The organism is Spirosoma sp. SC4-14 (genome assembly GCF_037201965.1).
Lineage (GTDB): Bacteria > Bacteroidota > Bacteroidia > Cytophagales > Spirosomataceae > Spirosoma.
The window spans coordinates 1,799,803-1,857,473 of record NZ_CP147518.1 but is presented as its reverse complement, the minus strand read 5'-3'; the positions used below and the strand labels follow the sequence as shown (position 1 = coordinate 1,857,473).

Sequence of the window (57,671 nt, the reverse complement as noted above, 5' to 3'; positions counted from 1 at the left end):
CAGGAAACGATGCTGTAGTTGGCTGTCAGCCTGCCGACTCAGCCTTTTATTGAAAGCTATAGCGACTACCGAAACAAGCGACATGGCCAACGCTCAACGGACACCCGCATGGGCCAAAGCGATTACCTCAAACCATTGCTAAACCAATTTTAAGAGTTTCAGAAGTTCTGCTTATCAGGCATTTTCCCGCAACAGTTTGCGAGTGGGCACCTTTGGCCTATGCATAACCGACACAGGAATTTCGGGCCTGATATGGTATTTATTAACAACTGTAAGCCAATGAAAAAACTTTACGTAAAACTGCTGTTCCATAGCTTTCTGCTATTGGCAATCACGATGGGCGTTGTGATGGTACGCTACGCCAGACGAACGCACAAAATTGTGCCTGACCTGGCCACGTTACCAAGTCATTTTATTTCAAACTCGGTATGTTTCAATGCCAAATTAGAACACGCCCGGCAAAACGACCGGCTCCTGTCGGCCAGAACCCTTATTATCGGCTCGTCGATGGGTCTTAATAATGTATCGGCAAAAATTCTGACCCAAACGTTCGGCGAGAAAGCCTATAATTTTTCGTCGTGGGGGTTTAAACCGCATGAGACCTTTCAGGTACTGAAACAACTGGAGGGAAAACTAGCGCTGAAGCATCTGATTATTCCGTTCAACCACACAGAATTTCTGGCCGATACCAAACAAATCGACTACAATGGTGTATATACCCACTTTTTCGAAAAGAACGTTGTGAGTTATTTCCGGAATTTCTTCTCGAATTTTTCGATGGATTCGTTCATCAAAGACTGGTCGTTCAGAAGTAAATACATCTATGACGACAATGTTGGATTTACGCTGAAATTCAGCGACGACGGCTCTGTTTTGCTAAGGCCTAACAATTTCATTCGGCCACAGGAAGCAACGGGTTTAGCTTATTACGATACCACAGGCTTTGCTCGATTTAGCAGTAGCCTCGACTCTATTAGCCGCTACTGCAACCGCAATCATATCCAGTTAACGATGGTGTATCTGCCCTGGCGAAAAGACCAGCTAACGCCTGCGCGAAACCAACAAATAGCCCACGTTGCCAGCGTTCTGGCTACCAACTACAACAACCAGTTTGTTAACCTGTCGCGCTTGCCGGTTGCCGACAAAGACTTTGTCGACGGTGGGCATATGTTCGAGGGGGGAGCCATTGCCGTTACCAGTGCCCTGATTGATACGCTGACAAGCCGAACAAATGTAGTTGCGTTCCGGCATCGCCAGGCATCGGGCAAGCTCCTATAAAGCACCGCTTTCCTATTCCATCAACAATCCACCTTCCGCTCATGACACACACAACCAATTCACCATTCACATCTTCCCCTATTCACATCCGTTTTCTGGATGGGTTGCGCGCGCTGGCCGCTCTGTATGTAGTTGTTCATCATCAGCAACAACCTCTGCCATCGGGGCAGCGCCCCATGTTTGACCAGGTCATGTACCGGCTCTTTTTTCATGGGCACTACGCTGTCGATTTGTTCATTGTGATTTCGGGTTTCTGCTTAATGATGCCTGTCCTGCGCAATAACCTCCATCTGGCCAGTAACTCACCCCTGCGGTTTTTCCAGAAGCGAGCCCAGCGAATTTTACCCCCCTATTTTCTGGCAATGGGATTATCGCTACTTCTCATTGCCACATTAATTGGCCAAAAAACAGGTACTCGCTGGGATGCCTCCATTCCTGTAACCCCGTTTGATCTGGTCACTCATGCGCTTATGCTCCATGACGTTTTTATGAGTACGGCGTCGAAAATCAACGGCGTTTTCTGGTCAATCGCCGTCGAATGGCGGATTTATCTGTTCTTCCCGCTTCTTCTCTTCTGCTGGCGTCGGTGGGGGAGCGTTCCGGCAACATTAACCACTATTCTCTTCGGGTATGCGATCTGGCATTTTCTGTCGGTTATGCGGTTTCCGGCAATTAATTTAACCCAATGGGGCTTATGTCCCCATTATCTGGGGCTGTTTGGCATTGGTATGTTCGCAGCCCACCTGGCCTACTCGAACCGTATTGGCAGCGATAGGCTGGATAAACTGCCCTGGGCTACACTACTAATCGGTCTTGGCGCTGTTATTATTCTCGTTACCCGGTTCGATACCCTCCTTCCCTGGGTATATGTCGACCTGCTGGTGGGCATTAGCGCCGGGCTGTTACTGGTTGCTCTGGGAATTGGCAAACTGAGCCGACTCAATGCCCTCTTCTCCTGGCAACCTCTCGTTGCAATGGGAACGTTTTCGTACAGCATTTATCTGATTCATATGCCACTGATTCAGCTCATTCAGCAGTACCTGATTTTTCCATTACACCTGAACCGAACCGGTACAACTCTGTACCTCTTCTTAATCGGCACTGCACTCATTGTCTGTTGTTCGTATGTATTTTACCTATTGGCGGAGCGCCCATTTGTGCCCAAAAAAATCGCTCGTCCTCAGGTCGGCACCATTACGGTATCCTGATAACCAAATCATCACAGATGGTTAAATCGTGAAAATTCAGTAAAAAGTGAAGAATAATTCGGAAAAGGCTGACATCGTTGTGTTAGTCTTTTTTTTATTTATTATAATCATTTATTTTACACTAAATATTTATGAAAAATATAAATCGTAAATAAATGTCAACCACGCTTAGGCATATAAAAAATCTCGATGGTGTACGCGGAATTGCTGCTCTGCTGGTTATGCTCGTTCACGGGGGTCATGGTCGGTTCGAAGGCGGCTGGGTAGGTGTCGACTTATTTTTCGTGCTGAGCGGCTATCTGATCACCTCTCTGCTACAGAATGAATACCAGAAAACCGATTCAATCGATTTCAGGAAATTTTATGCCCGACGTGCCCTACGCTTATTTCCGGCTCTCCTGATTGGCATTCTGCTCTGCAATATGATCTGGCCATACTGGTTCCGAACCGGTGGCGGAAATCGCACGATAGCTAATCTGGCCAGTCTTTTGTACGTCAACAATTGCATTCCAGGCAATTTATCAGGCCCGTTAGGGCACTTGTGGTCACTATCGGTCGAAGAGCACTTCTATCTGTTCTGGCCGCTGATCGTATCGTTGTTTGTTTTCCGAATTCGCTTTACCAGCCGGTTATGGTTTGTGGGCATACTGATTGCAGTAGTCTCAATTTTCAGAATCTACGTTTACCGCCTGGGCGATCCTACCTTTGGTTTGTTTGCGCTGGACTCGTATCGTTTCACTTTTTGCCGAATCGATGCCATTCTGCTGGGTTCAGGACTTGCTATTTATCTGAAGCATTCATCCAAACCAACAGATTCATCCAAAGCATCGCCCGTTGCGCTCATTTGTCTATTAGGTTTGCTGGCTATTGTTGCCACAACCATCAAACGCGACAATGTGCTGTGGAATGAAGGCGGATTTATTCTGACCGATCTAATCTGTCTGCTTATTGTGGTAACGGCTATTAGGCTTCCCGACCAATGGTTACTGACCAATAAACTGATCCGCTGGGTCGGCACGCGATCGTATGGGTTATATGTGTATCACATTCCCATCTTTTTCGCGTTTGAGCTTTTCCGGGAGCCGCACAGCACCAGCAATCTGCTGATCATTACCGTTTTGCGATTTGCGGTTTCGGGGCTTGTTGCTGAATTATCGTACCGCTACATTGAACAGCCTATCCTGAAGCACAAAAAACACTTTACGGTTTCCAGCGATCAACTGGCCCTGAAGCCCATTGAGTAGCTGGAACAAACAACACGCGCTCGTCCGTGATTGCATCACGGACGAGCATTCAGGAAAATCACTTTCCAGACTTCCAGACTTTTCTAAGGCTGATTCGTCCGCCGAGGCTGTTTTCATACAGTTTTCCCTGATCGAGTGCAATGGCCGTTTTCAGTTCCGATCCGCCCAGCCACCGCAACGGCCACGTTAGCCAGCATACACCCGAAAACTGGCTAACTGACTGATCGAACGGCGTACGGAACGTTCCGTAATTATGGCTATAGGACAATTGGGCCTGGATACGAATCCCCGACGCAAAGGCACCGCCCAGCCCCATATAATACATCTGAACCCGGTTGTTGGCAATGGCCCACTGACTGTAGATACTCAGGTTGGGTTTAGCATTTTGCAATTCTGGTCGAAGGTCCTGACGGCGGGTCAGAAAGGGCGTTCCGATTACATGCTGTTTCTGCACCCATCCATCCAGATACTGATAATTATTGAAATAATCGTCGCGGCCGTCGTAGTGCTGACCCGTGCTTGACATTGGGCCGCTCTGATTCATCGTGTTCAGGTATTCGAACAGAATGTGCTGTAGCTGAAAACCCGTTTGCCGGGTTAGTGGCCGTTTCAGTCGAAAGCCATATAAGCCATCCGGGAAATTGGCAAATGCGACACCCGACTTGTCTTCAAACGGATGTTGATAATAGCCTATTGCCTGCCATTGTCCCAGGCTCAATTCAGCCCCCAGATCAATAGAACCCAGATGATTGCCAAACCGGTTGATCCCATCGAAAGCCGTATGATTGGTCGACTCAAGTTCGTCTGGTTGTTGGGTCGTTACTACGTACCAATAATCTTTAAGCGAATGGGGTAGTTGTCCATCGCGGGCTACAATAGGCGACAAATAAGGGGAATGCCCACCCCACTGTGCATTATGCAGAATGCCTCCCGTTAAACGAATTCGCCAGTTTGGTCGCCCAATGCGAACGTAAATGGCTTTCTGATGCAGGTATGACTGTTGCATGGAATCGGAGTTAGCAAACCAGCCGTGCGCAAAAAAAGCATGTACAGCTAGAATGCCACGCGTAAAACCAAGGGGTGTAAATCCGTTCGTACCAATCTGTATTTTTGTAATAGGCAACGCATTGCCCGACCACGAATAGAAACCCGACGACAGGGTAGAATCGCCCAGGCCAATAATTTCCTTTTTGCGCCCCCCCCACAGGCTAAAATGACCTAAATCGAGGGAGACATAAGCCTGCGGCAACACAACCGACGACGATGGACTTGCAACTGCCCCCACGGCTTCGACTCCATAGCTTACGTACCGTTGCGGGCGACTGTCTGAAAGACGCCATTGGCCGCTTACTCCAATTCGAGCCAGACCAGCCGGATTGTTTACCGGTATGGTTCCGTACTGATTGGCCTGAAGCCAGAAAGGCGTTCGGCTGATTGATGCCAGTATCGCTGTTAGTTCGGCATCGATGGTTACCGAACCTTTTAATGGCAACGAATCCGATTGAGCAACTGCCAGACTTGTGCTAACCAGCCAAGCCAGGGCTATTCGTAGTAGTTTCACCAAACAACAAAGTTGATACGACCGACAGAACACAAAGCCACTCATGCAATATACCAAATTTGATATATTTTAAATTTCATTCATAAATTTATTTTACTTTATCGAAAATATATAAACTTAAATAAACTATTCTCTCTATTAAAAAAATTCCCCTACAAAAAGCTGGTTAGCCGTTTCGCAGGGGAATTCGGGGTATTGAACTTAGGACTGTCTAAATCAGCTTAGAGCCTGGTTTAGACAGCGTACACAAATCACTGGCAAAAAACAGGACTTACTTCTACTGCTTATTGTAGAGCGGGTCCAGAAAGAGGTAGCGCGCTCTGCTATGCTCAGGTTCCTGGCGAGTATTTACATCGATGTGCATTACTGGTACTGTTCCACCCTGTTTGATGGGTTCCCACTTCGGCAAACCCGGTCCATTAGGGTTACCGGTTTTTATAAAGTTGGCGAAATAGTTCTGCATCACTTCCGACACCTTATAGTCGTCGGGTGTCCAGGCATACACTTTGTTGGTCGACAGGTTGCCCATTGCATATTCGATTTCGGCAGAGTGAACGGCACCACGAGCGGGTGGAGCTTTGGGGGCGTCGCTGTTTTTAACAACACCACCTGCCAAACCGGGAGCGGCATTTCCCATTTCGGGAGTCATGGCAGGCCGTGGGCGCGAATACAAATACCGATATACGGGTTTAGCACCGGTTTTGCTCTGCATATCGGCCCACTTCCAGGTGCTATATCCAATAAACCGATCGCTGGCCAGATCGGTAGCCGCCTGAATAACATCATCGTCGGTTTTGGCCGGATACAGTTTCAAGACCTCATCGGCACGATCGCCATAAAGCTTCTGTACGGCTTTAGCATAATTTTCGGTCGTTGGCTTTTCCGGCCCCAACACAGCCCGATAATTCATCTCTTCCGAATTCCAGCCCACCAGCAATGGCACATGAGCCTGTTCGCCAGCCGCAAAAAGCTGCGCGGGCGGCTTCGGAAAGAAATAACCGTCGACCGTGGCCGAGAAACGCCCAAACGCCACTTTTGCGGTCTCTTCGAGCAGTTTGTCGGCAGGCATTGCCCGTAGTTCAGCCAGCGACTTAGCACCAACACTGGCAGCAAATTCAGCTCCGTTTTTTTCACCATCGGCCAGTGGTGCCGGGGGCAGAGTACCCAACAACGAACCACTCTCGCCAATTGCTCCGGCAATCAGGTCTTTCGACAACGGCGATACCATTTGGGCACTTACCGAAACCGACCCGGCCGATTCGCCCGCTATCGTTACTTTTTTCGGGTCGCCACCAAAAGCTTCAATATTCTGCCGTACCCAACGCAAAGCTGCGCTCTGGTCCAGATAGCCATAATTGCCCGATGCATGATGGGGCGACTCTTTCGTTAGCTCCGGGTGCGCAAAGAACCCGAACAACCCCAACCGATAATTGACCGTAAGGGTAACAATTCCTTTGCGGGCCATACTTTCACCATCGTAGCGAGGTTCTGATCCGTCGCCCGCCATAAAGCCACCACCGTAGAAATAAACCAGTACGGGCAAGCGCTCTTTCGATGATTTGGCTGGTGTCCAGACATTCAGGTACAGGCAATCTTCACTCATACCGTCGGACCGGAAACCCATATCGCCAAACAGCGCTCGCTGCATGGCACGAGGACCAAACTTTTTAGTTTCTTTAACGCCCTGCCAGTTCTTCACCGGCTGAGGCTCTTTCCAGCGCAGATCGCCGACTGGAGGCTGAGCAAATGGAATTCCTTTGAAAGCATGAATTCCGCTGGATTCAACAACGCCCTCTACCACGCCATTCGCGGTTTTGGCCTGAGGTGCTTTGTTCGATTGTGCAATTGCTGTCATTCCAAACTGAACAGCCAGCAACATAGCAAAATAAGTTTTCATGGCATAGGGGGTAAAAGGAAGTAATTCGGCTCTATAGGTAAGACCCAATTTATTAATTGCGAAATAGTATTATTGTAGCAAAGTGAGACAATAATACTATCTGATCTTGAGACTGCCAAACTTTTTATTACTTTCACCCATCAGGTCGCTTGTATTGCGGCAGCGCTGTTAAGTGTGATTTTATTTTAACGGACACTACGGAGTGCGGGCAACCAACCAAAAGTTATGAGTAAGCAAATTATTGAAGAAGAAAGCCGAGCGGATGGAAAGGGGTTTCTGCCGGGGTTAGCCATCGACTGTGTCATTTTTGGTTTCCATGCCAATCAGTTAAAGATTCTCTTGCTGGAATACAGAAATACGCAGCTTTTTGCGTTGCCGGGCGGATTTATTCAGGAGCGTGAAAACCTAAACGATGCCGCCAAACGGGTGCTGGCCGAACGAACAAGCTTGCACAACATTTATCTGGAGCAATTTTATACATTCGGCGATATGGCCCGCCACGATCCGGCTCCGCTTCAGGCAATCATGAACGGAAAAGGGTTTGCGCCGGAGCGAAACCACTGGTTGCTTGGTCGGTTTGTTACTGTGGGCTACTATGCGCTGGTCGATTTTACGAAAGCGATTCCCATTCCCGATCCATTATCCGACAGTTGTGCCTGGTATGATCTGAACAACCTGCCACCGCTCATGCTCGATCACAGCAGCATTGTGCAGAAAGCACTGGAAACATTGCGGGTCGATCTCGACCGGAAGTTAATTGGCTTCAATCTGCTTTCGGAGACCTTTACGATGAACGATCTTCAAACACTGCATGAAACCATACTGGGGCAGGCACTGCATCGGTCGAGCTTTCAGCGAAAAATGCTGGGCTTAGGCATACTGGAGCGGCTCGAAAAACAATATAGTGGTGGTGCGCATAAAGCCCCCTATCTATACCGCTTTGTTATAGATAAAGCAGTATAGATGCTGGATGTTGAATACTGGATAGGAGAACTCCACCCAAAGTTCAGTGTCCAACGTCTAACAATCATTTAGGAAAATAAAGACGGAAAGTAGTTCCCTGCCCTAATTGACTCTCCACTTCAATAGATCCCTTGTGGCTATTGATGATATTTTGGGTAGCAGTCAGCCCTAATCCCATACCGCCCGACTTACCGGTAAAGAACGGATCGAAGAGCCGTTTACGATCGGCCTCGTTAATACCGCCACCATTATCGGCCACTTCAACGCAAACCCGATTATCGTCGGTACAGGTTGTTTTTACAACCAGCACTCCCTTGCCTTCTTCCATGGCTTCAACGGCATTGACCAGAATATTTAACAGAGCCGTTTTCACCTGTTCTCTGTCCAGCAAGGCCGTACAGTCTTCGGCCGCAAATTGAACCTCCAGCCGCATTCGTTTTAGTTTGATCCGGTCGCTGATGAGTTGCAGCGTAGATTTAACTACCGAATTGAAATCCTGGCGTTTACGCTCCAGTTCACGCGGTTTCGACGAGTTGAGCATCTCCGTAATGAGTTGGCCAATTCGGTCTACATTGCGGCCAATGATTTCGGTAAACATAGTGACGTACTCGTTGTCGACATCGAGTTCGTCTTTCAGTTGCTCCAGAGCCAGACTTAAGTTTGTTAGCGGATTCCGAACTTCGTGCGCAATGCTACGGGCAATTTTACCCGTCATACTCAGTTTTTCGGCCAGGATCAGATCCTGCTGAGCCCGTTTCTGGTCCGTAATGTCGCGCACAATTCCCTGATACCATTCGGGCAGGCCGGCTCGGTCTTCTACTGCCCAAACCGAGATCAGACAAATGCGCTTACGACCACTTTTACTGATAAGTGTGGTTTCAAAATCTTTGATCTGCCCGTGTTCGCGAACGTTGAATCGTAATTCACGAAGAAAGTTCAGATCAGTGAAAAGTCGGGCTGGATTTAATTTCCGCAGTTCGTCACGGCTATAGCCGAGCAGGCGTTCGACCGAAGGGTTTGCATCTTGAAAACGAAGCTGTTCGTCGGCTACAAAAATAGCGTCGATAGATCGTTCGAATAGTGAACGGTATTTATTTTCTTTTTCGGCAACTTCGGCCAGAACGATGGCCTGCCGCAGCGCATAACGAATACTACGCCCCAACAGTTGCGCATCGATTCGGCCTTTTACGAGATAATCGGCGGCTCCCAGTTCAAGCGCCGACTGGTCGACAGTCAGGTCGTCCTGTCCGGTCAGCAAAATCATTGGCGACCGGCATCCGGCCCGAAACGCTTCCTGAATCAGGTGAATACCCGTATGATGACCTAATCGATAATCGACCAGATAAACATCGTGTTCATTTCGGGCCACCGCTTCGAGGGCACGGTCGTAGCTATCTACCCAGTCGAGTTTGATATTGGCATTTTCCCGCGCCGATACCAGCGCACGGGTAAGCATGTAATCATCCTCATCGTCTTCAACCAGAAGAACGCGAATGGTATCGTTTTTCACAGAAACGTCGAGTGCAGATTCAGCAGTCATAAGCTAAAAATGATGAGTTGACAATCAGAGCAAACAACCAAAGAGCCTCAAATGGGTTGGGCTATCCGTTGCTGGCGATTTGTAAATTGACTACTTACGGTAACTTAACGGTGTCCATCCAATAGGTTTTGAGCGCACCGATCATTTCGACCAACCGGTTAAAATTAAAGGGTTTTGTCACAAATGAATTAACCCCCAGATTATACGTCTTAATCACATCCTCATCGGTCGATGAGGTCGTCATAACGACCACTGGCAACCGACGCAGTTCAGGGTCATCTTTTATTTCGCTCAGCGCCTGAAATCCGTTTTTTCGCGGCATATTCAAGTCCAGTATCAGGAGATTGGGCCAGGGGGCATTCTGCTCATTATAACGCCCCTGCTGCCGCAAATATTCCATCAGTTGTTCGCCGTCTTCAACAAAGTTAATTGCTTGTGTATACCCATTCTGTCGCATTGCCTGTTCTAGAAACATACGATCATCAGCATCATCATCAGCAATCAGTACGGTCATCACAGTAGGCTTACGGTGCATATGTTTCATTTAATTAGGCTGTTACGGTCTAGGGATTCTCACCCCTTGCTCCCCACTGGGTGTATACTCGGTTGCACCGATGATTCCACCCGTCCCATTTTACGATTCAGCGTACTAGTCTACGCAATTACTTCCTTCAAAAGTAAAAAAAATCTGTTGACTATAACGTTTTAATAGGTAACAAAATAACAAATGTTGCTCCCTGCCCTGGCACCCCTTCTGCATAGACAAACCCCTGGTGGTTGTCGACTACTTTTTGTACGATAGATAAGCCAATTCCAGTACCACTATACTGCGACCGGTTGTGTAATCGCTGAAAGACCTGAAAAATCTGATCGGCATACTGCTGTTCGAAACCAATACCATTGTCGGCTACCGCAATCCGGTGAAAGCCCCGATTGAATAAGGCTTCGGGAATTAAATGAGTCCCATCGGGGCGGATTGCCTCCCGGCCTCGTATCAGTTCGGCACTGATCTGAATTTGGGGCCTTACAGAAGTCCGCGTAAATTTTAACCCATTACTGAGCAGGTTCTGAAACAACTGCCGCAATTGAATGGCATCTCCGTATACGATAGGTAGTGACTCTGCTACGACTTCGGCTTTTTTATCGTCGATAATTACCTCCAGGTCATTGAGCACATCGGCTATGCTTTCGTTCAGATTAACCGGCCCGAATGATTCTTTCGTATTGGCAATGCGTGAATAGGCCAGTAAATCGCGTATCAATATCTGCATTCGGGTTGCAGCCGACTGCATTCGGTTAATCATATCGGCTCCATTGGCACCGAGTTCGGCCGAATATTGGGCCTGAAGCATATCGCCAAAGGCTGTCACCTTGCGCAATGGTTCCTGAAGGTCATGGCTGGCTACATAGGCAAACTGTTCCAGATTGGCATTCGTTTTCCGAAGCTCCTGCACCAACGCCTGCGTATGCTGCTCTGCTTTTTTTCGTTCGGTTATATTAATAAATGACACGACCAACCCTTCGCCATCGCGTGGAGTAGCCAGCACATAGAGCCACAATTCGCTGGTATCGGTTTGTAAGTAGGCTTCCATTTGCTCGGCCTCACGAACCCGCAACACTCGTTCGAACATTGCCCAAAGCCCCATCCGCTCGCACTCAGGATATAAATGCAGGAGTCTTTTGCCAATGAGCTCGGCCTGTTCGTATTTGAAGAAAAGAGCAGCAGCGCGGTTGGCCGACGTAATACGGAGATCGATCAACGGTTCATTCTCCACGTCGGCAGTATCTCCCTGCCGAATGGGGTCGAGAGCAATCAGGCCGTTTAACGATCCGTCCAGTAGTTTATTAACAAATTCGGCCTGTTCGTTCGCTCGTTGGGTAGCCCGTTTTAGCTGCGTGATGTCGATAAAAGTAACCACGCACCCATCGTTGAGTTTTGCAATCGAAACATCGTACCAGAGATTCAGGTCAGAAAATAAATGTTCCCGGCGCACCGGTTCTCCTGTTTCGGTTACGTATGCATAGAGGTTAAACATACCGGTTGCCTCCGTGTCGGGATAAACGCTACGTAACGTATATTCGGCAATATCTTTCCCGATATATCCCAGAATCTGCTCGCGGGCAGTCTGATTAAATAGCCGAAATTTAAAATCTACAAGGGTTCCTTCATCATTCCGGACGGCTTCATAAACAACGGTGCCATTCAGCGATGTATTCAGAATTCCATGCAAGAGACTGTTTTGTTCTTCAAGTTGCCGGGAAGCCATCTGCTGAATTGTTATGTCGCGTAGGGTCACTAACACCCCATCGCCCATCATGCGGGCGCGCAGGCTTATAATTTTCTTCAGGTTGGGATCCTGATAGATAATAGAGGCTGGTTTTCCTGTTTCTATTACCTGCTTGTATTGCTGCATGATAGGCCCCAGCGTTTTTTCCTGTCCGGGATTATCGCCCAGCATATATTGCCCTAATTCACGGGTATAGGGCAACGGAGCAAACGATTCAAATGCTTTGTTGTAATAGATTAACCGAAAATCGATAATAGTGCCCGTTTCATCACGAACCGCTTCGTGACAAACGACTCCATCGGGCAAAAAATCGAGTATATCAGAAAATGGAAGTTCGGATAAACTACCGCTAATCATAGCAACACGAGTGAACTGATTCTTCCCCATAATGGGGAAGAGTATCCGCAAAGTACATAAAATAGCGCATAAGCACCGCCCGGTAAGCAGGAGATTTCATTGCTAAAAAGTACTGAAATACAGTTCTAAGGCCAGTTATTCAGGTTTATCACGAAACTCTGGCACGAATTTTTAACTACCAGACGGGCAAACAGGAGATTCCTGTTTCTTAGTCCAACATTCAACGCTATGAAAAACTCAGTAAGTACTTTATTTGCGGCCGTTATGCTGACGGCTACTGTTTATGTGGCCGGTTCGAGCGATGCATTGGCTCAGGGCCGCGTCCGTGCCGGTATAAAAGGCGGTCTTAACGCCAGTTCGCTGTATTATGACAGCCAGGGGGTAAGCAACAAAAACGAACGCATAGGTTTCCATGTTGGTGTTTTTGCGCAGGCACCAATCGGCGAATTTTTTGCCATACAACCTGAGTTGCTCTACACCACCAAGGGAGCCTCGGCCGACTATAATGTGCTGGGCTTTAATGGAACCAACACTTTTAAGCTAAACTATGCTGAGTTGCCTGTGCTGGCAACGTTTAAACTGGGGCAGGCCGTTGAGCTACAGGCAGGGCCGTATGTATCGTATCTGCTCAATTCGAACATCAACTCAAATGGCGATTTTGGCAGCGGTAGCACCTCTATCAACCGCGACAACTTCAACAAAGTTGACTATGGGGTTGCCGGTGGCCTGAATGTATATTTTGGAAAAGCCTTTATCGGAGCCCGTTACGCACAGGGCTTACAAAATATTGCGAACAGTGGAGCGGCTAAGACAGTACTTGGCAATGCTAAAAATGGAGTTGGCCTGCTGTCGGTAGGAGTAAGTTTTAATTAATGATTAAATTGTTGAATGATTGAATTGCGGAATAAGTATGAACAGATCTAATCCAGCAATTCAATCATTCAACAATTTAATTATTCAGAGATGTATATCGTACGCTTTCAGTTTATTGTAAAGGGTTTTGCGGTCGATATTGAGCACCTCTGCTGCTTTCGTTTTGTTGTATCCGGTTTTTTCCAGAACTTTTAGAATTGCTGCCCGCTCGGCATTTTCAGAAACGGACTTCAAATTTGCGGCCGACTGACTGATTACCGGAACGCCCGGCCGGGCCGGATCGTAGCTAACCTGGGCCCCTACCGTGTCTTCGGGGGTTAGATATTGTGGCGAAATAATTTCCTGCGGCAATACATCGGCTTCAATGTAATCGCCCTGTGTGAGCAATACGGCTCGTTTGACCACGTTTTGCAGTTCGCGCAGGTTGCCATGCCAGAAGTAATCTTTCAGCTTGTCTTTGGCTTCGTCGTTGAAACCGATAATGTCTTTCTCAAGCTGCTGATTAGCCAGTTCGAGAAAGTGTTCGGCAAAGATCATAATATCGGCTTTGCGCTCACGCAAGGGCGATAAATGGATTTCGAATTCGGCAATGCGATGGTAAATATCTTCGCGAAATCGTCCCTGCCGTACAGCTTCGCGCAAATCTTCGTTGGTAGCCACAATAATCCGTACGTCGACAGGCACATCCTGATTCGAACCAATTCGCCGAATCTTACGCTCCTGCAATACCCGAAGCAGTTTTATCTGGTTGTCGTAGGAAAGGTTTCCGATTTCATCCAGAAAGAGCGTTCCGCCGTTGGCAAATTCGAAACTACCTGCCTTATCGGACATAGCGCCGGTAAAGGCTCCTTTTACGTGCCCAAACAATTCGCTTCCTGCCAGATCTTTACTAAGCGCGCCACAGTCGATGGCAACGAAAGGTTTGTCGCCCCGTTTGCTTTTCAAGTGAATCGCATTAGCCACAAATTCTTTACCCGTACCGGTTTCGCCCGTAATGATAACCGACATATCGGTTGGGGCAATCAGGTCTATATGTTTCTGAAGTTGTTCGGCTACCCGGCTTTTGCCAAAGATAAACCGCTTACCATCGGGGGCGATAGCATTTTTGCTGGCCGACGATTTTGCGGAAACGGGCTTGGCCGATGTGGTGCTGGGGGGAGTTGTATTGGCAGAAGAATCTGCGGATTGAGTTAGTGACTGGCTTCGCCGTTCGAGGGCATTCTTGATGGTATATAGAATTTCATCGGGATAAAGCGGCTTGGTTACGTAATCATATGCACCATGCTTTACTGTTTGCACCGCTATTCGAACGTCGGAGTAGCCCGTAATGATAATAACAGCCGTAGATGGGTGCAGAACTTTAATTCGGCGGAGCATTTCCAACCCATCAATATCAGGCAATTTGAAGTCACAGATAACTAACTCAAACGACTCTTTTCGCAACAGTATGAGGCCGTCCTCACCCCGTTGGACCGACGCCGTTTTATATCCCTGCTTACTCAGAAAGCGTTCCAGAAGCAGGCATATATCATTGTTATCGTCAACGATTAAAATCTTTTCCATGAAGTAGTAGCAGCCGATTCAGGCAACCTATGCCAGCTAGATAACGAATAAAAAGACGAGAGAGGTACTTCCCGGCTGCATAAACAAAGATACTCAAACCTGAATGGTTTGCAAAGCCTGCTCTACCGAACGCCGGGTGAATGGTTTCCCAACAAAGTAGTCAGCTCCCTGTTCAGTAGCCCGTCGGCGCTCAGCCTGTCCATCGAAGGCACTTATCATGATTATTTTAGCTTCGGACTGATCTTGCTTGATAGAAGGTAACAGATCGAAACCCAGTCCGTCCGGCAAGTTCAAGTCCAGAAAAATGGCATCAAACTGCTGTGTGTTCAAACACTGACGTCCTTCTTCAATGAAATGAGCACAGGTTGGAATATATCCCAACTTACGAAGCAGCCCTGATAGTAATAAACAAATATCAGCCTCATCGTCAATTATTAATACCCGCTTGGCGGTAGCTATCGAATTCATTATGGCCGGCCTAAATTGCGGTCTGGTGCTAACTCCCATCATTACTCTAACTACAGTTTACGTGCTGTACCGTTCACTGTGTACAGCATACAATTCTATGCCGAACCCGTTACGGAGAATCAATAATACGTATATATACCTAGTAAAAGCCAGAAAATGGGCACATTATGCCAAAATTAAGCATATTAAAATTTGTGAAGCGCATTGATGCATGGACAAACTCCATTGATTTTGTGGGCTTTTTTTCCACGTTATTTCTACAACTGTAGAGTTATTTCCACAGTTCTACTGTAGTCCGGAATCCGTATTTTGTATTATTTATAGTAATTGAACAACAAATAAATGCTCATTTCCAAGCTGCTATAGTGTGTTTGGCGGGTTTTCGGCTGAGTTGGCCGCTTTTGGCATAACTTTTTCTACTAAGAATCACGAATGCGAGACTATCTGTTCTGATTTACTCACGAGACGTTATAGGAAATTTGCTTTATACGGTAGCCATTATACGCGTTAGTAGCTGGCTTCAAAAACGTTGAATCCAGTAGGTTAATGTTGTTGGTCTGGTTACCCTATTTATGGCAATTATCCTGCGCCTGATTCAGAGAAGAGGGGTTTAAGGCGTATAAACCAGCAAAACCTTTTCACTGAGCTCAACATTGAAAAAGACATACACAACATACCTAATCAAGGTAATACATTTAGGTTTAGGTGGTTTCATTTTAGGTTAAGTACAAGTTACGGTGGGTACGGAATCCCTGCGCCAAGTTGAGCGCAGGGATTTTATTTTCCGCTACTATTCATTTACTTTACATAATGGTAGTGCATTCGCCTACAACTAGTTGAGGAACAATTGGTGCCCTTTGTGGAAAATAATCCTCAGCCAGTTCTGTATGCCCCGCGCCTTATTTTTGCACTAACCTGTTTTTTATCAGGCACTTATCAGATTAGTGAAGTTCTGGTATAAAATTTTCTTAGTTTGGAGAAGTGAATCACACACTAAATCAAGCAATCATGAAATCATTACCCGGAATATTAGTAGGATTGGCCGTAGGCGCTGTTATAGGAGTTTTGTTGGCCCCCGAAAGCGGTAAAAAGACACGTAAACGGATTTCGTCGGAATCTGATTCTTTCTTTAAAGATCTTCAGGATCAGTTACAGTCGGGTTTAGACAACATCCGTAAGCAATATAACGACTACGTTGACACAGCATCGACAAAAACGCACGACGCGCTTAGTCAGGTAAAACGAAAAGCAAAGTACTAATTATCCCCAATTCACTTAAAACAACAAGAACATGAGAAGCACACGAGATTTTTTAGCTGGTATCATTACAGGTGTAGTTATTGGCATCCTGACAGCCCCCCGGAGTGGAAAAGAAACACGTGATAAATTGACCGAGGAAGCCAATAAGCGTACTGATGAACTGAAAGATCAGTTACAAAAAGGTGTTTCGCAGGTAAAAGAGGGCTTCGAACAGGCTAAGTCACAAGTGAACCAATACGCCGATAAAGCTAAAGAGCAGTATAATCAGTATAAAGACCAGGCTCAGGAAGCATTCAATAAGGAGAAAGAAAACTTTAAGACTAAATACAACAATAAAGTTGACGAACTGGCCGACAACGCCGAAACGGGTGTCGAAGATTCGAAAGATAGCCTGAAAGTTAACTAACTCCGTTTTTATTGGCTTACTATTTCAGTAAACAAGACGAACCCCGCCCGAATTCTGGTGGGGTTCGTCTTGTTTTAGGTGGCAAGTAAATCCTGCGAAAATCCATCAGGCAAAAAAATTAACTTTACCCCACAAAAGCCTACTAATTATCAACCACTTAAGAGACAGACAGATCTATAGAATGATCCGGCTAACATTAGGCAACTACTCAGAAATTGGTTTAACAACCTTTTAATTTTGGTTTAAGAATAGTTTAATTGAATACCATGACATTTGCTATCGAAACGATGTCCGATTCTTTTTTATCATGGTCTTCCGCACAGCAACTCATAGAATACCGTATTTGCTTATTATGCTGGTTGGGCTTGTTGCTGGCCTATCCGCCCACTCGTCGCTGGCACAGGTTCCCGTAATTAATACCGACCTGCCTACACTGCCAAGCAGCGATACGCTCCGGCTTACGCTTGCCCAGGCCGACGACCAATTTAAAGCACGCAACCTCACTGTGCTGGCTACTCAACTTGGCATTAATGAAAGCCAGGCTTATGAAATACAGGCACAGCTACGCGTCAATCCGGCTATTTATGTCGAAACGATGCCCTACAACCAGCAAACGAAAGAAGTGCTTCCCTTTCGGCAAACCAATGCCCAGCAAATTGTTCAGGTTCAGCAGCTGATTCGGTTGGCTGGTAAACGAAATAAACAACTGGCCATTGCTAAAACCAGCACAGAACTGGCTAACGACCGTTTTTATGACCTGCTCCGAACGCTAACCTACCAGCTTCACACAACGTTCTATGATCTGTATTATGCCCGCCAGACCCTGAACGTCTATAATCAGGAAATTGAAACCCTGGAGCAGACCGTTGCCCTCTATCAGGAACAGTACGACAAGGGAAACGTACCGCTTAAAGACCTGACTCGTTTAAAAGCCTATCTGTTTGGCCTTACAACCGAACGGCAGCAGTTGCTCCAGCGACTGACCGACGATCAGGCCGATTTGGTAGTTTTGCTTAACACGGGTCCATCCGTAACAATTCAACCTGTTTTATTGCCCAACGCCATCACGTTGTATACAGTCAGCAATTTAAACCTGAACACGCTCTACCAGTTAGCCGAGCAGCACCGCTTCGATTTGAAGGGCTATCGCGATCTGGCTAAACAGGAACAGCAGAATCTGGCCCTGCAAAAAGCCATGGCCACGCCCGATCTGACACTTCAGGGCACTTATGACCGCAATGGTAGCTATATTCCAAACTATTTTGGTGTTGGCGTAGGCATTAATCTGCCTGTTGTCAACAAAAACCAGGGCAACATTCAGGCTGCGAAAGTGCGTATTCAAAGTAGCCAGCAAAACCTCAATGCGTATACGCTCCAGGTCGATAGCGATGTGCAGCGAGCCTACGCCAAAGCTCAGCAGACAGAGCAACTCTACCGTACGTTCGATCAGCGATTCAACGATGATTTTGGGCGATTAATCGACGGGGTAACCACAAACTATAAAAAACGAAATATTGACGTAGTTGAGTTTCTGGACTTTTTCGACTCCTACAAAAATAGTCAGATCCAGTATGCTCAACTACAAAACAATCGAATGCAAAGTCTCGAAGAAATCAACTTTGCCGTCGGTACCAATCCTTTTCAAAATTAAGCCATGAAAAAGAGTTCAATTATATTGCCTTGCTCGCGTCCAATCCTGCTACGTGACCGACTGGGCTTGAGTACCGATAAATCCATTACTTCGGCATTTGGCCTGTTGGTTCGTTCCTCGACAGATACCCCCCTGCGGCAGCGCGCCCTGGCCGCTATTAGTGGTTTACTTCTTCTGGCCGGACTGAGCGGCTGCGGATCGTCGGCCCAACCCGACGATTCTACGCCGGGTGAGCGCCATGAAACCAATCTGCTGGCCACAGCCCACTTCGATACCGCCCGGATGGAAAATGCGGTTAATGAGCTGAATCTGACCGGTAAGATCACCTTTAATCAAGATCAGGTCGTAAAGGTGTTTCCGCTGGTTGGTGGTCATATTGAGAAAATAAAGGCCGATCTGGGCGACTTTGTAAAACAGGGCCAAACACTGGCCGTGATCCGCTCGGGCGATCTGGCCGACCTTGAACAACAAGGCATAGCCGCACGGGGACAACTATCGGTAGCTCAGAAAAACCTTCAGGTAACCGAAGATATGGCCAACGCCGGGCTAAGCTCACAGCGCGAACTGGTTGCCAGTAAAGAGCAGCTATTGGCTGCTAAAGGCGAAGTAAACCGGGTTAACGAACGACGTCGGATTTTGGGTGGCAATGGCTCAGTCTATGTTGTGAAAGCCCCAATGAGCGGCTTCATTGTCGAAAAAACAGCATCCCCCGGTATGGAACTTCGCTCCGACGATCCGGAAAACCTGTTTACAATCTCAAACCTCGATCGGGTGTGGGTTATGGCCAATGTTTATGAATCCGATCTGGCCAATGTGCATGAAGGTGATCCGGCCACCATTACGACCCTCTCCTACCCCGATAAGGTTTTTCACGGCAAAATCGATAAGATTTTCAATGTGCTTGATCCCGACAGTAAAACCCTGAAAGTTCGGGTTACGCTCGACAATGCCGACTATCGACTGAAACCCGAAATGTTTGCCAATGTCAGTGTAACCTATGCAGGTCGCGATCAGCGGGTTACTATACCATCGCAGGCTATAGTATTCGACAAAAACCGCAATTTTGTTGTAGCCGTCAACCACGAAAACCAGCCGGTTGTGCGTGAGGTTAACGTGTACAAAACGGTTGGCTCAAAAACTTTTCTGACGGATGGCCTGACGCCCGGCGACCGGGTCGTAACGACCAATCAACTATTGATTTATAATGCGTTAGGCAATTAAACAAAGGCTTCCGGTCTTATATCGTTAGTCAACATAGGGCTCTGCTAAGAGCCCTATGTTTTTCCAGGCAGAATATCTGATGAGCTTCAGATGTGTATTATTTGATTTTTACAAATAATGGATTGATACGGGCAAACACCTCACTTGTTCAGTGTGCGAACTTTGTGCCCTTACCATTTCAGCATAATGAATACACAAATGAAAACAGCACTGGTAACGGGCGGAAGCCGTGGTCTGGGGCGCAATATGGCAATCAGCCTTGCTAAAACCGGGGTCGATGTCGTGATTACTTACAACAGCAGTAAGCAACAGGCCAATGAGGTAGTAGCCGAAATTCAGGCACTCGGGCAGAAAGCAAAAGCGTTTCCGTTAGATACGGGCAATCTGCATTTGTTCGATGACTTCTATCGTCAGTTAACTGCCTACTTACAGGCCGAAAAGGGCGTTTCTACATTCGATTTCCTGATCAACAATGCCGGAACAGCGCTCTACGCGGCCTTTGCCGACACCACTGAAGAGCAGTTCGACACGGTGTTGAACATTCATTATAAAGGAGTGTTTTTTTTAACTCAGAAAGCATTGCCTTTTCTCAATAATGGCGGTCGCATTATCAATATCTCATCCGGACTGACCCGCACGTCCTTCCCTGGCTCATCGGCATATGGCTCCATGAAAGGAGCCATTGAAGTACTAACGCGCTATATGGCAAAAGAATTAGGCGACCGTGGCATTGCGGCCAATGTTGTAGCCCCTGGCGCCATTGAAACCGATTTTGGCGGTGGCCGTATTCGCGACAATAAAGAACTGAATGCCCATGTTGCCAGCCTCACGGCGCTCGGACGCGTTGGTTTACCCGATGATATTGGCGGAGTAGTTGCCTTCCTGTGCAGCGAAGAAGCCCGGTGGATTAATGGCCAGCGAATTGAGGTTTCCGGCGGATTGGCGTTATAAGCCTTGTTTACGGCTTACCAAGGCAGCACGTTTCCCGATTAGACTAGCCGATTGGTTTATGGTTGCTCCGCCTAACAGCACATATCCGGCTCAGGCAACGCAACCATAAACCATTTCCCTACTCGCCCGATACCGGTACAATGGTTGAATTTTTCACTTCGGCCATAACAAAAAAGCTGCTGATGTGAAGCGTACCGGCAATAACGGATAGACGTTCCTGATAAAACCGGTTGTATGTTTCCATATCACGACTCACAATTTTGAGCAGATAATCGAACGTTCCCGACACTCGGTTACACTCCAGTACTTCGGGCAATTCATGAATGGCAGCATCGAAATCGGCAAAGGCATCGCGAGTTTGCCGGTCGAGTGTTACCTGACAATAAACCACCAGCAGGTTGCCCAGTTTCTTCTTATCCAGAATTGTTACATATCGGTCAATTACGCCCTCCCGTTCGAGTCGTTTTATTCGTTCATGCACGGGGGTTTTCGAAAGGTTGATGCGCTGGCCCATTTCCTGAATAGTCAGGTGAGCATTCTCCTGGAGTAGTGCCAGTAACTTACGATCGATAGCATCGAGAATGATCATAGAGAATTTTTTACGGTAGCAACATATAAATCTAGCCAACAACAGACCATTTTCCTAACAGCTCAATAATTACAGGACATAATTTCTAAAAAAATCAAAACTCATAGAAAACATAACCAGCCAATTTACCTTTGTAGTGCTCAATACAAAACCACTTTAAAAGTCCTACAATCATGGTTATTGGTGTTCCCAAGGAAATCAAAAACAATGAAAACCGGGTTGCTCTGACACCAGCAGGCGTTACCGAACTTCGCAAATATGGTCATACCGTTTATGTGCAGGTCAATGCAGGTGAAGATAGCGGTTTTGAGGACGAAGAATACATTGCGGCTGGCGCCATTATGCTTCCAACCATTGAGGATGTATATGGCATTGCCGAAATGATCATGAAGGTGAAAGAGCCTATTGCGGCCGAATACGACCTCATCAAAGAAGATCAGTTACTGTTTACCTACTTCCACTTTGCCTCATCGGAAGAGTTGACCCGTGCAATGCTCGCCAAACGCGCTGTATGTCTGGCCTACGAAACCGTTGAACGGCCCGATCGTAGCCTGCCGCTGCTGGTCCCAATGTCGGAAGTAGCGGGCCGAATGGCCATTCAGGAAGGCGCCAAGTATCTGGAGAAACCCCTGAAAGGCCGCGGGATTTTGCTCGGTGGTGTACCGGGTGTAAAACCAGCGAACGTACTGATATTAGGCGGTGGTATTGTTGGAACACAGGCAGCAAAAATGGCAGCAGGTCTGGGCGCACACGTTACGATCATGGATGTTAGCCTGCCACGGCTGCGTTATCTGTCAGATATTATGCCTCCGAACGTACAGACGATGATGTCGAACGAATACAATATTCGGGAGATGATTAAAGTCTGCGATCTGATTATCGGTGCGGTGCTGATTCCAGGAGCCAAAGCTCCTCACCTCATCACCCGCGATATGCTCAAGCTGATGCGCTCAGGCACGGTGCTTGTCGATGTGGCAGTTGATCAGGGCGGCTGTATCGAAACATGCCATCCAACCACACACGAAAACCCAACATTCATCATCGATGATGTGGTGCACTACTGTGTAGCCAACATGCCGGGTGCTGTTCCGTATACGAGCACGGTTGCGCTGACGAATGCCACTTTACCATATGCCCTACAACTTGCCAACAAAGGCTGGCAACAGGCTTGCCGCGACAATATGGACCTGCAATTAGGACTGAATGTTGTTGATGGCAAAGTAGTTTATAAAGGTGTAGCCGAAGCTTTTGGCCTACCACTGACTGCCGTTAGCCAGATTCTGACCCAAGAAGCCATTGCTGAATAAGACACAGCACATAAATATTACCCATTCATCGACAAACGCAGGCCGTTCTCTCCGGGGAACGGCCTTTTTTTGTTGGTCATGTGGGGTTAGGTTAGACCTAAAAGGTTTTGAAAACCTTTTAGGTCTGTACTTTACATAGACAAAGGCCAATGTCTAATGAAGCCATAGACTATTGGCCGATAACCAATTGTTGCCGAACCAGTTCGGTCCACTCCTCATCGAGCGATCCGTTGAAAAACGAAGTGCCTGCGCGTCGATACCAGTAATTGGCGTTGAACCGATCGCCTTCTTTCCGGTGCAGATAGGCATGAATACGGTCGTAGGCTTTTTCACCTTCGCGGGTTTGAGCAATGTTGTGGGCTTTCTCCCAATCGCCTTTTGCGTCGTGCCAGAGCGCTTCCAGCAAAGGTGGTAGCCCAACCGGTGGCTTTGCCTGATTCAGTGTGGCCGAAAATTCCTCGAATGTCATAAAAGTAGAAAAGTAGTCTTCGGGTTATGGGTCAGTTGTGGTTGGGACAAAATAAACAGCCGAACAGCAACTTGCCTACAATTTATGCGAATCATCTATTCAGGAAGGCTTACAGACTCTTATTGTATGGGATCAAATATTATATTAAATAGCGAAACAACACCAATAAGCCAATATAGTTACTTTATATACTTATGAGTTACGCATAATTGCAACTGGCGAGTCAACTAATCCTAAAGGACCACTCGTTCAAATTCTGAATCTACGAATCAGTTTGATAAGGCAGAGGTATCTACTGCTTTTTTATCGGAAAACAGATAATATTTATTGATAAACAATAAATATCAGTTACGTTTGTAGCAGAATCTAATGTTGTAAAATCAATATGAAAAGAATTTCAACAATATTTCTTCAGGTAGTCATCGTGTTGATTGGCATTGTGGCACTTATCCTTTTGATACGATTTCCCTTAACTGAGGGAAGAGCCGTAAACTTAGACTTGTTCAGCATTTACTCCGACCCGTTCATCTTGTATGGCTATGCAGCATCAATCGCTTTTTTTGTTGCCCTGTATAAAGCGTTCAAATTGCTTAGCTACATTGGAAAAAATAAAATATTCTCATCAGACTCTATTGCGGCCTTAAAGAGTATAAAGTATTGTGCAATAGTATTAAGTACTTCAATTGTAGCAGCAGGGCTATACATAAAGATATTCCATAATAAAGAGGATGACCCTGCGGGTTTTCTTGCCGTATGCATAGTGACTGCTTTTGTTTCAGTTGTGGTTGCAACTGCTGCGGCAATAGTTGAAAAAATCTTACAGAATGCCTTAGATATAAAATCTGAAAATGACTTAACAATTTAAGCTATGCCAATCATTGTAAACTTAGACGTGATGATGGCTAAACGAAAAATTTCCCTGAATGAACTTTCTGAAAAAGTTGATTTGACATTATCTAACCTTTCTATATTAAAGACAGGTAAGGCAAAAGCAATTCGTTTTAGCACTTTAGATGCAATTTGTAAAGTATTAGACTGTCAACCAGGTGATATTTTAGAATATGTACATGATAAGAACCACTAATCCAGGTTTCGCATCAGGCGCGTAAATGCATAATCTTCAGGCTAATTGTCACTATTAATTTTTAGTAATAGCCTGAAGCCTCCCGCTCCGAAATCCTCCTGAATACAAAGTCTAAAATCGTTAATGGACATTAACCAGAAATGAAAACACACAAGTAATCAAGCAGAATTAGATCGAATTAACCAAATAGTAATTCACTGTAAACCAATCGGTTATTCGCCAATTCGCTCAATCACTTATTTGACACTAAATAAACAACAATAAAAAATGAAATATATTTTATTTTTCGCCCTTAGCAGCTTGTTAGGCTGCAAAACCAGTCAACTTATACATTCTTCATCACCAGGAAACGAATTGTTCAAAGTTGCCATTCTATATCCAAATGGAGAAGGAAAAACGTTTAATATGGACTATTATGAACGTAAACACATGCCGATGGTAGCTGGTTATTTAGGTAAAAATTTAAAATTTTACGAAATTGACAGGGGTATATCGGGTAGAACATCAACTGATAAAGTGCCTTATTTGGCCGTTGGTTATTTTTATGTGAAAGACGTGGCGGAATATAATAAAGCAATAGGCCAAAACAGAGAAATAATAATCAGCGACTTTAAAAACTACACAAATGTTCAGCCTGTCATACAAATAAGTGAAGTCAGGCACATAGGTTTCAATAATGCCAAATAAAGAATAGAAATATGTCAATAACAAGCGAAGCAGAACTCATCGGAATGAAAAAAGCAAGTGACGCTGTTGCCTTTACTTTGAAAGAAATGCGGCACTATGCTAAACCCGGAATGACTACAAAACAAATAGATAACTTTGGCGCGGGTATTTTAAGCGATTTTGGTGCAAAATCTGCCCCTTATTTAACCTATAAGTTTCCTGGCTGGACGTGTATTAGTGTCGATAAAGAGTTTTGTCATGGCATTCCATCCTCCAAACGAATAGTAAAGGAGGGTGATTTGATCAATATTGATGTTTCGGCTGAGCTGGATGGTTTTTGGGCTGACAACGGGGCTTCCTTTGTGCTGGGCGAAGACAAAAACGGGCATCAGAAACTGGTAGATGCCTCAAAAGAAATCCTGCAAAAAGCCATAAATACCATAAAAGGTGGCGTACGAATTTCAGACGTCGGGCAACTTATTGACACCGCAGCGAAAAAGAGAGGCTACAAGGTTATTAAAAATCTGGGTGGGCATGGTATTGGCCGAAGTCTGCACGAATATCCTGGTGAGCTGCTTAATTATAAAGACCGATCTGACCAAAGACGCTTTAAGAAAAACTCAGTTGTGGCTATTGAAACATTCATTGCAACAGCGTCAACCTATGCCGTGGAGCTTAATGATGGCTGGACAATGGTCGGCAATCGGGGTGGCTATATGGCGCAGCACGAGCATACAATTGTAGTTACCGACGGAAAGCCAATTATTCTGACCGAAAAGAACGAACTATGGAATTAGAAATCCACCGACCAGTAGTGCCAATTTCAACCAGCCTATTAGAGCTTTTCAGTGATTGAGCGCATCGACTATACCCCATTCCCTCTAAAATGCGGTTGGCTTAAAACCAAATATCCCGCACAATACCATTAAGTTGTTCGTAGGGTACGGTTACTTCAATAGGGCCGACCGCATAGGCGGCTATTTCATACGGATTGTAATAAAAAATAAGCCCATCACGACCAACACCGATATTGGCAGGGAGAAAGAACTTCCCATCTTTCAGAAAATAGCCCCGCTCCTCCAGATTATACTGCGGCAACAAATCCTGTTGCTTACGAAAGGCTTTTTCAACAACCCCCAATAAAGCCGTTGTGTCGGTTACCAGATCGCTCAGGGCGAGTGTTCGTCCGGTTTTTCGGTCAAACGTATAAAATGACAGATTTGTATTCGGATGCGCCCCGCCCGTATAGGCATAGGTTTCTACCTTCACCGTAATTGCATTGGGGCCCGTATAAACGGTATCGGCCATTGTTTTCAGTTCCCAGCAGCCGCCTAGCTTGTCCATGTCTTTCATCATGGCTTCGTAATCGGCCACAAACAATGAACCAGCCTTCACTATATTGGTTCGGGCTTCCGGATTACTGGCAACCGTTGTGCTATCGAGCCAGCCGATAATACTACCGACACTCAATCGCTGAAGACTGTCGTTAATAATTCGAGCGGCTTTCGAATCGTCTTTCAGCAAGAAATAGGAAACGGCTATGTTCACTCCCTTATTCGTTGCGGTATCACACTGTCCGGCTCCGGTAAACGAATACTGTTTCGGCTCAAGAGTTGGTGGCCCCGATGGAGAGCGGTTGCAGGCAGACAAAAATACTGCTGACAGAAACAGGCCGACAACGAAAAGATTTTTCATAAAGAGGAGTATGTATAACCAGACCGTAAGGTCAACAATAGCAATCCAAAAAGGTAGCCGTTTGCAAAGATTTATCCAGAATTAGCCCGGTATACCTGAGTAGCCGTCTACCAAAGATGGAGCAGAATGGTTACAAACTTAGTAAATCTTTAAATCGTATAGCCTGCCGACGGCTTATTTCGATCTTATCTCCTCCGCGTAGGGTTACGAGTAAACCGCCACTAAACCAGGGCTCAATCTTTTCAATCCACTGAAGGTTAATGATATGTTTCCGGTTTGCCCGGAAAAATGTGGATGGATTAAGCCGATCTTCGAGCGCGTTCAGCGATTTCAGCACCAGTGGTTTCTGGTCGTCGAAATACAGCCGCACATAATTACCCATCGACTCAAACAACCGAACTTTCCCTAGTTTTACGAACCAGCATTTTTCGCCGTCCTTTACAAACACCTGGTCATTTTCGCCCAGCACTTTAGTAGCCGCTCCAATCGAAGGGCCATTGGCTGGTTCGGCGGCATGTTGTTGCTCTTCTTCGACCCGATGAATGGCTTCAGACAGACGAGCCAGTTCAACGGGTTTTAGCAGATAATCGAGCGCGTTGAACTCAAAGGCCTTGATGGCATATTCATCATAAGCCGTTGTAAAAATAACTTCAGGCGTTTTTCCTTCGATCGATTGCAGCAGCTCGAAGCCATTCTTGCCCGGCATCTGAATATCCAGAAACAGAAGGTCGGGCTCCAGCTCTTCAATCATGGGTAAGGCTTCGTCGGCATTGGCGGCTTCGCCTATGATTTGAATTTTCGGGAAATTTTCGAGTAACCGGCGGAGTTCATTGCGGGCTAAACGTTCGTCATCGACAATAAGGGTTTTCATAAATTTGGTTACGCTTCGCAGTTTATGGTTTATTGTTTACGGTTTATCGTTGCGCTTGCGCTGCCTGAACAGGATCTATGCTGATAGGCGGAGCAACTATAAACCATAGACGATAAACCGTAAACCCTACACCTATTTAATCGCTTCTTCACGGCGTCGGAATATGCCTTCCGACTGAGTAGGAATGGTAATTTCGGCGCAAACAACCGATTCGCCAAAGGCACCGTCTTCTTCCTGAAAAATATGAAAGCTGGCTTCGGGACCATAGAGCAGTTCGAGCCGCTGAGCCGTATTGGCCAATCCGAAACCGCCCGATGCTTCTTTGTCGCCCAAAACACCAGTGTTGCGGATCGTTATATGAAGTTTATCGGCAACCACTGCCGATTGTACCTCCACGAAACCACCCCCTACGGCCTTCGAAACACCATGCTTAATTGCATTTTCGACCAGCGTTTGCAGCATCATGGGCGGCACCTGCCAAAACAGCGTCCGACCGTCGAGGTTTATGTTCGACCGCAACCGATCTTCATACCGAACTTTTTCAAGATCCAGATAATCTTCAACGGTTTTGATTTCTTCGCGCAGCTCAACGGTTTTGCGCCGATCGGCCAGCAGGGAGTTCCGTAACAGATTGGAGAGTTGTGTGATTCCCTGCTGTGCTTTGGCAGGGTTTTCGTAGACCAGCGCCCGAATGCTGTTCAGGGCATTGAACACAAAATGGGGATTCAGTTGCGACCGCAGCACTTTAGCTTCGGTTTCGCGGATGCTGGTTTTGAGCAGAATTCGTTCGATTTCAGCATTCCGGTTTTCTTCGACATAATGATAAGCCGTATAGCTCAGTACCCAGGCCAGCATGGTTTTACCCCAACTGATAATATAACCAATCAACAACCAGGGTTCTTCGACCATCCGCTGCGGAACAATGATCCGGTCGATTGGCAGGTTCAACATGGTCATGATTGAGGCCATCACCAACACCGAAAACAGAACACGCGGAGCCAGCCGAAAAAAGGGTAAACGCACCCAATTCCACCGACGAATCATCAGTCGGTAGAGGTGCGTCAGTGTAATTCCCAGAAAAATATTGGCAATGGCTAAATACAGCGCATCAGGATCGAACCCCAGTTCCAGCACATAGGCCACATACTCCACCAGAATCAGGAGCGACCAGCCGAAGAACTGGCAAAACCAATATATTTTTTGCTTTGATGTACTCATTCCATTCATCACCCTTTGGGGGATACTAAGCGAATGTACGAGATTTTAAGGCAATTTTCGGGATATATACACCAAAGGAACATGAAACGGAGGAATGGGAAAAAGAGTGGATAAAAAATTGACGGCTTCTTTTTCAACTCCTGCGTCATTCGTTCTTATGCCAAAGCCAGTGTCAGCAGATGCGATGTATCATTTGCCAGCTCTATTGTAAATACGTTCGTATCGTAATCGTACAAAAGCTTATAGAGGCAAAGATTACTGTGCTCAAACTGATCCATGTGAGCTAGTGGCTGATTGGTAAGCCAGCAGAGCAGAATACGCATGGCCCGCCCATGCATGGCCACCAGAACGGTTTCTTCGTCGGGGTGCGACAGGATCGTTTCGATAGCCACTCGCTGACGAGAAACAACGTCGTTGGGGCTTTCACCGCCATCGGTCGGAAAAGCCGTGTTTCCCGACGACCAGGCCTCAATCAGCTTTCGATAATATTCGTTGTCGATATTACCGGGAACCTTACCCTCCATAACACCCCAACTGATCTCGTTGAGGCCAGTTAGTTTTTGGTAGGGAATACCGAGGTCGGTGAAGAGTTCGACCGTTTGATAGGTCCGTTTAAGCCCCGAAATGTAGATTTTCTGGAAGGGAACATGCTGATACGCCTGAAAAAACGCCATTGCTTGCGCACGACCCATCTCGTTGAGATCGGAGTCGACGCCACTTCCCTGCACCACGCCCCGCCGATTATAATCGGTTTCGCCGTGACGAATTAAATATATGCTTTTTTGTTGCAAGCTCGTTAGCTTTGTCTTCCGTTGTATTCGGGTGCAAAATTATACAAAAAAAACGGCAATATGAAAGCAGGATTCGACCTGAGTAACCTGGAGTTTGCCCATGCAGATTCGATCGTAAAACACCTTGGCATTGAGTTTACGGAAGCGGGCGAAGGGTATCTGACTGCCCGAATGCCAGTCGATGGCCGCACGCATCAGCCTTTCGGCATCTTACACGGCGGGGCATCGGTGGTGCTGGCCGAGTCGCTGGGCAGTACGGCCTCGTATATGTTGCTCGACGATCCGACCAAACAACGGGCCGTTGGTCTGGAAATCAATGCCAATCATATCCGTTCGGTTCGCGATGGCTGGGTATATGGCCGCTGCACCCCCGTCCATATTGGCCGCACAACGCACGTATGGGACATCCGCATCACCGATGAACTCGGCAAACTCGTATGCATCAGCCGCCTGACGGTTGCGGTGGTCAATTAGTGGAGAATGAAGAGTAATTCGGCGAGATTACTCTTCATTCTTCACTCTTTACTAATTGATAAACACCTCATCCACCAGCAACAGACCTGAATTGCCTTTGTTCGGATGCCAGTCTGGGAGCTTTTTGACGGGTTGGGCTATAATTTTCAGAAACGAGACCTGTTGCGACTTAACCGGACAAAGCACTGCTTTTAACGCAGGCGAACTTTTAGCCGTTGGCTGCGAGGGGTTAATTGTAGCAATCAATCGTAGCTGATCCCGGCGATTACCGCCCCAAATTTCGACGACGCTGGGTGGAAAGATGCCGGTTTCGGGCTCCACCATTACCCGCAGGGCTACCGACGATACCTGAACCGGTGTTTTAAACTCCGATACCAATGCCATTTCATTTTTTCGAAATCCGGCCCAGTTATTAGCCCATGCCGGACTGTTGGCATTGAAGGTACCAAGCTTGCCATCAAAAAACGTATGGGCTCCATCGGCCTGATGCACCGGATTTAGTGGAAGCAATAAATTGACGCTATCGGGCTTATAGGTGCTTTTGTACAAATCAAACGTGGCCACCGCGCTACCATACCAACCCGCCTTATAGGCCTTCGCTTTCAGCAGGGTTGGCTTCGTAAGTATAGTTTGCCCCGCAAACACCGGCGAATGCACACTGTCGGGCTCCGAGCCATCGGTTGTGTATCGAATCTGAACGCCTTTTACGGGGTGCTTTAGTTGTAAGGGAAGCGACTCCACAAAAATAGGCGAGCTATTTTTTAACTGTGGCGGATTGAGCCGAATTGGCTTACTGCTGGCCCCATCGAACCCGGCAATAAACTGAATACCCATATTGGCTTTCTGTAACTGAGCAACCTGAGCCGGTGTAATTTTAGTGTTCCAGACCGCAAGGCTTTTCAGTTTTTTAAAACGACTCAATTGCTTTTGCAATGCGTCATACGTTACGTTCGTGCCAGCCAGCGTAAGCGTTTGCAGTTCGGGCAACAACGTTAATTCGCTCAGCCCGGCACCGGTTATATCGGTGAAGTTAATATCGAGTTTACGCAGATTTTTAAAGTCGCCAACGGCTTTCAGATCAGCATCTTTAACAGGCATTTTGTTGAGGTTCAGGTATACGACCTGTTCTCGAACTGGTTTTAGCTCGGCCAGTTTTTCTACCGAAAAAGCAGCTTTGTTATAGAAATTCACGGCCAGCGCGGGCGACTCGTTTGCCAGTGGAGCCACCGTCCGGTAGTTGGTGCTTAAGGCACGAACCGTCTCTTCATCGGCCGCATCGAAGTCAAACACGTCGGTCTGCTCAGCCGGTTTGAACAGGCTGGCCGCCACCATACGCAACGAATCGGTAGCGGGCAGGTCGATTACTTTTTTGGTCAGTTCGGCATTGCTTTTTATCCATAAGGCCAGTAACAGCATCTCCTGCGGAGTAAGTTGGCTCTTACCCGACGGGGGCATATGTTTTTTTTCGACAAGCGGCAGATGGATTCGTTGCAGCAACAAGCTACTATCGGGCTTTCCGGCAACGAACAGCTTTCCCGATTTCCCTCCTTTCAACAGATCTTCTGCCGAAGCCAGACTCAACTGCCCTTTCAGCTTGTCGGGATTATGGCAACTAAGGCACTTTTGCTCAAAAATGGGCTGAATCACATCAGTATAGACCAGCGCTTTGTCGAGCGCTACCGGATCGGATTTCAACATAGTACTGACTGGAGCAAACAGAAAATTATCGCCGTGAGTGAGCGTGGCTCCGTAATGTCCGGCACCAAGTAGCAGAAGAACCGTTGTTAACGCCCCCAGCCGTGCCAGCCGGTTCGTATACCAGCTATTGGTACGACTCCAGTAAATAAGCGTTGCAACCAGAAATACGCCAACGCCCAACCATTTATGCCAGTTCAATACACGGCCGCTATAGCCATCTTCTTTCGCCAGGAACAAGCCCATGATGACCGTAAAACCAGCCAGCAACGCCCCAATCAGGAGCAGGTTATTCAGAAAATTCCGGTAAAATTCGGCAACTTCTGTATTGACCTCGCTAATCAGTCGAGAACGAAAGGCTTCCAGAACCATCGCCAGCAACAGAATAACGATCGGAAAGTGCAGCAAAACCGGATGCATGCGCCCCACCGGCTGCAACCAGAGCGGCACCACCAGCCGGTTGTTAAACAGCAACAGAAATAGCACAAAAACCACCGACGCAAACAATACCTGTTCAGCCCACCCTATCAGCTTTTTCGTCATGATAAAATCTTGCCTCAGGCAATGATGTCGTGTACAACTTTTCCGGAAACATCGGTCAGCCGATACCGGCGGCCGAGGTGTTTGAACGTTAGCTTTTCATGATTCAGACCGAGCTGGTTCAATACAGTTGCCTGAAAATCATGAACATGAACCGGATTGCTGACAATGTTGTAGCCCATCTCGTCGGTTTCGCCGTACACAATACCGGGTTTAATGCCGCCACCCGCCATCCAGATCGTGAAACAGCGCGGATGATGGTCGCGTCCGTAGTTATCTTTGGTCAGTTTACCCTGCGTATAGCTGGTCCGGCCAAATTCACCGCCCCAGATCACCAGCGTTTCGTCCAGTAAGCCCCGTTGTTTAAGGTCTGTCACGAGCGCGGCCGACGCCTGATCGACGTCTTTTGCCTGCCGGGCAATTTCGAACGGCAGGTTCCCGTGCTGATCCCAGCCCTGGTGATAGAGTTGAACGAAGCGCACCCCGTTTTCCGATAGCTTACGAGCCAGCAAACAATTGGCAGCAAACGTACCCGGAACCAGGCAGTCGGGGCCATAGAGCTTGATAATATCGTCGGATTCTTTCGACAAATCCATCACCTCTGGCACGGCCGTCTGCATTCGATAGGCCATTTCATACTGCTTCACTTTAGCCGCAATTTCGGGGTCGCCAAATTCCTGATAGGCCAGGTCGTTGAGTTGCGCCAGGTTGTCGAGCATATTCCGCCGGTCCTGCCTCGACATACCATCGGGGTCGCGCAGATAGAGCACCGGGTCTTCGCCTTTGCTGAACTGAACGCCCTGATGAATGGAGTCCAGAAACCCATTCGACCACAATTTTGAATAGACGCCCTGCCCATTGCCGATTCCCCGCGACAGAAGTACCGTAAAATTGGGCAGGTTTTTATTTTCGTTTCCCAACCCGTAGCTCAACCACGACCCCATGCTGGGCCGGTTCCCCTGCTGCGAACCCGTTTGGATAAACGTAAGCGCCGGATCGTGGTTAATGGCTTCGGTGTACATCGATTTGACGATGCACAGATCATCGACAATATTGGCCGTATAGGGAAACAGATCGCTCACCCATGCCCGCGACTCGCCATACTGACTGAAATTCACAAACGACCCAACCAGTGGAAACGACTTCTGATTGGCCGTCATGCCCGTAAGCCGCTGCATACCCCGAACCGACGGCGGCAACTCCTGCCCCATCATTTCGCGCAGTTTGGGTTTGTAGTCGAACAGTTCTTGCTGCGAGGGCGCCCCGTTCTGGAATAAATAAATAACCCGCTTAGCTTTCGGAGCAAAATGCGGAATACCCGGTGTTAGCCCTTCGTCGTCGCTACTGCCACTGCTGAACAAATCAGGAATCAGTAACGACCCTAACGCAGCACTGCCAATCCCGAGACTTAATCGAGACAGGAAACGACGCCGGTTAAAATGCATACCGTGTTCGAGAATCTCTTTTTCCATACTCGTCAGGACTTTGTAATGGTTTCTTCCAGGTTATAAATGGTGGTCATAACTCGCATCAGCGCGGTCAGTTTGGCTTTATCAATCTTCTCAGGAACAGGATATTCGCCAACCGACAGCGAATGCCGAATGCTCGTTGGTGTCAGCGATTTCAGCTCCTTATCGTAATAGCTACTCAGTATGGCCGTTTCTTTTTCGTTCGGACGGCGGCTTACAATCAGGCGAAACGCTTTATTGATTTTATCGGATACGGGACTGTTTTCCTGCAGGAGCCGGGCCGCCAGCACCCGCGAAGCTTCCAGCACCGTAGGGTCGTTCATCATCACCAGCGCCTGTAGTGGTGTGTTGGTTTTCAGTCGTCTCACTTCGCACAGGTCGCGGTTACTGGCATCGAAAATGGCCATCGAGGGTGGCGGAACGGTGCGCTTGATGAGTGTATACATCCCCCGACGATACAGCGCTGAGCCATGATCCTGATTATAGGCCGACAGCAGCCCCCGGCCCGATGTAGCGCCCTCCCACAATCCGGCTGGTTGGTAAGGTTTCACACTCGGCCCGCCAATGGCTGGATTTAGCAGACCGCTACTGCATAGAACCAGATCCCGCACAAATTCGGCTTGGATACGGTAACGGGGTCCATGGGCCAGAAAAACGTTATCGGGATCAGCGGCTAATTTTTCGGGCGATAGAACAGCCGACTGCCGGTAAGTAGCCGACATCACCATCTGCTTTACCAGCCGTTTCATATCCCAGCCGTGTTCCCTAAAATCGACGGCCAGCCAATCGAGCAGTTCGGGGTGCGTTGGCAAATCGCCCTGCATACCAAAATCGCCGGACGTTTTCACAATTCCCTTTCCAAAAAACTCCTGCCAAAGATGATTGACATATACCCGCGCCGTGAGTGGATTTCGCGGATCGAACAACCACTTCGCCAGTCCCAGCCGGTTTTTCGGATAGCTATCATCAAACGGCAAAATGGCTTTGGGCGTACCGGGTTGTACTTCGTCGCCGGGCGCATCGTAGGCCCCCCGCTTCAGCACAAAGGTTTTTCGGGTCGTATCCAGATCGCCCATCACCGACACAATCAGGCGGTTGGTATCGCGCTTATTAACGAAGGATAAAATATCTTTTACATCCTGATCGCTAATCTCCATCAGCGGTTTTTTAGCGTAGGTTTCGGGACCGCCAATCACCGATTCGATGCCTACTTCCTTCACATTGTTGAAAAACGCGAAGAGCTGGTAATATTCTTTCTGCGAAAACGGGTCGTATTTATGGTCGTGACAATGCGCACATTCGATGGTTACGCCGAGTAATCCTTTACCGAACAGATCGTTTCGGTCGGTCACGTACATGATCCGGTACTCTTCAGGAATAACACCCCCTTCTTCGGTAATTTTATGGTTTCGGTTAAATCCCGTCGCCAGCAACTGCTCTTTCGTCGACCCCGGCATCAGGTCGCCAGCGAGTTGCCAGGTTACGAAATCGTTGTAATGCATATTTTTGTTGAAGGCATGAATCACCCAGTCGCGCCAGGGCCATTGCGTTCGGTAGCCATCGTCCTGATAGCCGTGCGAATCGGCATAGCGCGCCAGATCGAGCCAGTGCAGCGCCATTTTTTCGCCATAGGCCGGATTGCTTAGCAGTTGATCGACAACTTTTTCGTAGGCATTCGGACTCTTATCGGCCAGAAAGCGATCCATCATTGACAGACTGGGCGGCAAACCCACCAGATCCAGACTCAGCCGTTTCAGCAATCGCTCTTTGTCGGCTTCGTCGTTCGGACTTAGCCCTTTCTGTTCCTGCTTTTGTAAGATAAAATAATCGATCTCGTTGCGGGGCCAGCTTTTCAGGCTTACGGTTGGGATAGCTGGTTTCTTCGGTGCCACAAACGACCAGTGTTTTTGGTACGTAGCGCCCTGCCGTATCCACGTTTCAATTAGCTTGATTTCGCGGGCCGATAGTTTCAGGTTAGATGCTGGCGGTGGCATCAGCGTAGCCGTATCGGTGGACGTGATGCGCAAAAAAACTTCCGACAGTTCGGGTTTTCCGGGCACCAGCGCATGTGCCGACGGATGTTCGGCCAATGCTTTGTAGGCACTCTGGGGGTCATCGAGCCGCAGGCCGGCTTCCCGTTTGTTAGCATCGGGGCCGTGGCAGACCAGGCATTTATCGGAAAGAATAGGCCGAATATCAAAATTATAGCTGATCCGTTCCGGGATCTCCTCCGATCCGTTATGATCGGCAACGTGGCTACCGGATGTGCTCGTACAGGCTTGTATGTACCAGCCAATCCCCACCAAAACAATCAGCAACGAGTAAAGATACGTACGCATACCGGGGAGTCAGTTAAGCCTTTTCGTCGGGGCTTTCGCTCTAGTAAGCATAAGGTATCCAACTAAAAATTTTACTGTTTATTCTCGCTTGTAGCTAATTTGAAGAGACAACAAACTAACGCCCATTAGCAACTTTGCGGAGCTGATAAAACAGTTTTTCTACCAATCGACTATCTTCGGTAATAATGTCGGCCGACGCGATCATGCCATTTTTGTAAGCTAGCCGTTTGCCATATGTTGTTTTCAGCCCTTCGGGCAAGACAACTTTTGCCAGAAATACGCTGTCTTTAACAGGAATATCGGCAAGGGTAGCAATGCGCCCACGGATGGCTCCAAACTCCTGAAACGGATATCCTGCAAATTTGATCAGAACCCGCTGCCCCACCCGAACTTTACCGGCATTTTGCTGCGGAACGCGCAGTTCGCCATAATAATCAGTATTGGGCGGTGCCACATAAAACAACTCCTGATTAACCGTCACCGATTGATTTTCCTGCAGCACACCCGAAAAAAAGACGCGCCCGGCAACCGGAGCCGTCACTACATATTTTTGTTTCCAGACATCGGTGGCACTTTGTAGGGTGTTGAGCGTTTGCAAAAATTTGTCGCGCTCTTCGGCTACCTGCTCATCCAGTTCCAATATCTCTTTTTCTTTGGCGCGTTGCGACGTCAGATTGTTAATCAGGGCCGAAGCCGTTTGCTGGTAAGGCAGTTTCCGGGCAATATTTTTGCTTTCTTCCCGCTTTAAATCCAGTGGGGCAATCACTTTATCGTTGGCTAACCGTTGCTGAATCTCAAAATCTTCCTGCGCCAGAGCCATATCGCGGGCCTGAATGCTCTGCTGTAGTTTCAGGTTTTCGGCCAATGCCTTCAAATCGGCAATTTCCTGGCGGAGAATGGCTTTTTTCTGACTGTAAAACCCGTTCGCCAGATAAGCCCGCAGTTGAATATGCGCCTGCTCAAACGTCTGATAAGCGGTTTGTAACTCACCCAACTGATTGTAACTGGATAGTCTCAACTGGTCGAGTTTTTCAAGATCGCCTTTACTGGCGATTGCCCAGGCACGAGCTAACTCCTGCGAAAGTCGCAGTACCTCATCATGGTGGGCAGTGCTTTCGAGATAAGCCGCCACAGTCCCCGCTTTTACCACCTGATTGTCATGAATAAACAGCCGAATCAGTTTGCCATCGGTTCGGGTCAATACAGCTTTAGGCGCATTGGCCGAGGTCAACTTAAACGAAGCCCTGACCAAATCGGGATAATGAACAACCCAGGCTCCAACAAACGTCAGTACAACAGCCAGAAAGACAACCGTAATCCCCCAGCGTAGTAACCATTTGGGTGGTCGGGCCAGGAGTTCCTGTACCTCTTCGGAGCGGAGTTCGGTGAAGTAGTCTGAACCAGGATTCATGCAAGCTCCAGTTGATTTTTAACCAGTTGCCAGTAGTTGCCCCGTTTGGAAACAAGTGTAGCATGTGTGCCGACTTCAACAATTCGGCCTTTATCGAGCACCACAATCTGATCGGCGTGGCTAACCGTGCTAAGCCGGTGAGCCACCACCACTACGGTTCGTTGCCGTCCTGTGTTACTACGAAAAAAAGCATCCAGATTCTGAACAATCACGGCTTCGTTATTAGCATCCAGTGCGTTCGTTGCTTCGTCGAAAAACAGGTAGGCCGGGTCTTTGTAGATAGCGCGGGCTATCAGAATTCGCTGCCGCTGCCCCTGGCTAATGCCGTTGCCTTCGGCACCAATTTTAGTGTGCAGGCCCGATGGTAACGAATCGACAAACTCCCGCAGATTGGCGATCTGTATGGCACCATCCAATTTCCGGGCGTCGATTCGGTCGACGCCCACCGCAATATTCCGCGCAATGGTATCCGAGAAAATAAACCCATCCTGCATCACTACACCACACTGGCTACGCCAAAACGCATGGCTTACCGTTCGTAGCGAAACCCCATCAAAACCAGCATCCCCTAACCGGATGTCGCCTTTTGTGGGTTCATAGAACCGTAGCAGCAATTTCAACAAGGTAGTTTTGCCACTGCCGCTCATACCCACGATAGCCGTTGTTTTGCCTTCTGGAATCAGCAGGTCGATTGCCTGCAAAACGGGTTCGTTACCCGCGCCCGTGTATTGAAATGATACGCTTTTCAGATGCAATCCTGCCAGTGCGGGCATAGCTGTTAGCCTAACCTGCTCCGCTGGCTCTTCGTCGGCCAGGGTATGAATTTCGTTCAGGCGCTCCAGACTGATTTTGGCATCCTGCAAACTTTGCACAAAGCCAATAAGCTGCTCAACCGGACTGTTCAACTGCCCAATAATCTGCTGCATGGCCAGCATAGCCCCCAGCGACAATTGTCCGCTGATAACGGCCTGAGCCGCCAGAAACGTGATGAAGATATTTTTGCCTTCGTTAATGGTGAATGCCCCTGCCTGCTGGTATTGACTCAAGGCCAGCCCCTTCATCTGCAACCGAAACAGCCGGGCCTGCAACCGCTCCCACGCCCAGCGCATAGGCCGCTCAGCTCCGGCCAGCTTGATTTCCTGCATTCCCTGAATGAGTTGCACCAGGCTACTCTGATTTTTGGCCGACACATCGAACCGCTTGAAATCGAGCTTCCGACGTTGGTGCAAAAACAGCATCACCCATCCCACATAGAGTAGGCTGGATACCATGAAAATGCCGAAAATACTGAGATTATACATCGCCAGCACTGCGCCAAAAACAACCAGATTGACCAGCGAAAACAGCACCGACAGCGTTTGGCCCGTCAGGAAACTCTCGATGCGGTGGTGATCGCCAATGCGCTGCATCAGATCGCCAAACTGCTTGCTGTCGAAAAACGATACGGGCAACCGCATCAGTTTAACCAGAAAATCGGATAGAATACTCAGATTGACGCGAGTACTGATGTGCAGTAAAATCCAGCTTCGGATAAACTCCACCGACAACCGCCCGGCCATCAGCATTAGCTGCGCCCCCAGCACCAGATACACAAATGGTAAATTCTGCGTATTGACGCCCACATCGACCACCGACTGAGTCAGAAACGGAAACAGCAGTTGTAGCCCACTACCTACGGCCAAACCCAGCGCCAACTGCACCAGCAGCCGTTTGTATTGCCAGAGGTAGCCAAATACCCGCTCGAAACCATAGCCAGCGACCGCTTCATCGTCCTGCTCAAAAAAACCGGGTGTAGGTTCCAGCAACAGCACTACTCCCTCCTGACTGCCATTGGTTTGTGACGATAGCCAATGCTCGCAAAACTCGGTTGCCGAATAGGTTAGCAACCCTCTGGCCGGATCAGCTACGTAAACAGTGCCCAGCCCCCCGCCCCCCAAAGAGGGAGTCGTTATGAAGCTTTGGACCTCTACAGGCCATGATTCAGGTAGTGTACTGATTTCGTACTTCAAAAAAGTAGGGATACCAAAAGGAGATTGTATAGGCTCCACCTTTGGGGAGTGGGGGGCTTTTCCCCCTTTTATCCGACTTAGCCAGCTAGCGCTGGCTCCTTTGATGGCATAGATCACCACAAAATGATTCTGGTCCCAGTGGACAATACAGGGCAGTGGCGCTTCGGTTGCCAACTTCTCAAACGGCACCTTCACGCCCATGGTCCGAAAACCAATGGCTTCAGCCGCTTCCGAAATACCCAGCAAGGACACCCCTTCTTTTCCGATCTGCGCACGCTCCCGTAACGACTGCGCCGTAAACGAACGCCCATAATGCTTTGCGACCATGCGCAGGCAGGTAGGCCCGCAATCCATCTGATCGAGTTGGGTATAGTGTGAGAAGGTGGGCATTAGGGCCTGGTAAAAATTTAGTAGAAAATACGTTCAATTGAGAATCCTATCAATTGCTTCGGGCAAATCACTTTCTGCTATTTTTTTACCCGTTTTTGTATTAATGGTTCCCGTTTGAATATAGCGAATAACCCCGTCGCGATCTACAATCAGATGGTACGGATAGCCGGGCATATCCAGACTAGAAAATAAACTAGTAGCCTCAGGAATAATGGTATAGTCGAACCGATTCTTCAACAATACTTTATTAATAGTTTCCCGGTTTTCAGGTAATGGAGCCAAAAAGATGACATCGTTGGAGCGATATTTCTCTACCAGCTTATTTAAATAAGGCATCTCTTCAAGGCAAGGGATACAGGTAACAGACCAGAAGTTAAATACGGCTATTTTCCCTTTCAACGACGCATTATCAACAAAATCCCCTCGTTTATTTTCTAAGCTGAACGCTGGGAATAATTTATTCTCCCACTTGTATCGAACCGACACTATTGACTTTACTGATATAATACTAAATAAATATTCTACAGTATCTCCTTTTTCTTCCTTTTCTCCAAAAAAAATTCCTTTGCCTAATTCAGGGGTACTTACTCTTTTTATGCTATCATACTGTCCTGGCTATATAAGCTATCGGTTTCTATATTATGGTATAGAATAGTTTTTCGATTTTGCGGATAAGCCTCGTTTACAGATAAGGCTAGTGCAAACAACAAAAAAATCGCCATAAATTTATTATGTAATCAAATTATAATAAATAGCTTATTTATCGTATAGTTATCAGTCGATTTACATAAATCGGTCGACCATAAGCCGTTATGCCTTGTAGGGTTATACGAATTGTGCGAACAATATCCGATAATGGGAAACGTAACGTTGCGAAACCATAACTATCTGTCAGTAAAACAGGCTTCCAATAGAGCACATCGCGTCGATCTGCCTGAATTGAGTCAGTACCATATTGAGGTATATAGAATTGCTGTTGCGCCGGATAGCCATAGAATGTTATTTCTGGGTCATCTTGAGCAGCTATTTTTGTAGCCTCACCATTTTTAGAGTAAAAAGCAATTACCCCACCTCCTCCACGTGCTCCGTAAATAGCTCCTCCCCCGTTTTTGATAACTTCAATTCGTTCTATCTGACTGGGATTAATCATAAGCAACGCAGTGCCATCTTCATTTTCTATTACATACGAACCGTCTACTACATAGAGCGGTGGGTTGTATTTAGCAAATGAGCCTGCCCCACGAACCGTAACGCTATAGCCACCCTCCATATGCCCTCTCTCGGAAGCAGAACGCCTTTTAACCAGTACACCTGCTACACGGCCTGCCATCATATCATAAACATTAGCATAAGACATCGACTTTTCATCAAAAAGAATCGTTGCATCAGCTTCATTATGTAAACTAATCTTTCGAGCCCAACGATCATCATCTGGCTTCATAGATCGAACCGTCACTTCCTGAAGCTGGCGAGCATCTCGGTCACGATATTGATTGGTGTCAACTGCCTGACGTTCCTGCGCATTTGCAATAAATGGCCTGATCCAATTCCAGTCGAATGAGGTAACCGAATCCTCTAAAGGGAAAGAATAGCCAGGTCGGTCAATGGCCAGATGTGCCATTGGAATAGGCTTAAAACTAGTATTCATGATGCGAGCACGAACTTTGATTGTATCGGTAAGCATCAGGTCATCTAACAAAAATCTTCCTTGCTGATCGGTTCGGGCAGATCGGGCAAATGACGTTCCCGTTTTGTTCATAAACGTCAACAATACATTTGCATCAGAAATTGCTTTATTTCTTTTGTCAAGAACCAGGCCTCTTAGTAACAAACCCGTTCCCAATCTCGATATAATACTATCCGGTTCGGAGAGGCCAGCAAGTCGTCGCCATTGCTTGTTCAGCAACAAACTATCGAGTTTTCGGCGGACATTGATATGGTTACTGTTGAGGTACGAGTTGGCATTTTCGACGTAGCCGCGTAAGTCCGACATCAATAACAAATGGGTACGAATGTTCGCTACGTTTGTATCGGCAGGTAGTTGAGAAGCATCTGTAACAGACACTGAACCCATAATGGAAAGCGGTTCGCCAGTACCGTCGGTTATACGGAGCGACAGCAACACCGATTCGCGAGCCCGATACGATGCCTTATCTGTTGTCATAGTAATAACAGGCGGCAAAAATCGTTCGGGAATAAATACGAATCGTTCGGCCTGAAGGAGCCCTTGGGCATTGAATAGCATTACCTGAGCAACCCCTGCGGCTAGTTTAGTTACGGGGATGGTCAAGCGAGCTTTCCCATTCTGAAGTTGTAGTTTGGCCAGGTAGAGCAATTGCCCCCGACCCCGCATAGTCAAATAAACTGGATCAAGGGCTTGTGCTGATGATGCCTGTATGCGCACTACAAGCTGTGTACTGTCGGTAACAATATCGGCCGATAGTGCTAATCCGTTTGTTAAGACCGGCGGCAACTGTTCAGTTACACTTTCTTTTGTCAGAAACGAATTCGCCTGTTTTAGACCGTGTTCTCCCCCCATTCCATTGACAATCGGCACTATTCGTTCAAAAGCAGGGCGACCGATTACCGCATTTTGTTCAGTATAAGCTCTTAATTCATACACTCCTGTTGCCAACGAGTCCGACAATCGGAACCTACCCCATGTTCGGCCCTCGTTTACTCGCGCCCATTGATGCTGAATTAGTCGGCCTCCTGGCGCTAACAGCTCAATATGTAATGGATTTTCTTTATCAGAAACAGAACTGGATATAGGTTGAAGTGTACTCGGATTTAGTACATAGCCACTAAACCAAAGATGATCTCCTGTTGTATAAAAGCTCTTATCGATATGCAGGAATACAACAGGAGCCGGATTTATTTGGGGCTTAGACAGTACCTTCAAAAGCGTATCCGAAGGCAAAACCACTCCTTCATCAGGTTCTTTAATCGCTAATATTGCCCGCTGATTTACAGGTTTCCAATCAGCGGGCAAGAGAGTAGCTAGTCGATCTTCACTCATAGCTCCCCGTATCTCCAGCCCGTTAGATTGCGCTATCCATCCATCCGTAGTAACAATGGCATTCCCTTTAGGTAGATACAGAATTGAATAAGCATAGGGCAGATCACGATAAGGAGTTGAAACACCCTGTCGCCGGGTATAAAATATTTCCAATGGCTTTACACTAACCACCTGACGTTCAGAGGCCAGCTCCGCCGGTTTAACTAAACTGGCTACGTTAACAGAAACCGTAGGGCGTTGGCTCGACATCTGTAACACAGGAATTGAGGGATCGGTGGGTACATTAAAACTAGCTTCATAAACCAGAAAGCCCTCCTGCTCATACGTACCAGCAAGTAGACTGGCAAGTAAGTGCCGTGATGACCCCATATATACTTTTTGCCGATTTCGCTCCCAACGCTCGGCTTGTTCATCATTATCTGGCTTTAGAAGTTCAAAGCGACTGGTACCCGCATAGTGTGTAGTCTGGCGGAACGTATCAAAATGCGTTAGGTTATAGTAAAGACGATAGCCCAGAGCTTTGTTGTCGATCACAATAGGTTCTATGGCCTGCGCTTCCAACCGGCCGTCATTGAGTGTCAATACAACTTTTTCGATATTCGTAATCAGACATTTACCAGCGAAAGGCGAATTACCTAGCAGTTCCCGTTTAAAGAGCTTCAGTAGACGGTCGTAGTTTTTATCATGCTTAGCGGTAACAGTTATAGCCTGAAGAGCCTGGGTATCGGGAAGTAATGAAAAGTCAATCTTGTGATTTTGTTGATTGATTAACCGTATGGTTTGACGAACGGTTTTAAAACCAACTGACGAGACGACAACTTCGACAGTTCCTGACGGGATGCCTGCTAGTTGATAGTTACCAGTAGCATCGGCCGTTGTGCCGCGAGTCGATCCGTTCAAATAAACACTGGCAAATGATAAAGGCTGTTTGGTGGTTGCATCAAAAACACGGCCACTAATTATATTTTGGGCGTAGGTTTTGATACTAAAAATTAGTTGAAGACTAATAAATAGTCCAATTATTACTGACCTCATTTTCTAAAACTTGTATGACCAGTACATTTTCACACCAAAACTCACAACTAATACACCCTTGAATTCGCATTTCCAGTGCATGTCTCTTTTTCTTCCCTTTTGTATCCTTCTGTAGCTAACCTAACCTTGCAGAAAATAACAAAAAAAATAAATTTCTCATCTACACAATTATTTATATATAAAAAATGCTGTAAGTTAATGATATATTTACCCTACCTTAAGTTACCTACAAGAATACAATAACTATTTCCTTTTTAGATAAACATCTATTAAACCATATATCAAATTTTGATGATTTTTCAATTGGTTATTGGGTATGTATTTAGTCCTTACTATTGTGGCATTATCAATTTGGCTAAACGTTTCATATTCGTTTGGCTTTATTAAATGCCCTCCTATTCTGATAGGTACATTAAGATCCTTTAATCTAACAGGCATATCTGTTAGATTATATACATATTTATGAAAAGGTGTAACAGATGAGAAATAAAAAGTATAAGATTTAGTATAATAATCAATTTTTAAATCTTTTAATAGAGTAGAATCTTTTACTTTCCAGGTACGATCAATAATTAAAGTCGATGGTATACTTTCATTATCTGAAAGCAATATCCCATCTATTACATAGAAATCTGTCCTATCTTTTAATGTATATCGAAAATCCGTATCTAACTTTAGAACCATTTCTTTAGGCTTAGATAATAAAGAACCCTGAGCCATTATAAGCGTAGCTTGAAGAATAAATAAAATAAGGAAGACAAAGCGTTCATATAACATCTTTTCAAGATTTAGTATCATTCTGAAATATATTATAAAAGTTTTTTTTATAAAATCTACGTGGATCAATAGTCATGATATTGTATTTACAATACTAGAATATCATGACTATAATGACCTTTTTCTGATTTTAAAACACTAGGATTAGAGGCTATATTTATTTTCTCAATTTCAAATACTCATTAAGCCCATCCACAAGGTTGTGGATAAGCAGAAAGTATTGTTCGATTACAATCTGATGCCCCTTCAGCATTGAAACCATACTGAAAAGTACCACAATAATTACTGTCAGAAAAAATACTCTGGTACCTGCTGGTGGACATCCAGGGCCTCTGTTTCCGTCGTATATCCCACCGTAACTATCTCCTCCCTTAATTACTTTCATCTGTTCTTTTGAAAGCAGATTGTCGGCAAATTGCATTAAGATATATTTCAAAAATTTCTAACTATATACCAATAACTACGCCATATACAAGCATCTGTAATACCTCACTATCATACACAAACAGGTAAGACCATAATCCATTTAGCCAAGTTGAGTATAATAAAAAGATAGTATTATTATTACAAAACACAGTATATATAGAAAACGCCTATAATATGCTAAGTACATCATCCTCCCAATACTTTCCTAGCCCTGCTATGCTTTCTTAACCTTTCTGATAAAGACTGTATTAATTTCCGATCTTCATCTGACACAAAAACAGTAGCACAGTATGTTATTTGTAGCAGACTAATAAAAGAATCTGGATGGTTCTTAATATAATTAACTCCATACAAGGCATAACCTTTTTGACATGCATTAAAAGTACTATCGCGCTTATTTTTTAATTGAATATAATAATAGTTTCTTGAATCTATTAAAGTAAGCAATGTATCTAATCGCCTTACAGGTTCAATAAATTGAGCTATTCTAGTACTATCGAATGATCTCAACTCTTTAGTTAATGAAGAATTCTTAACTACCGAATCTGTAAAACTTTCTGCGTTAATATCAAAAATTATATTATTATCCCATACAAATATAATAGTATATTTATTAGCGGGATTTTGTAGCTGATATGCATCCGTCTCTTCTAAACTAGCTGCATAATAAAAATTACCATCAATAACAGGTATTCTATAAACCAGTTTTCGACTAAACAAATTCTCAAATTTATATAAATACAAAAACCTTATACTTCTATCATCAAGTCTACCTGATATAGAATAAAAATTATTAGCTAATGCATCAATAGAAAAAAACAACAGAAACAAAAAAACTTTCATTGTTTTAAAAGGGTGTAATTCAAAACTTCGTTTGAGCAGTTTTTAGGAGGTCGGTGACCTGATCAAACTTGCTACTTTTATAGGCTACACGTAGCCGCAGCATATTGTCACAGCCCACGTTCACCCATCGTTGCCCCGACCGTTTCATGCGTACCTGTAGCACCGTCCGGTGAGCCGCTTCAATAGGGCCGCTACCAATCAAAAGGCCTTGCTTTCGGTAGTCTCCATACCGCATCCGATGCCGGTTAGTGAGCAAGTAACCCACCACCCGGTTCCGTTCATCAACCGACAAATGAACCAGTTTGGCTACACTTTTTTCTACTTCCTGGCTCTGATTATTCAATAAATAGCCCTGTTGAATAGTGAGCCAGTTTTGGGCCCAAGGCAAGCCTTTAGCGGCCAGAGCTAGTTTTTCAACTACATGATAATAGTCCAGAATATGAGTTGCATCAGGATAAGTAGCCGATAACCAGTTACCTATCCACTCCGCCCCGTCGGTTACGAACACTTTTCGAGCCCGACTCAAGGGCGGCAGCAGTTGTTCAAAGGCAGGGGTAAATCCGCCATAATGCCCTCGATGAGCAACATACTCCGAAGAGTCGATCGGAGCACACATACCCGTCTTTTTCTGAGCCTGAGCCACAAAAACACGGCCTAGTTTGGTTTCCTGCCAGCCCAAATCAGTAAACAGCATACTTCCGTCAACCATACCATAGATCACTGATTCAGGTTGGTTCTGCTGGTGTTTCAACGCCACGAAAGGGGCATGAAGTTGGCTCTCTGGCAAAGCGTGGGCTAAAGTCTGGCAGATCCGATACACTTGGGCTTGATTAACTGCAATACCCAACAGCTTTTCGACCAACTCAGGCACTTGCTTATAGACCGTCAGGCAGCCCAGCAAGGCGAGTTTATCTTGTAAGTAAGGGCTGGTTCGGGCACCCTGAGTGGGTAAGCTAAAGGTATGGCTGGTAGCTATTTGGAGTTTTCCATATCGACTACGGACAATGTTTTTTTCGGTTGTCCTTGGGCACTGGCCCGATGGTTTGCTCCAAAACAGCCCGGCCTAAGTCGGTCCAGATTTGGTCAAATTCTTTTTCATATTGGTAAAAATCGGTCTGCTTTTGCAGTTGGGTTAAGGCATCGAAACGGGATTCGGCCAGGGCTAGGTACTCCGCTTTAGTCATTAGGATGGAGAAAAATAGGGTCTACTTTAAGAAGTTGTTGGGGAATTGAGAAAGGCTGGTAGTCGAGTCAACTTTGTATCGACCAAGAAACAAATGTATGACTTCTCAGTGGCAACCACTGACCGACTACCAGTGGGCAACAATATCGCCTTTTTTTGATCTTCAGCGCAAGCGTAAACATGATCTTCGACAAATGGTAGATGCGATTTTATGGCTGCTCCGTACAGGATGTCAGTGGCGAAATCTGCCCCCTGACTGGCCCCATTGGCAAGCTGTTTACTATTACTTTGAGCAGTGGAAGGCTAAGGGCACCTTCGAGCAAATGAATGCGGCCTTAAACCAACTGGATCGAGTCAACGCCAATCGAGAAGCCTACCCCTCGGCGTTATGTATTGATTCACAATCGGTTAAGCTATCACCAATGATTGACAGCTACCGCGGTACCGACCCACACAAACGCGTTAATGGGCGCAAACGAACTTTCGTCGTTGATACTCAAGGCCGACTCTGGGTGGCGGATGTAGATGCGGCCAATCAAGCCGATGGCCCACTCGCTAAACAACTTATTGAATCGATACTTTGGCGTGCAGGCGACCGGCTGGAAAAGATTTTTGGCGACCAAGCGTACAATGGAGTGTTTGGGCGTGAGCTGGCTAAGTGGAGTATCGAACGCTCCGGCGTCCCGGTTTGAAAAAGCCTCCCGGCCTGAATCAGCGCGTGGTTTTGTGCCGGTAGCCAAACGCTGGGTGGTGGAGCGCAGCATTGCCTGGACGAATTATTTCCGGCGGATCGCTAAGGATTATGAGCATACAGTATCTTCTTCGGTCAGTTGGCTCTATCTGGCCAATAGTCAGATCATGTTACAACGAATCGAGACGTTTTACCAAATGTAATTCCCCAACGCACTCTAAAGATAGGTAAAGAAGGCGAAGTTTTGAATTACTCGCAATTCATTTGATTGAGTTTTACATAGTAAAAAAATATAAATATAATTTATTGCAAATTTTCATTTATTATTACTTGAAAATAATCGATGAATTTCTCTTTTCAGAGCAGTATCAGATGGCCTTTTTGCATTATCTACAATTATTTTCCCATTCTCATCTATTAAAATATATCTTGGAATAGAAACTGTTAAATTTTTATAGATCATCTTTTTTATAGAGCTTTTCAGGAGTGCATCTGCACGAACATGGCTACCAATTAAAGATAAGCTTTTTACCTGCTTAATCCATTCATCTTCTTTAGATTTATCATCAATACTAATATACAAAAGCTTAACATTGTAAGAACTCATAAATCTATAGAAATCGTCATTATAATACTTAAATTCTTTTTTACATGGTAAACACCAAGTCGCCCATAAGTCAATGTATAGTCTTTGCTTGTTAAAGTTCTCTTTTATTAACTTATCCAAGCTTACCCCCTCGTCTTTTATTATCTTAAATCTATTACTTAATTCTTTTTTAATGCACGGATTATCTTTCTCAATAAAAAAAACTAATTCATCATGATTATAATATTTTTTGTATTTATTAAACAGTTCACAATAGTCATACATCTCAGGACCTAAATCCATATATATAGCCAATGCCCTCCCCCATAAGTAATCTTTTAACTTTTCAGGTGCTAATGATATATAAGAAACTTCATCAATAATTATTTCAGATGTATCTATTTTAGCTTTTTGAGTTTTGTATAGCTCTTCAAAATAAGTATCATAATATGGATGTCCTATAGTACAAGAATACAATTTAGGATTTAAAGGATCTACCAATCTAAATAAATCAGATTTTATTTTACTACTTTTATTACCTTCTCGAAAAAAATAGTCGCACATTTTACCTACTTCCGAAGCAAGCACACTGTGTATACCTACTTTCATATAATCGGCATATACTTTTGTAATCAAATTATTTTCATATAAAGAATCAAGCCAATTCACCTGAAATTGCATATCTTTTTTAACATATTCCATTAAAGAGTCAGGCCTATCCGTACTATGCATTTCAAACAAATTCCTAATATTATAGAACTTTTCTATTGGAATTTTATTGTAAATTTCGTTAAAGTATTCATTACCTTTGGAATTTACGCCTTCTATCTCCAACCAATTGTGAGCTACATCATTTTTATCGTTGATGGAAATACGAAGCGTGTCATTTGGTTCTACTAATAAAAATATTGCCTGCTGGCTAAGTACCATTTTAACAAATGAGGGATTATCCACTTCAAAATCAACCATAAATTGCCCCAAGCTATCTATTTTTATTATAGAATAGAATTCATTATTGCCGAAGTTTTTAAAGGGCTTATAGCAGTACAATTCACTATTATTGCTATTCTTGACATTTCCTTTTATTAAAACGCGAGCAAATGCTGTCTTAAATAGCAGCATATTTAAGAGGATCAAATAAAAAAAAAGTCGCATAGTCAAACAAATCTTAATTAAATATTACAAATAATTATTCAGAAATTCTCACAAACCTACAATATCTTACAACTAAGGCTCCTTGTTCTTTTATAAATAGTTTGAGACAACCAAAAAGCTATCTCAAACTATTTATATTTTATTACTGATAAGCACAAGAACCTCCAGCACCATTACAATATTTTGCAATATCGTTAGAAACCTGGATTAAACTTGGTTGACCTTTAGGGTAATACCATGTACCTGCTCCCTGTGTACATGAACAAGTATATTTTCTAAGAGTACTTCCCCCTGTGCCTCCAGTATCACCTCCTCCTGTCAAAGAAGGTGTACCACCTTGTACTTTTTTCATTTGATCTCTAGAAAGTATTCCTTCTGAGAAATTAGCCAGTACTTTTTTCATAATTAAAACTAATTAAAGTTAAACACTTGATTTAGCTAAATCCAACCTTAAATTCATTGCAGGTAAATAATTCACCAACCACCGTAGATCACTTAACCGATACAGTTCAGGCAATCGGTAGCCATCAATAAATAGGGTAGGCGTTATCTGAATGTTAGCCAGTCGGCACCAATTCGTATGCCGCTCAGCCATCGAATGCCAATCGGTACCATCAGCATTCACCGGATATTTTTTGATCCAGGTATCCACATTTTTTTCTGCCGACTCATACCAGTCTCTTAATGCTAAGGCCGCTTTTCCGTGTTGGCCCAATGCCATTACCTGTATGGCTACCTGCGTTGCCGGTCCCTCTGCGCCATCGCAGGTAAACATGATCCTGGCGTTAACATCATCGTTGCGGTTAAGCAGTGCTTCCAGTTCTTTATGTGTTCGGGCGCAGGGTCCGCAATAGGGATTTGTTACCATCGTGATGGTATGGCCAGCATCGGGGTTTCCAAGCAGAATGGGATGCAAATAGTCGGAAACAGGTGGCATTGTCGGCTGTTGCGTTAGCAATGCCTGAAACAAATCGGGGTTGCGCTTCAACCGTAGTAGTTCGTCGTGTTCACGACGGCTTTGAGGATGATTGGCTAACAGCGGCTTTAGCAGCACCCACGCAAGCGCAGGAACCAGAAAAGCAACGCCGAGTATACAATACGCCTTTACCTCAACGGGCAGTATGCCAGCGTGCAGTATGGCCATAGTGCCTTCTGCCAACAAAACAGTCTGCACACCCAGGCATAACAGGCACCATTGCCTCAGCACACGCGCCTGATAATAAACCGAGAATACCGTGTAGGGCAAAGCCAGCAACGCCAGCCCGTATAAAAGCAAGCGAACAGACGGGGCCATATTCAGCGCTAAAACAGCGCAAAACCCACCCGCAAAATAAAGCAGTCCAATGTCAGCCCAGCTTAACCAGCCCCAGAATTTGGCGGCTGGTGAGTTCAGTACACTATCACAATTGGTTTTAGTACCGATCCGGCACAGGCGGTCGGCAAGGGCGTTTTTACTACCCAATTGCTTAGTAACCAGCAAGCCACTGAGCACAAGTCCAACCGTTTTGGTAGCTAGCAGGAGCCAGTCCGCAGCGGCCAATATATGGGCAACATTCAGCATAGCGGCCAGTAGCACCAGCAGTATTCCAACTAGCACAAAAGGCCCTCGCAGATTGTTGAGAACTTCCTGTTGGCGCTTCGGGGCATAATCCACCTCACCAGCCGATTCATCTGCCTCCGCCACCAGCACGACACCCGACCATTTTTGCTCAAAATCAGCAACCGGTTCCACTATGCGCCCGTCCGTCGGGTCGGTATACCTAATGGTGTTGCCTTGCAGAGCGGTTACCAACACATACCAGCCACCTTGTTTATGAAGATGGGCGATCAGCGGAAATGGAAGCTCACGCAATTGCTCGACCGTATTGAGTTGCAAGGCCGTGTTATCGATCTGCCAGTCGGTCAACACATCGCTCATACTGAGCAGACTCGGAAAATCGGGATGCGCTGCCAGTGCCTCCCGAACCGTTGCCTGTGTTACCCTGGCTCCTGCCTGTTTCAGCAACAGCCGAAGTGCTGCAGTAGCATTATCGTCGGTTAGCGCGTTCAGGAGAGCCATAGTCCGGGCGGTTGAATGGCTCAAAGTAATATGTTAACACCTTACGATATTATTCATATTTATTCAATTTTTATTCATATTTTATTCAAGAGTATACCGCTTACTAAAAAAGTAGTTAAATAATTAGTCTACACAAAATTTAAACTACTGAATATCAATCTATTAAAAAAAAAAACGTTTTAACATAGCGAAATAAATAGTACATAAAATACAATTAACTACGTTATTTATATCTCAAATACACCATAAAATATACTTACCTACACCATGTCCCTATCCTATAACGTAAAGCAGTTTCGAAAGGCAAAAGGTCTCTCACAGGAATATATGGCCGAAAAACTCCACATGAGTCAGCCTACCTACCATCGGCTCGAAAGCAGTGACCGGCGTTGCGAACAGTTTTTATGTCAACTGGCCGACGCCCTGGAAACGACTACCGATGCCCTTCGAAACGATCAAACCACAACAGAAACAGAATCCGCCAATACTTTATTGACTGAACAGGCAGCAATCATTGAACAGCAACAAACTGAGCTAACTTTTCTGAAACGGTATACACACTATCTGGAAGCCACATGGCGGGAATATGGTAGTGGTAGACGCTAGCAGTACCATTGAAACCTCTCCTTAAACCAGTTACCACCCCGCTGGAGCTAATCCGAACTGGGCCGATGTAAAATTGTTCTGGCATTCGCCGGGGGGAGTGAACGTATTCTTGTAGCGATTCAGAAACTGGTTGTAATTGATCGTATCGGCCCGAATCACCAGCCGCTGCATACTCACGGCCGACGCCCCGAAAAAACCTAATGCCCGCTCCGTTGTATCGGCTTTCTGATACACATTGCCTTCGATAGACGCCGGTTGTGGATCGAACAACGACCCGGTGCGGGTGCGCTGTTCGTCAAAAAGTTTCCAGTACTGATAGGCCGCCCGGCTGATGGAATATTGCCTTACCTCGATATACTGCTTACCAACGGCATAAACCGGCGAATTGAACACGGTTCGTCCGGTAATCCGATTGCCATTAACGAGCCCATCGGACAATACGTTAGTTAAAGGTCCATAGTAAGGCACCAGACACGAACAGGTGTTGCAACTACTATGCTGAGGGTCAGTGCCCGTCCAGCGCCAAACGTAGCCGTAGGCCGACCAACGGTAATAATCCTCGGGCGTATCCGGGTCTTTTGTGTCGATCATCACCTGATAATAGTCGGGTTGTTTCGTCACGGTAGCCTGTCGTTTGTATTCGGCATACACCTGCTCGATGGGCGCTACGGGCTTCAACAGCTCAGGACTCGAAACGTAGGTTGCGCCGTCGGGGAGCACAACGCGCAGGGTATAACTGCGGTTTATCTGGCCGCGAAAGGACGGATCTCGCGCCCAGTAATAAGCGGGTTGCAACGGGTCCTGTTCCAGCCGGACGGTTTGGCCACGGTCGTCGGAAATGGTTGCGATAGCGCCATTGATAACGAGGTCTTCGGGAAATATCCCACCCGACGAATAAGCCCCCGACAGGGTCAGCTTGATTGGATACGGCGGTGCCTCATCAGTAATGTACCCATCAACAACCAGACGAGACGCTGTCTGACGGATAGGCAGATACACTTCATCGACACAGGCCGATAGCCACAAAAACAGACTCGCCAACAGCCAGCTAAACCAGCCAGTCTTTAGTCGGGAGAAATTTCCAGTCAACACGTTTGCTAAATAAAAAAAACTACACAAACCACTAAAAATCAATACATTAATCACAAAAAAAACGACTCCCACACGCACTCTTTCACTCTTTCACTCTTTCGCTCTTTCACTCTTTGCCTACGGTGCGAATTCCCAAAAGTCGGTGCAGCCTATTATACGTTTGGCTGGCGAATCGGTTCGGGTCTGGTTTTCGTACCCGAAGCCGATGTAGGTGCGCGTTTGCCTGTTGGATGGGCTAAACACAACTACATAGGTATTGCCCTGCCCCGGATAATCGGTGTGGTATTGCCACTGGTCGGTAGCCGGGTCGTATTGCCACAAGTCACGAAGCCCCTGTTGGTTTGCATCGGTTCCCAGCCCATAGTACCCTTTGTTTTGTACCGAGAAACCAATTCCCCGCGAACGCGCCTTACCCGGAAAATCAGCTTTGCGAATCCATACATCTGCCCCCGAATCATAAGCAAACAAATGTGGCTGCTGCCCCGGCACCTGATTGACCACATAGCCCATTTCGCCAATGCTAAAGGTGGCCAGCACGCCCGGTGCTTCGGGCAACGGCGCACGATCTTCCTGATCTAAATCGGCATAGATCCGACGCATGGCCGGTGAGCCGTTGTTGGTCAGGAAATAGGCCCATTCGGTGGTAATAAAATAGGCAAGTTCGCCCGGTTGCCCCCCATAAAAAGGGATAACGTCGGTGAAAAAACCGTTCAAAATGGCGTACATATCGCGCTGGTAGGCATACTTGCCCGGAATTTCGTCATTGACCAGATAGCCTAGCCCGTAGAAGTAGGCCAGATCTTTGCCCTGAAAGAAGACATTGTACTCAACCATTCCCCGGCGTGGTGGCAGGCTAGGCGCATCCGTAGTAAACCATTGGTTGGTTCGATAGCTATATACGTTACTCTGCCATTGGTCATCGTCGACGTAACGGGTTAGTCGTACTAGTTGCCCCGACAGGTCGTCGCTACGGTCAATAACAGAGCCCGTATATAGGCCATCGTTAAAAACAAGATGCGCCAGGCGTTTCCAGGGATTGTAGGTTGCGTGCGTATAGATTCGCTCAACTGTAATGGTATCTTTCTGATTATAGAGAAAACCAAGTCGAAGGCGATACGATTGCCCCGCCGAAAGGTTACTTAGGTTAAAGGTAGTAAGGTTAAATAAATCAAGCTGTTCGATACTCCCCTCGCTAAGCGTAGCATTTGTGCCGTTTCCGGCGCTGTTCAGTATGGTTAGCTGCCACTGGGTTCGCTTGATGGTTGTGGTGAGTTTTACGATCACTTCGGCCGTATTGCTTCCCGTCGACTGTACCGATACTAATGCTGCCTGATCGGGCAGTATGGTTTGGGTATTGATAATCGAAGCAGGTTCCACAGTCGTTTGGCAGCTCCAATGGCCTACCAGAATACCTGCAATAAGAAAAAACAAAAGTCTACGCATGAATCGTTCTCCGATGCTACCATACGCCACAAGGCTACGGTTGAGTTAACTATGTAGCCAATTCCAGTAAATTCCATACAATATTATTCATATTTTATTTTATTCCACAAGATACACATGCCCGTCCGTGCTTACATTTATTAAACCTCAAACCGCTCCAAATACAGTAGAATTTCGGCCTGTTGCATTTCTTGGTATAAAGTAAAGAACTGGCCTTTAACTCCTTGCAACCATGACACTCCAGCCCACCCGACGGGAATTTCTGAAACAGAGCAGTGCAGCAGCACTTAGTCTGGCCTTTTTCCCCAGTATGAAACGGAAAGTTGCCCCCAGCGACCGCGTTCGGGTAGCGCACATCGGAATCAACGGCATGGGAACCAACCATCTGAAATGGTTTGCCAACCTGCCCGAAGTGGATGTGGTAGGGTTATGCGATGTTGATGAAACACATCTGGCCAAAGCACTGGATACGCTGAAAACGATAAACCGTGAAACTGGTCGGCCAGAAACGACGGCGAAAACCTACGCCGATTTCCGGCACCTCCTCGACCGTAATGATATTGACGCCATCACCTGCGCCACGCCCGACCACTGGCACGCGCAGGTCGCGATTATGGCATTTCAGGCCGGCAAAGATGTATATGGCGAAAAACCTCTCTCCTACAACGTCCGCGAAGGCCAGCAAATGCTCAAAGCGCTGAACCGCTACGACCGCATTTTTCAGCTCGGCACCCAAATTCATGCAGGCGACAACTACCACCGGGTGGTTGAAATCATACAGAGTGGTGCTATCGGAAAAGTGCATACGGTTCGGCTCTGGAAAACCGGTTTCCCGCCCGTGCTGGGACCAGCCAAATACCAGAACCCACCTTCGACCCTAAACTGGGATATGTGGCAGGGTCCGGCTCCCGTTTCGCTCTATACGCCCGAACGCTGCCACTTCACCTACCGCTATTTTCTGGATTATTCGGGTGGCGTTTTTCAGGACTTCTGGTGTCACATTGCCGATGTGGTCTGGTGGTCGATCAATCCAACGGGTCTGAAACGTATTTCGGCCAAAGGCGAAGCACCGGAAGGTATCGGCGACGCGCCCAAATGGATCGACATCGACTATGAGTTCGACGGACTGAATCTGCACTGGACCAGCACACCGCCCAACGTGCCCGGTGCCGAAAAACGGGGTATTGGCGCTTATTTCGAAGGCGATAAAGGAACACTACTCTGCGACTACAGCTCCCGCGAAATCACGATCAATGGTGTAACGATGACCGATATACCCGAAATTCCGATTACGCTCGAACGGTCGCCGGGGCATCAGCAGAACTTCATCGACTGCGTGAAATCGCGCAGGCAACCCGAATCCAATCTGGCTTATGCCCGACAAATGACGATGCCTATGCACCTTGGCCTGATCTCCTACCGGCTTGGCCAACCGCTGGAGTGGAACGCCCACAAAGAGAAATTCAAACACAATCATACCGCCAACACCATGCTATCGCGACATTATCGCAAAGAATGGAATCTGGTATAGATTGTGGCTCTTGCCGCCCATACCTAAAAGGTTTTCAAAACCTTTTAGGTCTACTTAACCACCTATTCCCAACCGCCACCCAGCGCCCGGTATAGCTCAACGAGCGATAGGAACTGGAGTCGTTTGGTTTCGATCTGCGCCAGTTCGGCATCGAGTACGTTTCGCTGGGCCGTAATCACTTCCAGATAGGTAGCGTATCCGTTAGCAAACAAATCTTTTGAGGTGGCGGTGGCTCTCCGCAGCATAGCGACCTCCTGCGCCTGCACATCGGCTACACCACGATAATTTTCCAGCCCCTTCAAACTGCTGGTCACTTCACTAACACCGGTCAGGATTGTTTTCTGGTAGCCGTAATAAGCCTCCCGGCTACGGGCAACCGTAACGGCATAATTGCCTTTCAGTACTCTCCGGTTAAAGATGGGAACGGTTAGCCCGCCCAGCGCACCAACGGCTATCGAAACCGGATCAAAAAGAGTGGCGAGTCGAAAGGTATTCAGGCCCACATAGGGCGTTAAGGTTAACGACGGTAAAAACTCGGCCTGCGCAACGGCGACATCGACATTGGCCGCTTCGAGTTCGCGCTCGGCCTGACGCACATCGGGACGACGACGAATCAGTTGCGTTGGAATACCTGCCGCCACAGTTGCCGGAAGTTGTAGCTCTTCAATTGATTGCCCGCGAGCGATAGGCTGCGGATACCGGCCCAGCAAGGCGTTTAACTGATTTTCAGCCTGAACAATTTGTTGACGCGTCTTGCCTTCCAGTCCTCTTGTATTGAGGAGTTGAGCCGTAAATTGCTGAACGGCCAGTTCGGTGACCCGTCCGGCTGCCTTCTGCACATTTACCAGTTCAACGGCCTGTTGTTGCAACGCAATGTTTTCCCGAATGATACTCAGTTCACCATCCAGCGCCAGCAGCGTGTAATACAACCGGGCCACCTCGGCCGTTAGTGCCGTTATAACCAGATTACGCCCTTCCTGCGAAGCCAGCAAACGTGTATAGGACGCCCGTCGGCGGTTGCGTAGCTTCCCCCAGATGTCGAGTTCCCACGAACTGCGCAGACCCAGAAAGAAGTCGGGGGTTGGATTCGGAATGAGACTCTGGCCTTTAATATTATCCGACAGATTGGTATCGTAATTCCCAACACCATTCATCGTGTAATACCCGTATCGATCAAAGCCAGCCGACCCAACCGCATTGACGGTGGGTACTAATGCCCCCTGACTGGCCTGAAAACTGGCACGCGCCATTTCAACCCGTTGCACCGCCATTTTCAAATCGAGATTACGGGCCAGCGCCGTATCGATCAACGCCACCAGATATGGATCGGCAAACAGTTTCTCTCTGCTCAACTCTGCAATACTGGCCGAATCGGTACTTCCGGTATAAGAGGCAGGCATGGGCACTGGCGGGACCTTCGACGGGGTATGAACAATCCGGCAACCGCTCATACCGATTGCCAATAGGCACGCCAGACAA

At 46.6% G+C, this 57,671-nt stretch carries 50 protein-coding genes; 20 read left to right on the top strand and 30 right to left on the bottom strand.

The window, feature by feature from the left end; all coding sequences use genetic code 11:
- Positions 1-279: 279 nt before the first annotated feature.
- The 3 genes from WBJ53_RS07470 (at position 280) to WBJ53_RS07460 (ending at position 3,730) form a co-directional block, all read left to right on the top strand.
- A complete protein-coding gene (locus WBJ53_RS07470; RefSeq protein WP_338875445.1) occupies positions 280-1,278 on the top strand; it encodes a hypothetical protein in 999 nt (332 codons plus the stop codon).
- 41 nt (positions 1,279-1,319) lie between these two features.
- Positions 1,320-2,486: an acyltransferase gene (locus WBJ53_RS07465; protein ID WP_338875444.1), complete on the top strand. Its 1,167-nt coding sequence runs from the start codon at positions 1,320-1,322 to the stop codon at positions 2,484-2,486.
- 155 nt (positions 2,487-2,641) lie between these two features.
- On the top strand, positions 2,642-3,730 hold the full coding sequence (locus tag WBJ53_RS07460; protein ID WP_338875443.1) for an acyltransferase: 1,089 nt from the start codon (positions 2,642-2,644) through the stop codon (positions 3,728-3,730).
- Positions 3,731-3,788: 58 nt separating this feature from the next.
- Here the strand turns inward: WBJ53_RS07460 and WBJ53_RS07455 are convergent, their stop codons facing one another.
- Together WBJ53_RS07455 and WBJ53_RS07450 are read right to left on the bottom strand one after the other, a co-directional pair.
- Positions 3,789-5,291 carry a capsule assembly Wzi family protein gene (locus WBJ53_RS07455; RefSeq protein WP_338875442.1) on the bottom strand — a complete coding sequence of 501 codons (1,503 nt, stop codon included), beginning with the start codon at positions 5,289-5,291 and terminating at the stop codon, positions 3,789-3,791.
- Positions 5,292-5,568: 277 nt separating this feature from the next.
- The gene (locus WBJ53_RS07450; protein WP_338875441.1) at positions 5,569-7,188 is read right to left on the bottom strand and encodes a carboxylesterase family protein; all 1,620 of its coding nucleotides are present in this window, start codon (positions 7,186-7,188) and stop codon (positions 5,569-5,571) included.
- Between the two features lie 225 nt (positions 7,189-7,413).
- On the opposite strand from WBJ53_RS07450, the gene WBJ53_RS07445 reads away from it, so the two are divergent.
- Positions 7,414-8,151 (top strand): NUDIX domain-containing protein, encoded by a 738-nt coding sequence (locus WBJ53_RS07445; protein WP_338875440.1) that lies wholly within the window; start codon positions 7,414-7,416, stop codon positions 8,149-8,151.
- 64 nt (positions 8,152-8,215) lie between these two features.
- Here the strand turns inward: WBJ53_RS07445 and WBJ53_RS07440 are convergent, their stop codons facing one another.
- The 3 genes from WBJ53_RS07440 to WBJ53_RS07430 form a co-directional block, all read right to left on the bottom strand.
- Positions 8,216-9,691: a PAS domain S-box protein gene (locus WBJ53_RS07440; protein ID WP_338875439.1), complete on the bottom strand. Its 1,476-nt coding sequence runs from the start codon at positions 9,689-9,691 to the stop codon at positions 8,216-8,218.
- Between the two features lie 94 nt (positions 9,692-9,785).
- Positions 9,786-10,226 (bottom strand): response regulator, encoded by a 441-nt coding sequence (locus tag WBJ53_RS07435; RefSeq protein ID WP_338877167.1) that lies wholly within the window; start codon positions 10,224-10,226, stop codon positions 9,786-9,788.
- A gap of 160 nt (positions 10,227-10,386) precedes the next feature.
- Positions 10,387-12,366, bottom strand: coding sequence for a PAS domain-containing protein (locus WBJ53_RS07430; protein WP_338875438.1), 1,980 nt, complete (start codon positions 12,364-12,366; stop codon positions 10,387-10,389).
- Positions 12,367-12,564: 198 nt separating this feature from the next.
- Here WBJ53_RS07430 and WBJ53_RS07425 point away from each other — a divergent pair, with 198 nt between their 5' ends.
- The gene (locus WBJ53_RS07425) at positions 12,565-13,209 is read left to right on the top strand and encodes a porin family protein (RefSeq protein WP_338875437.1); all 645 of its coding nucleotides are present in this window, start codon (positions 12,565-12,567) and stop codon (positions 13,207-13,209) included.
- Between the two features lie 84 nt (positions 13,210-13,293).
- Here the strand turns inward: WBJ53_RS07425 and WBJ53_RS07420 are convergent, their stop codons facing one another.
- Positions 13,294-14,772, bottom strand: coding sequence for a sigma-54 dependent transcriptional regulator (locus tag WBJ53_RS07420; protein ID WP_338875436.1), 1,479 nt, complete (start codon positions 14,770-14,772; stop codon positions 13,294-13,296).
- Between the two features lie 93 nt (positions 14,773-14,865).
- Positions 14,866-15,240 (bottom strand): response regulator, encoded by a 375-nt coding sequence (locus WBJ53_RS07415; RefSeq protein WP_338875435.1) that lies wholly within the window; start codon positions 15,238-15,240, stop codon positions 14,866-14,868.
- Positions 15,241-16,248: 1,008 nt separating this feature from the next.
- Here WBJ53_RS07415 and WBJ53_RS07410 point away from each other — a divergent pair.
- The 5 genes from WBJ53_RS07410 (at position 16,249) to WBJ53_RS07390 (ending at position 20,729) form a co-directional block, all read left to right on the top strand.
- On the top strand, positions 16,249-16,500 hold the full coding sequence (locus WBJ53_RS07410; RefSeq protein ID WP_338875434.1) for a YtxH domain-containing protein: 252 nt from the start codon (positions 16,249-16,251) through the stop codon (positions 16,498-16,500).
- 31 nt (positions 16,501-16,531) lie between these two features.
- A complete protein-coding gene (locus tag WBJ53_RS07405) occupies positions 16,532-16,906 on the top strand; it encodes a YtxH domain-containing protein (protein WP_338875433.1) in 375 nt (124 codons plus the stop codon).
- Positions 16,907-17,213: 307 nt separating this feature from the next.
- Positions 17,214-18,557: a TolC family protein gene (locus WBJ53_RS07400; protein ID WP_338875432.1), complete on the top strand. Its 1,344-nt coding sequence runs from the start codon at positions 17,214-17,216 to the stop codon at positions 18,555-18,557.
- Between the two features lie 3 nt (positions 18,558-18,560).
- Positions 18,561-19,778, top strand: coding sequence for an efflux RND transporter periplasmic adaptor subunit (locus tag WBJ53_RS07395; protein ID WP_338875431.1), 1,218 nt, complete (start codon positions 18,561-18,563; stop codon positions 19,776-19,778).
- Between the two features lie 186 nt (positions 19,779-19,964).
- Positions 19,965-20,729, top strand: coding sequence for an SDR family oxidoreductase (locus WBJ53_RS07390; protein WP_338875430.1), 765 nt, complete (start codon positions 19,965-19,967; stop codon positions 20,727-20,729).
- Positions 20,730-20,847: 118 nt separating this feature from the next.
- Here the strand turns inward: WBJ53_RS07390 and WBJ53_RS07385 are convergent, their stop codons facing one another.
- Entirely contained in the window at positions 20,848-21,318 is a 471-nt protein-coding gene (locus tag WBJ53_RS07385) for an Lrp/AsnC family transcriptional regulator (protein ID WP_338875429.1), read from the bottom strand.
- 173 nt (positions 21,319-21,491) lie between these two features.
- Here WBJ53_RS07385 and ald point away from each other — a divergent pair, with 173 nt between their 5' ends.
- The gene (gene ald, locus WBJ53_RS07380) at positions 21,492-22,625 is read left to right on the top strand and encodes an alanine dehydrogenase (protein WP_338875428.1); all 1,134 of its coding nucleotides are present in this window, start codon (positions 21,492-21,494) and stop codon (positions 22,623-22,625) included.
- A 169-nt stretch (positions 22,626-22,794) separates the two neighbouring features.
- Here the strand turns inward: ald and WBJ53_RS07375 are convergent, their stop codons facing one another.
- Positions 22,795-23,094, bottom strand: coding sequence for a hypothetical protein (locus WBJ53_RS07375; RefSeq protein WP_338875427.1), 300 nt, complete (start codon positions 23,092-23,094; stop codon positions 22,795-22,797).
- 385 nt (positions 23,095-23,479) lie between these two features.
- On the opposite strand from WBJ53_RS07375, the gene WBJ53_RS07370 reads away from it, so the two are divergent.
- The 4 genes from WBJ53_RS07370 (at position 23,480) to map (ending at position 25,641) form a co-directional block, all read left to right on the top strand.
- Positions 23,480-23,959 carry a DUF2975 domain-containing protein gene (locus WBJ53_RS07370; protein WP_338875426.1) on the top strand — a complete coding sequence of 160 codons (480 nt, stop codon included), beginning with the start codon at positions 23,480-23,482 and terminating at the stop codon, positions 23,957-23,959.
- A gap of 3 nt (positions 23,960-23,962) precedes the next feature.
- Positions 23,963-24,178 (top strand): helix-turn-helix transcriptional regulator, encoded by a 216-nt coding sequence (locus WBJ53_RS07365; protein ID WP_338875425.1) that lies wholly within the window; start codon positions 23,963-23,965, stop codon positions 24,176-24,178.
- 267 nt (positions 24,179-24,445) lie between these two features.
- A complete protein-coding gene (locus tag WBJ53_RS07360; protein ID WP_338875424.1) occupies positions 24,446-24,865 on the top strand; it encodes an EthD family reductase in 420 nt (139 codons plus the stop codon).
- 11 nt (positions 24,866-24,876) lie between these two features.
- Complete coding sequence (map, locus tag WBJ53_RS07355) at positions 24,877-25,641, top strand: type I methionyl aminopeptidase (RefSeq protein WP_338875423.1); 765 nt, start codon at positions 24,877-24,879, stop codon at positions 25,639-25,641.
- Between the two features lie 100 nt (positions 25,642-25,741).
- Here the strand turns inward: map and WBJ53_RS07350 are convergent, their stop codons facing one another.
- The 4 genes from WBJ53_RS07350 to WBJ53_RS07335 form a co-directional block, all read right to left on the bottom strand.
- A complete protein-coding gene (locus tag WBJ53_RS07350) occupies positions 25,742-26,539 on the bottom strand; it encodes a DUF3298 domain-containing protein (protein ID WP_338875422.1) in 798 nt (265 codons plus the stop codon).
- A gap of 130 nt (positions 26,540-26,669) precedes the next feature.
- Positions 26,670-27,410, bottom strand: coding sequence for a response regulator (locus WBJ53_RS07345; protein ID WP_338875421.1), 741 nt, complete (start codon positions 27,408-27,410; stop codon positions 26,670-26,672).
- Positions 27,411-27,542: 132 nt separating this feature from the next.
- Positions 27,543-28,628, bottom strand: coding sequence for a histidine kinase (locus WBJ53_RS07340; protein WP_338875420.1), 1,086 nt, complete (start codon positions 28,626-28,628; stop codon positions 27,543-27,545).
- 155 nt (positions 28,629-28,783) lie between these two features.
- Positions 28,784-29,419, bottom strand: coding sequence for a histidine phosphatase family protein (locus WBJ53_RS07335; RefSeq protein ID WP_338875419.1), 636 nt, complete (start codon positions 29,417-29,419; stop codon positions 28,784-28,786).
- A gap of 60 nt (positions 29,420-29,479) precedes the next feature.
- Between WBJ53_RS07335 and WBJ53_RS07330 the strand changes: the two genes are divergently transcribed.
- Entirely contained in the window at positions 29,480-29,893 is a 414-nt protein-coding gene (locus tag WBJ53_RS07330; protein ID WP_338875418.1) for a hotdog fold thioesterase, read from the top strand.
- Between the two features lie 51 nt (positions 29,894-29,944).
- Here the strand turns inward: WBJ53_RS07330 and WBJ53_RS07325 are convergent, their stop codons facing one another.
- The 11 genes from WBJ53_RS07325 to WBJ53_RS07275 all read right to left on the bottom strand — a co-directional run bounded on the left by WBJ53_RS07325 (position 29,945) and on the right by WBJ53_RS07275 (position 47,030).
- On the bottom strand, positions 29,945-32,131 hold the full coding sequence (locus tag WBJ53_RS07325) for a c-type cytochrome domain-containing protein (RefSeq protein WP_338875417.1): 2,187 nt from the start codon (positions 32,129-32,131) through the stop codon (positions 29,945-29,947).
- Between the two features lie 14 nt (positions 32,132-32,145).
- Entirely contained in the window at positions 32,146-33,600 is a 1,455-nt protein-coding gene (locus WBJ53_RS07320; protein ID WP_338875416.1) for a DUF1501 domain-containing protein, read from the bottom strand.
- A 5-nt stretch (positions 33,601-33,605) separates the two neighbouring features.
- Complete coding sequence (locus WBJ53_RS07315) at positions 33,606-35,936, bottom strand: PSD1 and planctomycete cytochrome C domain-containing protein (protein ID WP_338875415.1); 2,331 nt, start codon at positions 35,934-35,936, stop codon at positions 33,606-33,608.
- 115 nt (positions 35,937-36,051) lie between these two features.
- On the bottom strand, positions 36,052-37,347 hold the full coding sequence (locus WBJ53_RS07310) for an HlyD family efflux transporter periplasmic adaptor subunit (protein ID WP_338875414.1): 1,296 nt from the start codon (positions 37,345-37,347) through the stop codon (positions 36,052-36,054).
- Complete coding sequence (locus tag WBJ53_RS07305) at positions 37,344-39,746, bottom strand: peptidase domain-containing ABC transporter (RefSeq protein WP_338875413.1); 2,403 nt, start codon at positions 39,744-39,746, stop codon at positions 37,344-37,346. Before WBJ53_RS07305 ends, WBJ53_RS07310 begins: the two co-directional genes overlap by 4 nt.
- Before the next feature lie 33 nt (positions 39,747-39,779).
- A complete protein-coding gene (locus WBJ53_RS07300; protein WP_338875412.1) occupies positions 39,780-40,232 on the bottom strand; it encodes a TlpA disulfide reductase family protein in 453 nt (150 codons plus the stop codon).
- A 274-nt stretch (positions 40,233-40,506) separates the two neighbouring features.
- On the bottom strand, positions 40,507-43,800 hold the full coding sequence (locus WBJ53_RS07295; RefSeq protein WP_338875411.1) for a carboxypeptidase-like regulatory domain-containing protein: 3,294 nt from the start codon (positions 43,798-43,800) through the stop codon (positions 40,507-40,509).
- Positions 43,801-44,043: 243 nt separating this feature from the next.
- The gene (locus WBJ53_RS07290) at positions 44,044-44,598 is read right to left on the bottom strand and encodes a hypothetical protein (RefSeq protein WP_338875410.1); all 555 of its coding nucleotides are present in this window, start codon (positions 44,596-44,598) and stop codon (positions 44,044-44,046) included.
- Between the two features lie 591 nt (positions 44,599-45,189).
- Positions 45,190-45,846, bottom strand: coding sequence for a hypothetical protein (locus WBJ53_RS07285; protein ID WP_338875408.1), 657 nt, complete (start codon positions 45,844-45,846; stop codon positions 45,190-45,192).
- Positions 45,847-45,865: 19 nt separating this feature from the next.
- Positions 45,866-46,603, bottom strand: coding sequence for a hypothetical protein (locus WBJ53_RS07280; RefSeq protein ID WP_338875407.1), 738 nt, complete (start codon positions 46,601-46,603; stop codon positions 45,866-45,868).
- A 238-nt stretch (positions 46,604-46,841) separates the two neighbouring features.
- Positions 46,842-47,030, bottom strand: coding sequence for a hypothetical protein (locus WBJ53_RS07275; protein WP_338875406.1), 189 nt, complete (start codon positions 47,028-47,030; stop codon positions 46,842-46,844).
- 97 nt (positions 47,031-47,127) lie between these two features.
- On the opposite strand from WBJ53_RS07275, the gene WBJ53_RS07270 reads away from it, so the two are divergent.
- Entirely contained in the window at positions 47,128-47,721 is a 594-nt protein-coding gene (locus WBJ53_RS07270; RefSeq protein WP_338871321.1) for an IS5 family transposase, read from the top strand.
- Positions 47,675-47,923: a hypothetical protein gene (locus tag WBJ53_RS07265; protein ID WP_338871319.1), complete on the top strand. Its 249-nt coding sequence runs from the start codon at positions 47,675-47,677 to the stop codon at positions 47,921-47,923. Before WBJ53_RS07270 ends, WBJ53_RS07265 begins: the two co-directional genes overlap by 47 nt.
- A gap of 113 nt (positions 47,924-48,036) precedes the next feature.
- Here WBJ53_RS07265 and WBJ53_RS07260 read toward each other — a convergent pair whose 3' ends face one another.
- The 3 genes from WBJ53_RS07260 to WBJ53_RS07250 all read right to left on the bottom strand — a co-directional run bounded on the left by WBJ53_RS07260 (position 48,037) and on the right by WBJ53_RS07250 (position 51,520).
- Entirely contained in the window at positions 48,037-49,428 is a 1,392-nt protein-coding gene (locus WBJ53_RS07260; protein ID WP_338875405.1) for a redoxin family protein, read from the bottom strand.
- Positions 49,429-49,603: 175 nt separating this feature from the next.
- Positions 49,604-49,864, bottom strand: a complete 261-nt coding sequence (locus tag WBJ53_RS07255) for a hypothetical protein (RefSeq protein ID WP_338875404.1) — start codon at positions 49,862-49,864, stop codon at positions 49,604-49,606.
- A gap of 18 nt (positions 49,865-49,882) precedes the next feature.
- The gene (locus tag WBJ53_RS07250; protein WP_338875403.1) at positions 49,883-51,520 is read right to left on the bottom strand and encodes a vitamin K epoxide reductase family protein; all 1,638 of its coding nucleotides are present in this window, start codon (positions 51,518-51,520) and stop codon (positions 49,883-49,885) included.
- Between the two features lie 267 nt (positions 51,521-51,787).
- Between WBJ53_RS07250 and WBJ53_RS07245 the strand changes: the two genes are divergently transcribed.
- Positions 51,788-52,126: a helix-turn-helix transcriptional regulator gene (locus WBJ53_RS07245; protein WP_338875402.1), complete on the top strand. Its 339-nt coding sequence runs from the start codon at positions 51,788-51,790 to the stop codon at positions 52,124-52,126.
- Between the two features lie 30 nt (positions 52,127-52,156).
- Here WBJ53_RS07245 and WBJ53_RS07240 read toward each other — a convergent pair whose 3' ends face one another.
- Together WBJ53_RS07240 and WBJ53_RS07235 are read right to left on the bottom strand one after the other, a co-directional pair.
- The gene (locus WBJ53_RS07240) at positions 52,157-53,215 is read right to left on the bottom strand and encodes a DUF4249 domain-containing protein (protein ID WP_338875401.1); all 1,059 of its coding nucleotides are present in this window, start codon (positions 53,213-53,215) and stop codon (positions 52,157-52,159) included.
- 120 nt (positions 53,216-53,335) lie between these two features.
- Positions 53,336-54,595 (bottom strand): hypothetical protein, encoded by a 1,260-nt coding sequence (locus WBJ53_RS07235; protein ID WP_338875400.1) that lies wholly within the window; start codon positions 54,593-54,595, stop codon positions 53,336-53,338.
- Between the two features lie 298 nt (positions 54,596-54,893).
- On the opposite strand from WBJ53_RS07235, the gene WBJ53_RS07230 reads away from it, so the two are divergent.
- Entirely contained in the window at positions 54,894-56,192 is a 1,299-nt protein-coding gene (locus tag WBJ53_RS07230; protein ID WP_338875399.1) for a Gfo/Idh/MocA family oxidoreductase, read from the top strand.
- Between the two features lie 62 nt (positions 56,193-56,254).
- On the opposite strand, the gene WBJ53_RS07225 is transcribed toward WBJ53_RS07230, so the two are convergent.
- Positions 56,255-57,592 carry a TolC family protein gene (locus tag WBJ53_RS07225; protein ID WP_338875398.1) on the bottom strand — a complete coding sequence of 446 codons (1,338 nt, stop codon included), beginning with the start codon at positions 57,590-57,592 and terminating at the stop codon, positions 56,255-56,257.
- Positions 57,593-57,671: the final 79 nt, after the last annotated feature.

What these genes read in the sequence shown, in the direction of transcription:
- WBJ53_RS07255 (WP_338875404.1), bottom strand. Translation starts at nt 49,864, where the DNA reads ATGAAAAAAGTACTGGCTAATTTCTCAGAAGGAATACTTTCTAGAGAT.
- WBJ53_RS07385 (WP_338875429.1), bottom strand. Translation starts at nt 21,318, where the DNA reads ATGATCATTCTCGATGCTATCGATCGTAAGTTACTGGCACTACTCCAG.
- WBJ53_RS07415 (WP_338875435.1), bottom strand. Translation starts at nt 15,240, where the DNA reads ATGAATTCGATAGCTACCGCCAAGCGGGTATTAATAATTGACGATGAG.
- WBJ53_RS07410 (WP_338875434.1), top strand. Translation starts at nt 16,249, where the DNA reads ATGAAATCATTACCCGGAATATTAGTAGGATTGGCCGTAGGCGCTGTT.
- map (WP_338875423.1), top strand. Translation starts at nt 24,877, where the DNA reads ATGTCAATAACAAGCGAAGCAGAACTCATCGGAATGAAAAAAGCAAGT.
- WBJ53_RS07440 (WP_338875439.1), bottom strand. Translation starts at nt 9,691, where the DNA reads ATGACTGCTGAATCTGCACTCGACGTTTCTGTGAAAAACGATACCATT.
- WBJ53_RS07250 (WP_338875403.1), bottom strand. Translation starts at nt 51,520, where the DNA reads ATGGCTCTCCTGAACGCGCTAACCGACGATAATGCTACTGCAGCACTT.
- WBJ53_RS07275 (WP_338875406.1), bottom strand. Translation starts at nt 47,030, where the DNA reads ATGACTAAAGCGGAGTACCTAGCCCTGGCCGAATCCCGTTTCGATGCC.
- WBJ53_RS07260 (WP_338875405.1), bottom strand. Translation starts at nt 49,428, where the DNA reads ATGCTGCTATTTAAGACAGCATTTGCTCGCGTTTTAATAAAAGGAAAT.
- WBJ53_RS07405 (WP_338875433.1), top strand. Translation starts at nt 16,532, where the DNA reads ATGAGAAGCACACGAGATTTTTTAGCTGGTATCATTACAGGTGTAGTT.
- WBJ53_RS07320 (WP_338875416.1), bottom strand. Translation starts at nt 33,600, where the DNA reads ATGGAAAAAGAGATTCTCGAACACGGTATGCATTTTAACCGGCGTCGT.
- WBJ53_RS07445 (WP_338875440.1), top strand. Translation starts at nt 7,414, where the DNA reads ATGAGTAAGCAAATTATTGAAGAAGAAAGCCGAGCGGATGGAAAGGGG.
- WBJ53_RS07470 (WP_338875445.1), top strand. Translation starts at nt 280, where the DNA reads ATGAAAAAACTTTACGTAAAACTGCTGTTCCATAGCTTTCTGCTATTG.
- WBJ53_RS07330 (WP_338875418.1), top strand. Translation starts at nt 29,480, where the DNA reads ATGAAAGCAGGATTCGACCTGAGTAACCTGGAGTTTGCCCATGCAGAT.
- WBJ53_RS07395 (WP_338875431.1), top strand. Translation starts at nt 18,561, where the DNA reads ATGAAAAAGAGTTCAATTATATTGCCTTGCTCGCGTCCAATCCTGCTA.
- WBJ53_RS07315 (WP_338875415.1), bottom strand. Translation starts at nt 35,936, where the DNA reads ATGCGTACGTATCTTTACTCGTTGCTGATTGTTTTGGTGGGGATTGGC.
- WBJ53_RS07425 (WP_338875437.1), top strand. Translation starts at nt 12,565, where the DNA reads ATGAAAAACTCAGTAAGTACTTTATTTGCGGCCGTTATGCTGACGGCT.
- WBJ53_RS07285 (WP_338875408.1), bottom strand. Translation starts at nt 45,846, where the DNA reads ATGAAAGTTTTTTTGTTTCTGTTGTTTTTTTCTATTGATGCATTAGCT.
- WBJ53_RS07360 (WP_338875424.1), top strand. Translation starts at nt 24,446, where the DNA reads ATGAAATATATTTTATTTTTCGCCCTTAGCAGCTTGTTAGGCTGCAAA.
- WBJ53_RS07305 (WP_338875413.1), bottom strand. Translation starts at nt 39,746, where the DNA reads ATGCCCACCTTCTCACACTATACCCAACTCGATCAGATGGATTGCGGG.
- WBJ53_RS07225 (WP_338875398.1), bottom strand. Translation starts at nt 57,592, where the DNA reads ATGCCTGCCTCTTATACCGGAAGTACCGATTCGGCCAGTATTGCAGAG.
- WBJ53_RS07230 (WP_338875399.1), top strand. Translation starts at nt 54,894, where the DNA reads ATGACACTCCAGCCCACCCGACGGGAATTTCTGAAACAGAGCAGTGCA.
- WBJ53_RS07245 (WP_338875402.1), top strand. Translation starts at nt 51,788, where the DNA reads ATGTCCCTATCCTATAACGTAAAGCAGTTTCGAAAGGCAAAAGGTCTC.
- WBJ53_RS07325 (WP_338875417.1), bottom strand. Translation starts at nt 32,131, where the DNA reads ATGACGAAAAAGCTGATAGGGTGGGCTGAACAGGTATTGTTTGCGTCG.
- WBJ53_RS07290 (WP_338875410.1), bottom strand. Translation starts at nt 44,598, where the DNA reads ATGATACTAAATCTTGAAAAGATGTTATATGAACGCTTTGTCTTCCTT.
- WBJ53_RS07270 (WP_338871321.1), top strand. Translation starts at nt 47,128, where the DNA reads ATGACTTCTCAGTGGCAACCACTGACCGACTACCAGTGGGCAACAATA.
- ald (WP_338875428.1), top strand. Translation starts at nt 21,492, where the DNA reads ATGGTTATTGGTGTTCCCAAGGAAATCAAAAACAATGAAAACCGGGTT.
- WBJ53_RS07460 (WP_338875443.1), top strand. Translation starts at nt 2,642, where the DNA reads ATGTCAACCACGCTTAGGCATATAAAAAATCTCGATGGTGTACGCGGA.
- WBJ53_RS07365 (WP_338875425.1), top strand. Translation starts at nt 23,963, where the DNA reads ATGCCAATCATTGTAAACTTAGACGTGATGATGGCTAAACGAAAAATT.
- WBJ53_RS07345 (WP_338875421.1), bottom strand. Translation starts at nt 27,410, where the DNA reads ATGAAAACCCTTATTGTCGATGACGAACGTTTAGCCCGCAATGAACTC.
- WBJ53_RS07435 (WP_338877167.1), bottom strand. Translation starts at nt 10,226, where the DNA reads ATGCACCGTAAGCCTACTGTGATGACCGTACTGATTGCTGATGATGAT.
- WBJ53_RS07375 (WP_338875427.1), bottom strand. Translation starts at nt 23,094, where the DNA reads ATGACATTCGAGGAATTTTCGGCCACACTGAATCAGGCAAAGCCACCG.
- WBJ53_RS07465 (WP_338875444.1), top strand. Translation starts at nt 1,320, where the DNA reads ATGACACACACAACCAATTCACCATTCACATCTTCCCCTATTCACATC.
- WBJ53_RS07390 (WP_338875430.1), top strand. Translation starts at nt 19,965, where the DNA reads ATGAATACACAAATGAAAACAGCACTGGTAACGGGCGGAAGCCGTGGT.
- WBJ53_RS07400 (WP_338875432.1), top strand. Translation starts at nt 17,214, where the DNA reads ATGGTCTTCCGCACAGCAACTCATAGAATACCGTATTTGCTTATTATG.
- WBJ53_RS07340 (WP_338875420.1), bottom strand. Translation starts at nt 28,628, where the DNA reads ATGAGTACATCAAAGCAAAAAATATATTGGTTTTGCCAGTTCTTCGGC.
- WBJ53_RS07310 (WP_338875414.1), bottom strand. Translation starts at nt 37,347, where the DNA reads ATGAATCCTGGTTCAGACTACTTCACCGAACTCCGCTCCGAAGAGGTA.
- WBJ53_RS07420 (WP_338875436.1), bottom strand. Translation starts at nt 14,772, where the DNA reads ATGGAAAAGATTTTAATCGTTGACGATAACAATGATATATGCCTGCTT.
- WBJ53_RS07350 (WP_338875422.1), bottom strand. Translation starts at nt 26,539, where the DNA reads ATGAAAAATCTTTTCGTTGTCGGCCTGTTTCTGTCAGCAGTATTTTTG.
- WBJ53_RS07430 (WP_338875438.1), bottom strand. Translation starts at nt 12,366, where the DNA reads ATGGGGAAGAATCAGTTCACTCGTGTTGCTATGATTAGCGGTAGTTTA.
- WBJ53_RS07450 (WP_338875441.1), bottom strand. Translation starts at nt 7,188, where the DNA reads ATGAAAACTTATTTTGCTATGTTGCTGGCTGTTCAGTTTGGAATGACA.
- WBJ53_RS07370 (WP_338875426.1), top strand. Translation starts at nt 23,480, where the DNA reads ATGAAAAGAATTTCAACAATATTTCTTCAGGTAGTCATCGTGTTGATT.
- WBJ53_RS07295 (WP_338875411.1), bottom strand. Translation starts at nt 43,800, where the DNA reads ATGAGGTCAGTAATAATTGGACTATTTATTAGTCTTCAACTAATTTTT.